The sequence below is a fragment of the Allobosea sp. P4_C6 genome, from assembly GCF_056402015.1.
Genome location: NZ_JBFUIF010000008.1, coordinates 1 through 53840, shown reverse-complemented (window position 1 = coordinate 53840; position 53840 = coordinate 1). Strand labels below are relative to the sequence as shown.

The 53840-nt window shown below is 66.7% G+C and carries 63 protein-coding genes and 1 pseudogene (1 of these 64 running past the window's edge); 39 read left to right on the top strand and 25 right to left on the bottom strand.

All coding sequences use genetic code 11. The annotated features are described in order from the left end of the window. Positions 1-500: the 3' portion of a winged helix DNA-binding protein gene (locus AC1DVA_RS07960; RefSeq protein ID WP_265054322.1), read on the top strand. It extends 25 nt beyond the left edge of the window; only the last 500 of its 525 coding nucleotides appear in the window; its start codon lies beyond the left edge, outside the window; the stop codon is at positions 498-500. A gap of 3 nt (positions 501-503) precedes the next feature. Here the strand turns inward: AC1DVA_RS07960 and AC1DVA_RS07955 are convergent, their stop codons facing one another. Together AC1DVA_RS07955 and AC1DVA_RS07950 are read right to left on the bottom strand one after the other, a co-directional pair. Further along, positions 504-1061, bottom strand: coding sequence for an SRPBCC family protein (locus tag AC1DVA_RS07955; protein ID WP_265054323.1), 558 nt, complete (start codon positions 1059-1061; stop codon positions 504-506). Further along, positions 1058-1381, bottom strand: a complete 324-nt coding sequence (locus AC1DVA_RS07950) for an ArsR/SmtB family transcription factor (protein WP_265054324.1) — start codon at positions 1379-1381, stop codon at positions 1058-1060. The genes AC1DVA_RS07955 and AC1DVA_RS07950 overlap by 4 nt, the downstream gene beginning before the upstream one ends. 136 nt (positions 1382-1517) lie before the next feature. On the opposite strand from AC1DVA_RS07950, the gene AC1DVA_RS07945 reads away from it, so the two are divergent. The 4 genes from AC1DVA_RS07945 to AC1DVA_RS07930 all read left to right on the top strand — a co-directional run bounded on the left by AC1DVA_RS07945 (position 1518) and on the right by AC1DVA_RS07930 (position 4237). After that, positions 1518-2426 (top strand): DMT family transporter, encoded by a 909-nt coding sequence (locus AC1DVA_RS07945; protein WP_476805567.1) that lies wholly within the window; start codon positions 1518-1520, stop codon positions 2424-2426. A gap of 49 nt (positions 2427-2475) precedes the next feature. After that, complete coding sequence (locus AC1DVA_RS07940; RefSeq protein ID WP_265054326.1) at positions 2476-2784, top strand: hypothetical protein; 309 nt, start codon at positions 2476-2478, stop codon at positions 2782-2784. Then, the gene (locus tag AC1DVA_RS07935) at positions 2781-2972 is read left to right on the top strand and encodes a hypothetical protein (protein ID WP_265054327.1); all 192 of its coding nucleotides are present in this window, start codon (positions 2781-2783) and stop codon (positions 2970-2972) included. The genes AC1DVA_RS07940 and AC1DVA_RS07935 overlap by 4 nt, the downstream gene beginning before the upstream one ends. 134 nt (positions 2973-3106) lie before the next feature. Beyond that, entirely contained in the window at positions 3107-4237 is a 1131-nt protein-coding gene (locus tag AC1DVA_RS07930) for an iron-containing alcohol dehydrogenase (RefSeq protein ID WP_476805566.1), read from the top strand. 13 nt (positions 4238-4250) lie between these two features. Here the strand turns inward: AC1DVA_RS07930 and AC1DVA_RS07925 are convergent, their stop codons facing one another. Then, positions 4251-4886, bottom strand: coding sequence for a pyridoxamine 5'-phosphate oxidase family protein (locus AC1DVA_RS07925; protein ID WP_476805565.1), 636 nt, complete (start codon positions 4884-4886; stop codon positions 4251-4253). Positions 4887-5107: 221 nt separating this feature from the next. Here AC1DVA_RS07925 and AC1DVA_RS07920 point away from each other — a divergent pair, with 221 nt between their 5' ends. From AC1DVA_RS07920 to AC1DVA_RS07905, 4 genes are all read left to right on the top strand, one after another. Then, complete coding sequence (locus tag AC1DVA_RS07920) at positions 5108-5566, top strand: hypothetical protein (protein ID WP_265054330.1); 459 nt, start codon at positions 5108-5110, stop codon at positions 5564-5566. A 20-nt stretch (positions 5567-5586) separates the two neighbouring features. Continuing rightward, positions 5587-6249, top strand: coding sequence for a ribonuclease T2 family protein (locus tag AC1DVA_RS07915; protein ID WP_265054877.1), 663 nt, complete (start codon positions 5587-5589; stop codon positions 6247-6249). A gap of 63 nt (positions 6250-6312) precedes the next feature. Then, positions 6313-7164 carry a 23S rRNA (adenine(2030)-N(6))-methyltransferase RlmJ gene (locus tag AC1DVA_RS07910; RefSeq protein WP_265054331.1) on the top strand — a complete coding sequence of 284 codons (852 nt, stop codon included), beginning with the start codon at positions 6313-6315 and terminating at the stop codon, positions 7162-7164. 35 nt (positions 7165-7199) lie between these two features. Beyond that, positions 7200-7802 carry a glutathione S-transferase gene (locus AC1DVA_RS07905; RefSeq protein WP_265054332.1) on the top strand — a complete coding sequence of 201 codons (603 nt, stop codon included), beginning with the start codon at positions 7200-7202 and terminating at the stop codon, positions 7800-7802. A gap of 175 nt (positions 7803-7977) precedes the next feature. Here AC1DVA_RS07905 and AC1DVA_RS07900 read toward each other — a convergent pair whose 3' ends face one another. After that, the gene (locus AC1DVA_RS07900) at positions 7978-8631 is read right to left on the bottom strand and encodes an outer membrane protein (protein ID WP_265054333.1); all 654 of its coding nucleotides are present in this window, start codon (positions 8629-8631) and stop codon (positions 7978-7980) included. Between the two features lie 384 nt (positions 8632-9015). Between AC1DVA_RS07900 and AC1DVA_RS07895 the strand changes: the two genes are divergently transcribed. Together AC1DVA_RS07895 and AC1DVA_RS07890 are read left to right on the top strand one after the other, a co-directional pair. Further along, positions 9016-9831: a glycosyltransferase family 2 protein gene (locus tag AC1DVA_RS07895; protein WP_265054334.1), complete on the top strand. Its 816-nt coding sequence runs from the start codon at positions 9016-9018 to the stop codon at positions 9829-9831. After that, positions 9824-10570 (top strand): SDR family oxidoreductase, encoded by a 747-nt coding sequence (locus AC1DVA_RS07890; RefSeq protein ID WP_265054335.1) that lies wholly within the window; start codon positions 9824-9826, stop codon positions 10568-10570. The genes AC1DVA_RS07895 and AC1DVA_RS07890 overlap by 8 nt, the downstream gene beginning before the upstream one ends. Positions 10571-10573: 3 nt before the next feature. Here AC1DVA_RS07890 and AC1DVA_RS07885 read toward each other — a convergent pair whose 3' ends face one another. From AC1DVA_RS07885 to AC1DVA_RS07860, 6 genes are all read right to left on the bottom strand, one after another. After that, a complete protein-coding gene (locus AC1DVA_RS07885) occupies positions 10574-11203 on the bottom strand; it encodes a 2-hydroxychromene-2-carboxylate isomerase (protein ID WP_265054336.1) in 630 nt (209 codons plus the stop codon). Positions 11204-11330: 127 nt separating this feature from the next. Then, positions 11331-11615 carry a hypothetical protein gene (locus tag AC1DVA_RS07880; RefSeq protein WP_265054337.1) on the bottom strand — a complete coding sequence of 95 codons (285 nt, stop codon included), beginning with the start codon at positions 11613-11615 and terminating at the stop codon, positions 11331-11333. Between the two features lie 142 nt (positions 11616-11757). Further along, on the bottom strand, positions 11758-12522 hold the full coding sequence (pgeF, locus tag AC1DVA_RS07875; protein WP_265054338.1) for a peptidoglycan editing factor PgeF: 765 nt from the start codon (positions 12520-12522) through the stop codon (positions 11758-11760). Between the two features lie 44 nt (positions 12523-12566). Beyond that, positions 12567-13658, bottom strand: a complete 1092-nt coding sequence (locus AC1DVA_RS07870; protein ID WP_476805564.1) for a class I SAM-dependent methyltransferase — start codon at positions 13656-13658, stop codon at positions 12567-12569. Next, positions 13655-14509: a prolipoprotein diacylglyceryl transferase gene (lgt, locus tag AC1DVA_RS07865; protein WP_442865003.1), complete on the bottom strand. Its 855-nt coding sequence runs from the start codon at positions 14507-14509 to the stop codon at positions 13655-13657. The genes AC1DVA_RS07870 and lgt overlap by 4 nt, the downstream gene beginning before the upstream one ends. Before the next feature lie 85 nt (positions 14510-14594). Then, positions 14595-15614, bottom strand: coding sequence for an NADP-dependent oxidoreductase (locus AC1DVA_RS07860; RefSeq protein WP_476805563.1), 1020 nt, complete (start codon positions 15612-15614; stop codon positions 14595-14597). A 194-nt stretch (positions 15615-15808) separates the two neighbouring features. On the opposite strand from AC1DVA_RS07860, the gene uvrC reads away from it, so the two are divergent. From uvrC to AC1DVA_RS07835, 5 genes are all read left to right on the top strand, one after another. Then, positions 15809-17926 (top strand): excinuclease ABC subunit UvrC, encoded by a 2118-nt coding sequence (uvrC, locus tag AC1DVA_RS07855; RefSeq protein ID WP_265054341.1) that lies wholly within the window; start codon positions 15809-15811, stop codon positions 17924-17926. Between the two features lie 66 nt (positions 17927-17992). After that, positions 17993-18604, top strand: coding sequence for a CDP-diacylglycerol--glycerol-3-phosphate 3-phosphatidyltransferase (pgsA, locus tag AC1DVA_RS07850; protein WP_265054342.1), 612 nt, complete (start codon positions 17993-17995; stop codon positions 18602-18604). Continuing rightward, complete coding sequence (moaD, locus tag AC1DVA_RS07845; protein ID WP_265054343.1) at positions 18601-18894, top strand: molybdopterin converting factor subunit 1; 294 nt, start codon at positions 18601-18603, stop codon at positions 18892-18894. The genes pgsA and moaD overlap by 4 nt, the downstream gene beginning before the upstream one ends. Positions 18895-18902: 8 nt before the next feature. Then, positions 18903-19367 (top strand): molybdenum cofactor biosynthesis protein MoaE, encoded by a 465-nt coding sequence (locus AC1DVA_RS07840; protein ID WP_476805562.1) that lies wholly within the window; start codon positions 18903-18905, stop codon positions 19365-19367. Positions 19368-19371: 4 nt separating this feature from the next. Then, entirely contained in the window at positions 19372-20418 is a 1047-nt protein-coding gene (locus AC1DVA_RS07835) for a DUF1176 domain-containing protein (RefSeq protein WP_476805561.1), read from the top strand. Positions 20419-20691: 273 nt separating this feature from the next. On the opposite strand, the gene AC1DVA_RS07830 is transcribed toward AC1DVA_RS07835, so the two are convergent. Beyond that, positions 20692-21579 carry a branched-chain amino acid aminotransferase gene (locus tag AC1DVA_RS07830; protein WP_265054345.1) on the bottom strand — a complete coding sequence of 296 codons (888 nt, stop codon included), beginning with the start codon at positions 21577-21579 and terminating at the stop codon, positions 20692-20694. A gap of 191 nt (positions 21580-21770) precedes the next feature. Here AC1DVA_RS07830 and AC1DVA_RS07825 point away from each other — a divergent pair, with 191 nt between their 5' ends. The 3 genes from AC1DVA_RS07825 (at position 21771) to AC1DVA_RS07815 (ending at position 24529) form a co-directional block, all read left to right on the top strand. After that, positions 21771-22268: a MarR family winged helix-turn-helix transcriptional regulator gene (locus tag AC1DVA_RS07825; RefSeq protein ID WP_265054880.1), complete on the top strand. Its 498-nt coding sequence runs from the start codon at positions 21771-21773 to the stop codon at positions 22266-22268. A 63-nt stretch (positions 22269-22331) separates the two neighbouring features. After that, complete coding sequence (locus AC1DVA_RS07820) at positions 22332-23075, top strand: response regulator (RefSeq protein WP_265054881.1); 744 nt, start codon at positions 22332-22334, stop codon at positions 23073-23075. Positions 23076-23119: 44 nt separating this feature from the next. After that, positions 23120-24529 carry an ATP-binding protein gene (locus AC1DVA_RS07815; protein WP_476805606.1) on the top strand — a complete coding sequence of 470 codons (1410 nt, stop codon included), beginning with the start codon at positions 23120-23122 and terminating at the stop codon, positions 24527-24529. Positions 24530-24550: 21 nt separating this feature from the next. On the opposite strand, the gene AC1DVA_RS07810 is transcribed toward AC1DVA_RS07815, so the two are convergent. Then, positions 24551-25450: a LysR family transcriptional regulator gene (locus tag AC1DVA_RS07810; RefSeq protein ID WP_476805560.1), complete on the bottom strand. Its 900-nt coding sequence runs from the start codon at positions 25448-25450 to the stop codon at positions 24551-24553. 69 nt (positions 25451-25519) lie between these two features. Between AC1DVA_RS07810 and AC1DVA_RS07805 the strand changes: the two genes are divergently transcribed. Next, positions 25520-26188 carry a glutathione S-transferase gene (locus AC1DVA_RS07805; protein WP_476805559.1) on the top strand — a complete coding sequence of 223 codons (669 nt, stop codon included), beginning with the start codon at positions 25520-25522 and terminating at the stop codon, positions 26186-26188. Next, positions 26178-27122, top strand: a complete 945-nt coding sequence (locus AC1DVA_RS07800) for a pyridoxamine 5'-phosphate oxidase family protein (RefSeq protein ID WP_265054348.1) — start codon at positions 26178-26180, stop codon at positions 27120-27122. The genes AC1DVA_RS07805 and AC1DVA_RS07800 overlap by 11 nt, the downstream gene beginning before the upstream one ends. On the opposite strand, the gene AC1DVA_RS07795 is transcribed toward AC1DVA_RS07800, so the two are convergent. The 6 genes from AC1DVA_RS07795 to AC1DVA_RS07770 all read right to left on the bottom strand — a co-directional run bounded on the left by AC1DVA_RS07795 (position 27119) and on the right by AC1DVA_RS07770 (position 32401). After that, positions 27119-27478, bottom strand: coding sequence for a tRNA-binding protein (locus tag AC1DVA_RS07795; RefSeq protein ID WP_265054349.1), 360 nt, complete (start codon positions 27476-27478; stop codon positions 27119-27121). The two genes, AC1DVA_RS07800 and AC1DVA_RS07795, sit on opposite strands and share 4 nt — an antisense overlap. After that, positions 27475-29466 (bottom strand): methyl-accepting chemotaxis protein, encoded by a 1992-nt coding sequence (locus AC1DVA_RS07790; protein ID WP_476805558.1) that lies wholly within the window; start codon positions 29464-29466, stop codon positions 27475-27477. Before AC1DVA_RS07790 ends, AC1DVA_RS07795 begins: the two co-directional genes overlap by 4 nt. Positions 29467-29573: 107 nt before the next feature. Next, positions 29574-30326: a TetR/AcrR family transcriptional regulator gene (locus tag AC1DVA_RS07785; RefSeq protein ID WP_265054351.1), complete on the bottom strand. Its 753-nt coding sequence runs from the start codon at positions 30324-30326 to the stop codon at positions 29574-29576. 66 nt (positions 30327-30392) lie between these two features. Then, on the bottom strand, positions 30393-31214 hold the full coding sequence (proC, locus tag AC1DVA_RS07780; protein WP_265054352.1) for a pyrroline-5-carboxylate reductase: 822 nt from the start codon (positions 31212-31214) through the stop codon (positions 30393-30395). Positions 31215-31324: 110 nt separating this feature from the next. Beyond that, positions 31325-31831 (bottom strand): type III secretion system chaperone family protein, encoded by a 507-nt coding sequence (locus AC1DVA_RS07775; protein WP_265054353.1) that lies wholly within the window; start codon positions 31829-31831, stop codon positions 31325-31327. 315 nt (positions 31832-32146) lie between these two features. Further along, entirely contained in the window at positions 32147-32401 is a 255-nt protein-coding gene (locus AC1DVA_RS07770; RefSeq protein WP_265054354.1) for an accessory factor UbiK family protein, read from the bottom strand. A gap of 142 nt (positions 32402-32543) precedes the next feature. Between AC1DVA_RS07770 and AC1DVA_RS07765 the strand changes: the two genes are divergently transcribed. The 8 genes from AC1DVA_RS07765 to pth all read left to right on the top strand — a co-directional run bounded on the left by AC1DVA_RS07765 (position 32544) and on the right by pth (position 40162). Beyond that, positions 32544-33695: a M24 family metallopeptidase gene (locus AC1DVA_RS07765; RefSeq protein WP_265054355.1), complete on the top strand. Its 1152-nt coding sequence runs from the start codon at positions 32544-32546 to the stop codon at positions 33693-33695. A gap of 61 nt (positions 33696-33756) precedes the next feature. Continuing rightward, complete coding sequence (locus AC1DVA_RS07760) at positions 33757-34314, top strand: hypothetical protein (protein WP_265054356.1); 558 nt, start codon at positions 33757-33759, stop codon at positions 34312-34314. A 189-nt stretch (positions 34315-34503) separates the two neighbouring features. Further along, complete coding sequence (locus tag AC1DVA_RS07755) at positions 34504-35448, top strand: ribose-phosphate pyrophosphokinase (protein ID WP_265054357.1); 945 nt, start codon at positions 34504-34506, stop codon at positions 35446-35448. 10 nt (positions 35449-35458) lie between these two features. After that, a complete protein-coding gene (gene queC, locus AC1DVA_RS07750; protein WP_265054358.1) occupies positions 35459-36184 on the top strand; it encodes a 7-cyano-7-deazaguanine synthase QueC in 726 nt (241 codons plus the stop codon). Continuing rightward, positions 36174-36737 (top strand): VUT family protein, encoded by a 564-nt coding sequence (locus AC1DVA_RS07745; RefSeq protein WP_265054359.1) that lies wholly within the window; start codon positions 36174-36176, stop codon positions 36735-36737. Before queC ends, AC1DVA_RS07745 begins: the two co-directional genes overlap by 11 nt. A gap of 93 nt (positions 36738-36830) precedes the next feature. Next, complete coding sequence (locus AC1DVA_RS07740) at positions 36831-38684, top strand: putative bifunctional diguanylate cyclase/phosphodiesterase (protein WP_476805557.1); 1854 nt, start codon at positions 36831-36833, stop codon at positions 38682-38684. Between the two features lie 137 nt (positions 38685-38821). After that, complete coding sequence (locus AC1DVA_RS07735; RefSeq protein WP_265054361.1) at positions 38822-39448, top strand: 50S ribosomal protein L25/general stress protein Ctc; 627 nt, start codon at positions 38822-38824, stop codon at positions 39446-39448. 99 nt (positions 39449-39547) lie between these two features. Next, complete coding sequence (gene pth / locus AC1DVA_RS07730) at positions 39548-40162, top strand: aminoacyl-tRNA hydrolase (RefSeq protein WP_265054362.1); 615 nt, start codon at positions 39548-39550, stop codon at positions 40160-40162. 4 nt (positions 40163-40166) lie between these two features. Here pth and AC1DVA_RS07725 read toward each other — a convergent pair whose 3' ends face one another. Further along, a complete protein-coding gene (locus tag AC1DVA_RS07725) occupies positions 40167-40772 on the bottom strand; it encodes a hypothetical protein (protein WP_265054363.1) in 606 nt (201 codons plus the stop codon). A gap of 201 nt (positions 40773-40973) precedes the next feature. On the opposite strand from AC1DVA_RS07725, the gene ychF reads away from it, so the two are divergent. Both ychF and AC1DVA_RS07715 read left to right on the top strand, forming a co-directional pair. Beyond that, complete coding sequence (ychF, locus tag AC1DVA_RS07720; RefSeq protein WP_265054364.1) at positions 40974-42071, top strand: redox-regulated ATPase YchF; 1098 nt, start codon at positions 40974-40976, stop codon at positions 42069-42071. Positions 42072-42094: 23 nt separating this feature from the next. After that, the gene (locus AC1DVA_RS07715; protein WP_265054365.1) at positions 42095-43111 is read left to right on the top strand and encodes a MaoC family dehydratase; all 1017 of its coding nucleotides are present in this window, start codon (positions 42095-42097) and stop codon (positions 43109-43111) included. A 2-nt stretch (positions 43112-43113) separates the two neighbouring features. On the opposite strand, the gene AC1DVA_RS07710 is transcribed toward AC1DVA_RS07715, so the two are convergent. The 5 genes from AC1DVA_RS07710 to AC1DVA_RS07690 all read right to left on the bottom strand — a co-directional run bounded on the left by AC1DVA_RS07710 (position 43114) and on the right by AC1DVA_RS07690 (position 47707). After that, complete coding sequence (locus AC1DVA_RS07710) at positions 43114-44418, bottom strand: sensor domain-containing diguanylate cyclase (protein ID WP_476805556.1); 1305 nt, start codon at positions 44416-44418, stop codon at positions 43114-43116. Between the two features lie 53 nt (positions 44419-44471). Next, entirely contained in the window at positions 44472-45116 is a 645-nt protein-coding gene (locus AC1DVA_RS07705; protein WP_265054367.1) for a class II aldolase/adducin family protein, read from the bottom strand. Further along, a complete protein-coding gene (mtnA, locus tag AC1DVA_RS07700) occupies positions 45113-46222 on the bottom strand; it encodes an S-methyl-5-thioribose-1-phosphate isomerase (protein WP_476805555.1) in 1110 nt (369 codons plus the stop codon). The genes AC1DVA_RS07705 and mtnA overlap by 4 nt, the downstream gene beginning before the upstream one ends. Positions 46223-46228: 6 nt before the next feature. Then, on the bottom strand, positions 46229-46756 hold the full coding sequence (locus tag AC1DVA_RS07695; protein WP_476805605.1) for an adenine phosphoribosyltransferase: 528 nt from the start codon (positions 46754-46756) through the stop codon (positions 46229-46231). A gap of 75 nt (positions 46757-46831) precedes the next feature. Continuing rightward, entirely contained in the window at positions 46832-47707 is an 876-nt protein-coding gene (locus tag AC1DVA_RS07690) for an S-methyl-5'-thioadenosine phosphorylase (RefSeq protein WP_476805554.1), read from the bottom strand. A 200-nt stretch (positions 47708-47907) separates the two neighbouring features. Here AC1DVA_RS07690 and AC1DVA_RS07685 point away from each other — a divergent pair. The 8 genes and pseudogenes from AC1DVA_RS07685 to AC1DVA_RS07650 form a co-directional block, all read left to right on the top strand. After that, positions 47908-48063 (top strand): annotated as a pseudogene (locus tag AC1DVA_RS07685) (integrase); the annotation flags it as partial. Positions 48064-48390: 327 nt separating this feature from the next. Next, entirely contained in the window at positions 48391-49422 is a 1032-nt protein-coding gene (locus tag AC1DVA_RS07680) for an alpha/beta hydrolase (protein ID WP_265054370.1), read from the top strand. 75 nt (positions 49423-49497) lie between these two features. Beyond that, on the top strand, positions 49498-50553 hold the full coding sequence (locus AC1DVA_RS07675; protein ID WP_476805604.1) for an alpha/beta hydrolase: 1056 nt from the start codon (positions 49498-49500) through the stop codon (positions 50551-50553). Between the two features lie 29 nt (positions 50554-50582). After that, positions 50583-50999 (top strand): carboxymuconolactone decarboxylase family protein, encoded by a 417-nt coding sequence (locus tag AC1DVA_RS07670; RefSeq protein WP_476805553.1) that lies wholly within the window; start codon positions 50583-50585, stop codon positions 50997-50999. A gap of 8 nt (positions 51000-51007) precedes the next feature. Further along, the gene (locus tag AC1DVA_RS07665; protein WP_265054372.1) at positions 51008-51478 is read left to right on the top strand and encodes a (R)-mandelonitrile lyase; all 471 of its coding nucleotides are present in this window, start codon (positions 51008-51010) and stop codon (positions 51476-51478) included. Between the two features lie 9 nt (positions 51479-51487). Continuing rightward, positions 51488-51967 carry a cytochrome P460 family protein gene (locus tag AC1DVA_RS07660; protein WP_265054373.1) on the top strand — a complete coding sequence of 160 codons (480 nt, stop codon included), beginning with the start codon at positions 51488-51490 and terminating at the stop codon, positions 51965-51967. 8 nt (positions 51968-51975) lie between these two features. After that, a complete protein-coding gene (locus AC1DVA_RS07655) occupies positions 51976-52689 on the top strand; it encodes a DUF4405 domain-containing protein (RefSeq protein WP_265054374.1) in 714 nt (237 codons plus the stop codon). Then, on the top strand, positions 52686-53663 hold the full coding sequence (locus AC1DVA_RS07650; RefSeq protein WP_265054375.1) for an alpha/beta hydrolase: 978 nt from the start codon (positions 52686-52688) through the stop codon (positions 53661-53663). Before AC1DVA_RS07655 ends, AC1DVA_RS07650 begins: the two co-directional genes overlap by 4 nt. On the opposite strand, the gene AC1DVA_RS07645 is transcribed toward AC1DVA_RS07650, so the two are convergent. Continuing rightward, a partial coding sequence (locus AC1DVA_RS07645) for a LysR substrate-binding domain-containing protein (RefSeq protein WP_476805552.1) occupies positions 53651-53840 on the bottom strand: 190 nt, incomplete at its 5' end. The two genes, AC1DVA_RS07650 and AC1DVA_RS07645, sit on opposite strands and share 13 nt — an antisense overlap.

Here is a 53840-nt window from a genome sequence, read left to right as displayed (position 1 = left end):
TCGGTCCGATCGTCTCCTCCGGCCACCTTGCCGCGGGCGCCTTGCCGGCGCTGTCGGAGTTCGAGTTCGCGCTGAGCATGACGGTGCACGCTTTCCAGCGCTGGATGATCCGCTGCATGGCGGCCGCCGGGGTGCCGGACCTGTCGCCGCTCGACGTCCTTGTCCTGCACAACGTCAATCATCGCAGCAAGCCGAAGCGGCTCGCCGATATCTGCCTTGTCCTCAACATCGAGGACACGCATCTGGTGAACTATTCGCTGAAGAAGCTGGAGCGGCTGAAGCTGCTCAAGGGCGGGCGCAAGGGCAAGGAGAAGACCGTGGAGGTCACTCCGGCCGGCGAGGAGGCCTGCCGGCGCTATGCCCAGATCCGCGAGCAGCTTCTGGTCAAATCCGTCCGGGCCAGCGGCGCAGATTCCGAGCGGCTGTCGGAGATCGCCGCCGCGATGCGCTCCCTTTCCGGCCAGTACGACCAGGCGGCACGGGCGGCGGCGAGCCTGTAGGTCTCAGGCCGAACCGCCCTGTTCCGGCAGATCGGCATAGCGCGCCGCATAGTCCGCCTCCAACTTCTGGTGGCGCGACCAGAATCCGCGCCTCGGGCTGCCCGTGAGCAGGTCCTCCAGCAGGCCGAGATGCATGTGCCAGCCGCCGGAAACGCTGGTCATCTCCGCCTTGCTGCCGAGCTTGCGATGGGTCAGCACCAGCAGGACCTTGTCGCCCTGCGGCGAGAGAGCGAATTCCACCTCGGATTCCGGCTCGTCCCCGCCGCCCCAGGTGAAGGCGATGAGACGCGGCGGTTCGTAGCGGGTGATCGTCCCGGTCGAGGGCCAGCCGTTCTCGTGCATCTCGCGATAGGCCTCGGGCGGCGCCTCGTCCGTGATCTGCGAATGCTTGAACAGCATCTGGGTGCGCCCGCCGACACGCAGATCGAAGGGCCCGGAAGCGAGCCAGCGCCCGCGCTTCTCCGACTCGGTGATATAGGCCCAGACACGTTCGACCGGCCCGGGCAGCAGGCGCTCGAAACGCACCGCCCCGCTTTCCAGCACAACGCCATATTCGCTCATCGCGTTTCTCCCTCGCCCGTCCCGGGCTTCGCGAGTTCCTGTTCCAGCAGATCGAGGTGATGCCCCCAGAAGCGCCGGACCCGACGCAGCCAGGCATCGAAGGCATCGAGCCCAGCCGGATCGAGCCGGTAGATCCGCTGCTGGCCCCTGACTTCGACCGTCACCAGCCCCGTCTCCCGCAACACCTTGAGATGCTGCGAGATCGCCGGCGCGCTCGCACTGAAGCGCGCGCCGATCTCCCCGGCGGAAAGCGCGCCTTCGCCCAGCATCTCGACGATGCTGCGGCGCGTGGGGTCGGCAAGGGCGGCGAAGGGATCCATGCGCTATAATTTTCAAACTCACTTAATTAAGTAAATACTTAAATCAAAAACGCGGCCCTGCCATGCTGCCAGGCGGGCTTGCTTCGCAACCATGAGTTGGCCAGTGGTGGCGCGCCATGAAAACCGACAGCTCGCCATGACCGCCCGCAACGCCTCGCTCGCCGGCATCGCCATGATGCTCATCGGCATGCTGCTGTTTTCGCTCAACGACGTCATGGGCAAATGGCTGGTCGCCACCTACACGGTCGGGCAGGTGCTCGTATTGCGTAGCATTGCGGCGCTCCTCGTCATCATGCCCTTCGTGTTCAAGCAGGGTGTGCAGCGGACACTGCGCCCGGAGCGCCCCCGATTGCAGGCGCTGCGCGTTCTCTTCGGCTCGGCCGAGGTCGCGCTGTTCTATCTCGCCGTGACCTACCTGCCGCTTGCCGACGCCATGACGATCTGGCTCGCCGCCCCGGTCTGGGTCGTCATCCTAGCGGCGCTCCTGCTTGGCGAACGCGTCGACGGGCGGCGCTGGCTTGCCGTTGCCCTCGGCTTTACCGGTGTTGCCGTTGCCCTCGCCCCAAGCGGCGCGAGCCTGTCGATGCCAGCGTTGATCGCCGTGCTCGGCAGCTTCTTCTTCGCCTCGATGATGATCGCCGGCCGACAGCTGCGCGGCACGCCGGACGTGACGCTGGTGGCGTGGCAGACTCTCGGCGCGCTACTCATGGGGTTGGCGCTGCTGCCCTTCGGCTGGGTGACGCCGAGCCTGAAGGACGCCGCCCTGCTCGGCCTGCTCGGCATCATCGCGATGACCGCGCATATCTGTGTCACGCGCTCGCTCAAGCTCGCCGAAGCCTCGGTCGTCGTGCCCTATCAATACACGCTGATCGTCTGGGCGCTGGTCTTCGGCTGGTTCATCTTCGGCGACTGGCCGACACCTGCGATGCTGTGCGGGGCCGCCCTGATCGTCGCGGCAGGTCTCGCACTGCTTGTCCTGGAAAGGCGCACGTCCGGCGCCGCCTACAAGGCCCGACAGGAAGCTGCTACCATCGAGCAGGGTTGACGCGAAACGGAGCAGGGCCACGGAACGGAAGCCATCCGACCTCTGGCTCATGACGCTGGGCGTGGTGGCCACTGCCGTCGGCCTCTATATTGCGGCCACGGCCTGGGCGCGGTTTCCGTTGCCGCGCGAGCAGCTCTCGGTCGCGGGCCATGTCGGTCCGATCTCGATCGATACGCCGCTCGTCCAGGAAGGCACAGGCCGCAACCAGGGCAGCTACCGCACCCAGCGCATCGCGCTCGTCGCCACCGGCCACCCGCTCAAGACCTATTCGCCGGCGCGCACCCTGTGGTCGAGAATACCGATCGCATCCGCTGGGGCCAGCCATTGCACTTCCTCGTCGATCCCGACAGGGGCTTGATCTACGAGGCCACGACCGAAGGCAGGACGATGCTGTCCTATGACGACACCGTCGGCAATCTGTCGGCCTCGGCCCGCAATCGCTTGCTGGTCGGCCTCGCCTTGTTCGCCTTTGCTATCTGGCAGTTCGGGACGGTGTTCCAGCGGCATAGGTCCGGCCGGTCGCCGAACCCTGCAGCCGAGCGCTGAGCGATACCGCGCTCGAGATCGTCACTCTTTTCGAGCCGGGGTGATCTGCGCCGGGCTCACGCCTGCGGGCTGGCATCCTCCGCCCGGCCGGGCGACAAAGCTGCCCTGCGGAAAAGGCCGGCGGGAGGCACGACATGGCGCTGATCACCTATCTCACGACGATCAAGTTCGGCTTCGGCGAGGTCGCTGGCATCGAGGCCGATCTCTCCGGGCTCGGCATCGCCAGGCCGATGATTGTTGCGGACAAGGGTATCCTTGCGGCCGGGCTTGTCGAGGCCGTGCAGAGACATGCCACCGCCTTGCGATCCGCCCCGGTCTTCGTCGATACGCCCACGAATCCCACCGAGGAGGCTGTCGAGGCGGCGCTCGTGCTCTACCGCCAGCATGGCTGCGATGGTGTCGTCGCGATCGGCGGCGGCTCTCCGATCGATCTCGCCAAGGGCGTGGCGCTGCTCGCCACCCATGACGGCCCGCTCGAAACCTACGCCGCGATCCTCGGCGGCATCCCGAGGGTCACCGCCAAGGTCGCCCCCGTCATCGCGATCCCGACGACCTCAGGCACCGGCAGCGAGGTCGGCCGCGCCGCGCTGATCACCCTGAAGGACGGGCGCAAGCTCGGCTTCATCGCACCGTACCTGATCCCGCGCCTGGCCATCTGCGACCCCGAGCTGACGATGGGGCTGCCCGCTTGGCTCACCGCGGCCACCGGCATGGACGCCGTCACCCATTGCATCGAGACCTATCTCAGCCCGCGCGAGAACCCGCCGGCCGAAGCCATCGCCCTCGACGGGCTGAAGCGCGCCGTCGACCATATCGAGCGCGCCGTTAAGGACGGCTCGGACCGCGAGGCCCGCAAGGAGATGATGATGGCCGCTCTACAGGGCGGCATGACCTTCCAGAAAGGGCTCGGCGCTGTCCATGCCCTCTCCCATCCGCTCGGCGGGCTGAAGGAGGTCTCGCTGCATCACGGCACGCTGAACGCCGTGCTGCTGCCCGCCGTGCTGCGCTTCAACGCGCCGGCGGCCGAGGCGAAATATGCCGAAATCCGGCGCGTCCTCGGCCTTGCCCCCGATGCCGACCTCGCAGAATGGATTGCCAGTCTGGTCGCCCGGCTCGGCATGCCCGGCAGCCTCTCGGCCATGGGTTTGCCACGCCGTGTCGTGCCGGCCATCGCCGAGGCGGCGACGCTCGACCATTCGAGCGCGACCAACCCGCGCGCGGCCACGGCGGCCGATTATGCCGCCATGCTCGAAGCGTCGTTCTGACGGCACGCGCCTCTCAGTAGAGGCGCGTGCGATAACCTTCCTCGAGATTGCGATCGGCCTCGTCGCCATCGACCGCCTTGGTCTGGTCGGCGATGATCCGGCCGAGCGTCGGGAAGCTGTTGCGAGGCACCTGCGAGGCCTGATCCCACAGCTTCGAGCGGATCAACGCCTTGCCGCAATGGAAGAAGGTTTCCTCGACCTCGACGATGAGCCCGGTGACGGGCGGGCGTTCCAGCATCGCGGACGGCGCCAGCAAATCGGAATCGCGCGTCGCCCGGCCCTTGCCGTTGACGCGCAGAGTCTCGGGAATGCCCGGCACCATGAACACCAGCCCGACGCCCGGCGCCGACACGATGTTGCCGAGCGAGTCGACGCGGTTGTTGCCGCGCCGGTCCGGAATCAGCAGGGTCCACTCGTCGAGCACGCGCACGAAGCCGGGGCCGTCGCCACGCGGGCTCGCATCCGCATTCCCATCCGCATCGCAGCTCGCCAGCACGAGGAACGGCGAAAGCGCGATGAAGTCTCGGCAGAACTGATCGAGCTTTTTCAGGACCTTGCCGGTCGCCAGCGGATGGACCGGGCCGATATGGCCGCGCAGCAAGCCTGCATCATCGATGCGCGCCGCCGGATCGTCGAAGCAGTTCGTCATGGCGTCTCCCCATATCTGCAGACAATCTGTCGGAAGCCGGATGAACGCGCCAGCATGGCTTCCGACGAGATGCTCTGACCGGCTCGCATGACAACGCGACTGTGGCCGCAAAGCCCGCCGAGTGCTCCGCAACAGCGACGAGAAGCATCTTTTCTTGACCCCTGACCGCGGCATCGCCATCGTGCCATCTATATTCGCCCTCCTGTACGAGGCCTGATTCCATGCGCCGCGCTCTGCTGCGAACCGCCCTTGTCTCCCTCGCTTGCCTGACCGCCTTCGCGGCCGGCGCGAGCAGCCGCCGCTACGTCCATCCCGCCGACCGGGCCGAAGCGCGCATCATCCCGATGTACGGCAACCTGCCGGCCTGCGAGGACCCGGCCGTCCTCGGCGAGCTGACGAGCTGGTTCAATTCCCGCGAAGCCAAGTTCTGGGGACCGCTCCAGGCCGTCTCCTATGATCGCATCGGGGAAATCGGCTTCCGCTCCTGGGGCGACGACTTCATCCCGCGGCGCTTCTGCAGCGGCCGCATCCTGCTCAATGATGGCACCTTCCATCGCGTCGATTATTCCGTGCGCGAGAATCTCGGCCTCTTCGGGCTGACCTGGAACGTCAACTGGTGCGTCAGCGGCCTGGACCGCAACCGGGCCTATGCGCCCGACTGCAAGATGGCGCGGCCGTAAGATCTGCCCATCGCGCGATGATGAAGCGCCTTGCGCTTGCAGCTCTGTCGCTGTTCTGCCTCGGCGGAGCGGCTTGCGCGCAAGGCTTCGGCCAGCGCGGCGGCACGCCGGGCGATTTCGACTTCTATGTTCTGGCGCTGTCCTGGTCGCCCGGGTTCTGCGAACTCGACGGCGACCGCTCGCGCAACCGCGAGCAATGCGGCGAAGGCAGCAATCTGCGCTTCGTCGTGCATGGGCTCTGGCCGCAGAACGAGCGCGGCTATCCCAGTGAATGCGGGCCCGCCGGCCGCTCGCCCTCGCGAATCGCGCTGGAACAGGCGGAGGGCCTGTTCCCTACGGAAAGCCTTGCCCGCTACGAGTGGCGCAAGCACGGCACCTGCAGCGGCTCCAGCCCGAGCGATTACTTTCGCGATGTCCGACGCGCCCGCGACAAGGTGACGATCCCCCCGGTGCTCGCCAGGGCCGAACGCGATCAGAGCTGGACCGCGATCGATCTCGAGCGGGCCTTCGTCGCGGCCAATCCCGGCCTGCGCACCGACATGATGTCCGTCGCCTGCAAGCGCGGCGTCCTGCAGGAGGTCCGGATCTGCTTCAGCAAGGACCTGCGCGATTTCCGCAGCTGCCAGGAGGTCGATCGCTCCGGCTGCCGCGCCCGCGAGTTCACCGTCGTCGCGCCGCGCTGAAAGCTGCGGCCTTCAGGGGCTTTRCCGCTTTCGGGCGCGAGCGCCTTGCTCTACGAACGCTCCATGAATTACCGCCACGGCTTCCATGCCGGAAACTTCGCCGATGTGCTGAAGCATGTCGTGCTGACCCGCATCCTGCTGCATCTTGCCGCCAAACCGACGCCTTATCGCATCATCGACACCCATGCCGGCAGTGGGCGCTATGATCTGAGTTCCGAGGAGGCGCTTAGGACGCATGAATGGAAGGATGGAGTGGCGCGAATCGAGCAATCGCCGCTCGCGCCCGCTGCAGAGGAATTGCTCGCCCCCTACCGTGCCGCGCTGGCCGGCATTCGCGCGCTCCACGGCCCCGGCGCCTATCCCGGCTCGCCCTGGTTCTGTCGCCACGTCATGCGGCCCGACGACCGGCTGATCGCGGCCGAGCTCCACCCGCCGACCTATCAGAAGCTCGTCGAGGCGGTCGGAATGGACAAGCGCTGCAAGGCCCTGGCCATCGACGGCTGGACGGCGCTCAGGGCCAATGTCCCGCCGAAGGAACGCCGCGGCCTCGTCCTGATCGACCCGCCCTTCGAGCAGAAGGACGAGTTCGCGACGCTCGCCGCCCAATTCATCGCCGCCCATCGCAAATGGCCGACCGGCATCTATGCGCTCTGGTATCCGATCAAGGACCGCGGGGGCGTCGAAACCCTCATGAACGATGTCCGCGATGCCGGCATCGCCCGGTTGCTGCGGCTGGAGATCGAGGTCGATCGCCCGGAGGCGGCCGGCGGTCTCGGCGCAACCGGTCTGCTGATCGCCAATCCGCCATGGCGGCTTGCCGAAGAGGCGAAGATCCTTCTCCCGGCCCTGACCGAACGTCTCGCGCAAGGGCCGCGGCCGCGCTATCTCTGCGAACCGATCCGCTCCGACGGCTGATCGTCTTCCGTCTCGTCCCAGCAAGGGTTTTGTCGATGCTCGTCCTGCGCTCCTCCCCCGCTTCGCCCTTCGGCCGCAAGGTCAAGATGGCGGCTATCGAACTCGAGCTCACGGACCGCATCGAGATCGTCGCGGCCGATACGAACGATCCTTCCGAGCCGCTGCGCCAGCAGAATCCGCTCGGCAAGATCCCGACGCTGATCCTGGAAGACGGCACGACGCTGTTCGATTCCCGCGTCATCGTCGACTATCTCGACCATATCGCCGGCGGAAAGATCATCCCGGCCGGCGACGCGCGCTTTGAGCAGCTACGCCTGCAGGCCTTGGCCGACGGCATCTGCGATGCCGCCCTGCTTCAGGTCTACGAAGGGCGCTACCGCGCAGAGGAAGGCCGCAATGCCAACTGGCTGGCGCATCAGGACGGCAAGGTTGGCCGCGGACTCGCCGCACTGGAAGCCGCGCCGCCTGCTTTCCCGAATCGCCCTCGAATCGGCGAAATCGCGCTGGCCTGCGCGCTCGGCTATCTCGATCTGCGATTCGAGGGGAAATGGCGCGCTGCTCATCCGAAGCTGGTCGCCTGGCTCGATGATTTCGCCGCCCGCGTCCCCGCCTTCGAGACGACGCGCTTCAAAGGCTGAACAGCGCGAGCGCAGCACGGCGTCGGGCATACCGACGTCGTCACGAATCTGGTCCGCCGGCAGTCAAAAGCTGCCGGCTTTTTCTATCGCCGAGGCTCAGCGGCCCCCGTCATCAAGACAACAAAAAACCCGGTGGCCGAGGCCACCGGGTTCGTTCCGTCTCCGGGAGGAGAGATCAGAACTTGTAGCTGAGGCGAGCGCGGACGACCGAGAAGTCGGCGCCGACCTTGCTGGTGCCAATGTTGTTGATGATGTTCTTCTCGCCGAGGTCGACGTAGAGGTACTCGACGCCGGCAACCAGGTTGTTGGTGAAGGCGTACTCGAGGCCCGCGCCGATGGCATAGCCGCCGGTGTGGGTGCGGTCGGACGAGAAGCCGATGCTCGGGATCGAGGTCTTCACGTTGCCGTAGGCCCAACCACCGGTGACGTAGGGCATCCAACGATCGATGGCCCAGCCGAGACGGGCGCGGACGGTACCGAAGTACTCGGTCTTGACGCTCGTGCCGAAAATGTTGCCGCCGGAGCTCAGGTCAGCGCCCTGGAAGTCGGCTTCGGCGCCGAGCACGAACTGGCCGATCTGGTAGTTGTAGCCGACCTGGCCGCCACCGATGAAGCCGTCGAGATCGCCGACCTGACCGAGGTTGTTAGTGCTCGTGTTGCCCCAGCCGTAGCCGGCGTTGGCACCGACGTAGAAGCCGGTCCAGGTGAAGACGGGGACGTAGATCGGGGCAGCGATCGGGCCCTTGCGCGACGGCAGGTCAGCGGCAGAGGCGGCGCCAGCGGCGAGGATGCCGAGCGCTGCAACGCTCGCAAGCAGGTACTTCTTCATGATAAACTCCTTAGTCGTCGCAGCGCCGAACGGGCCGGCAGGTGATTTCGATGGACGCTGTATAAGACGGGGCAGCGGTTTTGTCTGTTGCACTGGAAGCACATCTGCATTGCAGACCGCGGCAGAAATGCGGCACGAATGCGATGACTGCATGCAAATAGGTAAAGCCAGGTTAACCACGCTCCTCCCGACATCAATGGTAAATCGAATACTAATAAAGCGCTAAACCCGGCTCGTTGACCGCGGCTGATCGGGGCTAAAAACGCGGGAGATCACGCAAGGTTCCGGCAATTTTTAGCGCGTGCAGGCCCGCTCTCCGTTCCAACCTTGCCGCACCGCACTGGGCATGCTTAAGCCTTGAAATCACAAGGATTGATCGAAACCGTGCCGCCCCTCTCGATTTTCATCATCGCGCAGAACGAAGCGGACCGGATCGGGCGCACCATCGAGGCTGCCCGCGCGCTCAGCGACGATATCGTGGTGGTCGATTCCGGTTCGACCGATGGAACGCAAGCCCTCGCAGAATCGCTCGGCGCCCGGGTGATCTTCAATTCATGGCCGGGCTACGGCCGGCAGAAGCGCTTCGCCGAAGAACAATGTCGCCATGATTGGCTCCTGAACCTCGATGCCGACGAGGTGCTGCCTCCCGATCTCGTCGCCGAGATCGCCGCGCTCTTCACCCGCGGGCCAGCAGCCGATGCCTACAAGATCAGAATCGCGGAGATATTCCCCGGCGAGAAAGCGCCACACCGCTTCGCCTATGCGCTCGCCCCCGTGCGGCTCTATCGGAAGAGCTGGGGCCGATACTCGCTCTCCCCGGTGCATGACCGTGTCGACCTGCAGCCCGGCACGAAGGTCGGGCGCCTGAAGGGAACGGTCCACCACTTCTCGGTCCGCTCCCTCGGCGAGCAGATGGAGAAGCTCAATGCCTATAGCGATGCGCAGGCCGACGATCTCGATGCCCGCGGCGAGACGCTCTCGGCATTTCGGCTGGTCGCCGAATTCCCAGCGAACTTCTTCAAAGCCTATATCGGGCGCCGCCACGCGCTACGCGGCGTCTACGGCTTCATGACCGCGATGAACTACGCCTTCTATCGCTATCTGCGCGTCGCCAAGCACTGGGAACGCCGGCTTCAGCGGCGCTCCGCCATTGAAGCCCCGGTAACGCCTGCCGACCCGGCCCGCTCCTCCAATGACTGAGGTCGCTATGGTCACCGGCGGCGCCCGGCGAATCGGCCGCGCGATCGCCACGGGACTGGCGAAAGCCGGCTATGCCGTCGCGATCCATCACGGCGACAGCCGCGGCGAGGCCGAAGCTCTCGCTGCAGAACTTCGGCTCACCGGAGCCTCCTGCTGCACGCTTTCGGCGGACCTCGCCGATTCGCAGGCCGCGGCAGCCCTGATTCCGGCAGCCGCGAGGGAGCTGGGGCCGGTGACGCTGCTCGTCAACAGCGCCGCCAGCTTCATCGATGACGACGTCCGCTCGCTCGATGTGGCGGCATGGGACCGCCAGTTCGCGATCAACCTTCGTGCGCCCTCGCTGCTGATCGGCGCCCTGGCCGAGCATCTGCCGGAGGGCATGAACGGCGCGGTCGTCAATATCGTCGACCAGCGCGTCTGGAAGCTGACGCCGCAATATTATTCCTACACCTTGACCAAGGCCGCGCTGCTCACCGCAACCCGGACGCTGGCGCAGGCGCTCGCTCCACGGATTCGCGTCAACGCGGTCGGCCCCGGCCCGACCTTTCCCAATGCCTATGACGGTCCCGCGCTGATGGAGCAGGAGGCAGCCGCCACCCTGCTCGGCCATCGGGTCTCCCCCGACGAGATCGCCGACGCGGTGCTTTATCTGGCGCAGGCGCGCTCGGTCACCGGCCAGATGATCGCCGTCGACGCCGGCCAACACCTGGGCTGGCGCACGCCTGACATCGTCGGCTGAGTCTCAGACCGCACCGTCCGGGCGATAGGCTTCGCGCCCGCTCGCCAGCGCTGAATCGAGCAATTCGAGGCGGTCCTGCCCCCAGAACACCTCGCCATCGAGCACATAGCTGGGCGCACCGAAGACGCCGGCCTCGATGGCTTGCCCCAATGTCGCCTCGTAGCGTTGCCTGATCGGCGGGCTGTCGGCCGCGGCGAGTAGCGCCAGCCCGTCAAGCCCGGCTCGCGCGGCGCAGGCGAGAAGCGCCTCGGGCTGCGTCATATCCTCGTCCCGGGCCCAGAGGCCGGCCATCACGTCGCTGATGAACGCGAAGGGATCGCCGCCGGCAGCCAGGATCGCGATCGTCATGCGGTCGGCCTGGGACGGATCGAAGGGAAAATGCCGGGGCTGCAGGACGAGCGGCACGCCGCGTCGCTCGCGCCAGCGCTGCAGATCGAGCAGCCTGTAGCGTTGCCGAACCGGATGCCGCTTCGGCAAGGGCAGCCCGCCCGTCTCGTCAAAAACGGAGCGAAGCGGCATCGGCCGGTAGTCGATGGTGCAGCCATGCCGGCGAGCGATATCGTGGAAGACAGCATTGCCGAGATAGGTCCAGGGCGAATGCAGCGAGAAATAATAAGCGATCGAACGGGACAAGGCGGCCTCTCAAGCGTCTTCGGCCACGCAGCATCGCCGCTGCGGGAACCGCCGCGCAAGGTCCAGGCCGTGCGTAGCGCGCAGCCCGGCCCCGCAAAGAGCCGGGCTGCCGTATCGCGTTGCTTGCTCAGGCGGTCTTGTTCTTGAGCGCGCCGATGATCGCGGTCAGGATCGCGCCGCCCGCACCACCGGCGATCAGGTTGGTCAGGACACTGCCGACGCTGAGATTGCCGCCCTGCGCCGCCGCGCTGATCGCCGGCAGCAGGAGCGGTATCAGCTGGCCGAGCACGCCGCCGCCGACGAGTCCGGAAATCGTATTGCCCAATGTCCCGAGATCGAAGCTTGGACTGGCCTTGCCGGCCGCATTGCCGCCGATCGCACCGGCGATCAGGTTCATCAGGATCTGTTCCATCTCGGCCCCCGCATCTGGAATGCATCGCCCGAAGAACGTCTCTAAGCCGCGGAAGCGATGCATTCCGACCAGCCGGGAGCGACGATGACTCCACTGTCGGGCCGCGACAAGCGCAGCAGCCGAACCGTCAACCGCTTTCCGGTCAATCGAGGGCGATCGCCGAGATCAGCCGCCCGTAATCCGGCTCGCCGCGATGCGTGGTGCGCCGATAGCTGAAGAATCGCTGCTCATCGCCATAGGTGCACAGCGCCATGTCGACGAATCGACCGATCCCGGCCTCCTGCGCCTTGAGCGCGATGAAGGCCGGAAGATCGAACATCGCATGGGCCGCCCGCTCGGACGCCGTGAAGAAGCGGGAATAGGTCCGGTTCTCCGCCTTGAAGCGCTCGATGAACTCGGGCCCGACCTCGTAGGCCTTGGCGCTGATCGTGGGCCCGAGCACGGCAACGATGCGCTCCCGCCGCGCGCCGAGCTTCTCCATCGCGGTGACCGTCGCACCGACGATGCCGGTAAACGCGCCCTTCCAGCCGGAATGCGCCGCGCCGATGACCCGCGCCTCGCTGTCGGCGAACAGGATCGGTCCGCAATCGGCCGTGGACACGCCGAGCGCGACATGCGGCGCAGTCGTCACCATCGCATCCGCCTTCGGGCGCTCACCCGGCCAGGGGCCGGTGACGACAGCCACATCGGCGGAATGCACCTGATAGAGGCTGACCAGATTCGCCGGCTCGACTTCGAGATGCCGCGCCATCCGCGCGCGGTTCTCGGTGATCGCCGCAGGATCGTCGTTCGAGCCCAGCCCGCCATTCAGCGAAGTGTAGATGCCGGTCGAGGCGCCGCCCTCACGCGTGAAGAAGGCGTGGCGGATGCCGGCTTCGCCGGCGAGTTCACGGGCGGTGATGAACATGGCGTGGTCCGGTTGGCGCGAATCCGCAGATGGTTCCGCTGAAATCAGCCCTGCTCTGGCAGCCGATGAAGGTCAAATCCGGGCAAGGGCGGCAGGCCGGGGTGGGATAGCGCGAAAACCTTGAACAAATCGCCCATCCCGGTCTCCCCTTCTTCGGTCAGCCGATCGAAAGCGGCAGAGATTGCAGCCTGCTGGTCAGGAGCTGCCTTGAGCGAAAGCGCCTGCGCCCGCTGCGCGAGACCCAACGCCAGCAGGAAATCGCGCTGGCTAGCCGGGCCATGCAGCGCCGCGCCAGCCTTGAGCGCTGCCTGCCCCATACGCTCGAAATCGACATGCACGGTGAGATCCGCCTCCCCCGGCTCGGCCAGCGGATCGACGAAGCCATGCCGCTTCATCGCCTGCAGCGTGTCGCCGAAGCCGGATCGCGCCGAGCCGTAATCGATGAACAGCGCCGCCCCGCCTTCCGCCGCGACATGGCTCGCGATCTGCCTGACGATGTCGAGCGCCAGGCTAGGCTGCTCGAAGGTGGCCCCGGCCGGCCCCGCGATATGCAACGTCTCCTCGCGCGCGGCAGCCAAACCGAAGGCAAGGCCGCCATCCGCATCGAGCCCCACCAGCCGCGCGCGCCAGCCTTCCGGCGTCATCACGAACTGGTCGAGCGGCAGGGCATCGAGGAATTCATTGGCGACGACGATCACGGGGCCGGACAGGGCGTCGCCGACATTGTCGTGCCAGACCGGATCGATGCCTTTCAACGCGGCCGCCTGCCGCTCGCGCAGAACCGGGCTCGTCTCAACGAGATGCACCGAGACCGCCTCGCGAAAGCCCGGAACGATGCGGGTCGCCCGCAGCATGTCGGCCATCAGCGTGCCCCGCCCCGGCCCGAGCTCGATCAGGCGCAGTCGCGAGGGTGTCCCCATCGCCTGCCAGAGATGGGCTGCCCAAAGCCCGATCAGCTCGCCGAACATCTGGCTGATCTCGGGCGCCGTGGTGAAGTCGCCTTCCTGCCCGAAGGGATCGCGCGTCATGTAGTAGCCATGGCGTGGATGCCCGAGCGCCAGCGCCATGTAGCGGCCGATTCCGATCGGCCCCTCCTGCCGGATCAGCTCGACGATCTCGGCCTTGAGGGCATTCACGCACGCACCTCGCCCTGCGGCCCGCGCCGGCTCCGCAGCACGAGCCAAAGACCTGCGAAGAAGACCGGCAGCGAGAGCAGCATGCCCATGGTGATGCCGCCGGAAAGCGCATCGACCGAAGCGCCGAACAGGAAGCCGAGCTGCGGGTCGGGCTCGCGGAAGAACTCGCAGACGATCCGGGCCAGCGCATAGCCCATGCCGAACACGCCGGCGACGAGGCCCGGCCGCTTGAAGCCGCCGAAGCGGACAACGAGGTTCACCAGGACGAAGAGCAGGATGCCTTCGCCGAGCGCCTCGTAGAGTTGGCTCGGATGGCGCGGCACTGGTCCGCCATGGGGAAAGACCATCGCATAGGCGAAATCCGGCGCCGGCCGGCCCCAGAGCTCGCCATTGATGAAATTGGCAATGCGCCCGAGAAAGAGTCCAATCGGCACGACCGCCGCCGCCAGATCGAACACCGACAGGGCCGGGTATCCGCGCCGCTTGGCGAAGAGCCACAGGCCCAAGGTCGCGCCGAGCAGCCCGCCATGGAAGGACATGCCGCCCTGCCAGATCGCGAAGATGTCCTGCGGGCGCTCGAGATAACGCGCCAGATCGTAGAACAGCACGAAGCCGATCCGCCCGCCCAGCACGACGCCGAAGGCGACGAACAGCAGCATGTCGTCGAGCTCTTCCGGCTTCGGCCGCGCCCGCCCCGCCCAGAGACTATCGGCTGCGACCAGCCGGCGCGCATACCACCAGCCGCCGAGCAGGCCGACGACATAGGCGAGCCCGTACCATTTGATCGCGAGCGGCCCGAGCTGGACCGCGACGGGATCGATCATCGGGAAGGGAATGGCGAAGACGGGCATGGGCAGGGTCCGGTAGCGGGCGAACGGTGATGGCCGCCCGCCCGCTGACTGGTCAAGGAAAAAGGCTTGCGCGTGGCACGCTGCCTCAGAGCTTGACGATCAGCTTCCCGAAATTCCGGCCTTCCAGCAGCCCGATGAAGGCTTCCGGCGCATTCTCCAGGCCCTGGACGATGTCTTCTTTATATTTGACGGCGCCATCCGCGATCCAGCGGGCCATCTCCTGCCGGAAGGTCGGCGCCTGGGCTGCGGCGAATTCACGCTGGATGAAGCCGCGGATCGTCAGGCTCTTCGAAAGCACCTGTCGCATCAGCACCGGCAGCCGGTCCGGGCYCGGAAAATCGCCGCTCGCATTGTATTGCGCGACGAGACCGCAGACCGGAATGCGCGCGAAGGTGTTGAGCAGCGGGAAGACGGCATCCCAGACATGCCCGCCGACATTCTCGAAATAGACGTCGATGCCGTCCGGACAGGCGGCCGCGAGCTTGCCCGCCATGTCGGGATCGCGATGGTCGATGACCGCGTCGAAGCCGAAGGTATCGCGCACGAAGGCGCATTTCTCCGCCCCGCCGGCGATGCCGACAGCCCGCGCCCCCTTGATCCGGGCGATCTGCCCGACGGCCGAGCCGACTGGCCCGCTCGCCGCCGCCACGACCACGGTCTCGCCCGGCTTGGGCTGGCCGATCGTCAGCAGCCCGGCATAGGCGGTGAAGCCCGGCATGCCCAACACGCCGAGCGCCGTCGTCACCGGTGCGCTCGCCGGATCGAGCTTGCGCAGCTGCGAGCCGCTGGCCACCGCATGCGACTGCCAGCCGGAATGGGAGAGCACGATGTCGCCCGGCTTGAAATCGGGATCGCGACTTTCGAGCACCTCGGCCACGGTGCCGCCTTCCATCACCTGCCCGATCTCGACGGGAGCGGAATAGGATTTCGCTGCGCTCATCCGCCCGCGCATGTAGGGATCGAGCGACAGGTAGAGGACCTTGAGGAGCACCTGCCCATCGGAGATCGTTGGGATAGGGGCATGCTCCAGCCTGAAATTCGCCGGGCTGGGACGCCCTTCCGGACGGGAGGCAAGGACGATTTGAACGCTGTCAGGCTGGGGCATGAGCTTCGATCCTCGGTGATATCTGCCGCGTAAGGCTGTCTTCTCATATTGGCCCGACAGCGAACGACCGGCACCACCTACGATCTGCATTTCCGGACGAGGCAGGACGCATTCCGAGCATGACACGGCTAACGACGGTTGATCGCTCCCTCTCCTGACATGACGAAGGCGCTCCGGCATCCTACATGGAGGCCATGAATCGCGAACGTCAGGACGATCTGCCGCAGGACGAGTTCGAGGACGAGGAGGACGGTCTCCTCGCGCCCGAGCCTGCGCTCGATCTGGCGGAGGCCGCCCCCGGCGCGCTCAAGGCCGGCATCGAGGTCATTCAGCAATTCGCGAAGCATCTGCCGAACAAGCCCGGCGTTTACCGGATGTTCGATCGCGCCGGCGACGTGCTCTATGTCGGCAAGGCCAAGAGCCTGAAGAACCGCGTCACGGCCTATGCCCGCGGCATGGCCCACACCAATGCCGTGGCGCGCATGATCGCCGAGACGGCGAACATGGAATTCGTCACCACCGGCACCGAGACCGAGGCGCTGCTGCTCGAGTCCAACCTGATCAAGCAGCTCCGTCCGCGCTACAACGTGCTGCTGCGCGACGACAAATCGTTTCCCTATATCCTGCTGACGGGGGACCACGAGGCGCCGGCCCTCTTCAAGCATCGCGGCTCGCGCCATCGCAAGGGTGATTATTTCGGCCCCTTCGCCTCGGTCTGGGCGGTGAAACGCACCATCGATGCGTTGCAGAAGGCCTTCCTGATCCGCACCTGCTCGGATTCATTCTACGAGAACCGCACGCGGCCCTGCCTGCTCTTCCAGATCAAGCGCTGCGCCGGCCCGTGCACCGGTGAAATCTCGATCCCCGACTATCAGGCCCTCGCCGGTCAGGCGCGCGACTTCCTCTCGGGGCGCTCCTCGGCGGTGAAGCAGTTGCTCTCGACCCGGATGCAGGCGGCGGCGGAAGAGCTCGAATTCGAAAAGGCCGCACGCTATCGCGACCGCCTCGCCGCACTCTCGGCCGTGCAGGCCGGGCAGGACATCAACACGCAGGGCGTCGAGGAGGCCGATGTCTTCGCCATCGACGAGCAGGCCGGGCAGTTCTGCGTCGAGATCTTCTTCTTCCGCAATCACCAGAACTGGGGCAACCGCGCGCTTTTTCCGCGCGCCGACCGCTCGCTGACGCCAGCCGAGGTGCTCGCCTCGGTCGTCACCCAGTTCTACGACGACAAGCCGCCGCCACGCGTCGTCCTGCTCTCGCATCCGGTCGAGGAGATCGAGCTGATCGGCCAGGCCTTGTCGGCCCGCGCCGGCCGCAAGGTCGAGGTCGCCCATCCCAAGCGCGGCGAGCGCGCCGACCTAATGGCGCATGCCGTCAAGAACGCGCGCGAGGCGCTGTCGCGCAAGCTCGCCGATAATGCCGGCCAGAGCGCCCTGCTCTCCGCGCTCGGCGCGGCCTTCGGCATCGAGAAGGCGCCGCGCCGCGTCGAGGTCTACGACAACTCCCACATTATGGGCACGAACGCGGTCGGCGGCATGATCGTCGCCGGGCCGGACGGCTTCATGAAGAGCCATTACCGCACCTTCAACATCTCGACCGACACCATCGCCGGGGACGATTTCGGCATGATGCGCGAGGTGCTGACGCGTAGATTTGCGAAGTTGGCGAAGGAGGGCGGCATCTCTCTCGGCCCTCATCCTGAGGAGGCCGCGCCGGCTGTCGTCTCGAAGGATGCTTCAGAGGGCGACGGAGCCGCGATCATCATCCTGCCAGACGCGCCAGACGCTGCCACTCAGGATGGACCCTTGCCCGGCAAGAGCCGCAAGACACCGAAGGCACGTAAGGACGAGGACGGCTTCCCCTCCCGTCCCGATCTCGTCATCGTCGACGGCGGCAAGGGGCAGTTCGAGGCCGCCCGCAAGATCATGGCAGAGCTCGGCGCGACCGACATCCCGCTCGTCGCCATCGCCAAGGGCGCCGACCGCAACGCCATGCGCGAGACCTTCCACATGGTCGGCCGCGAGCCCTTCAAGCTGCAGCCGCGCGACCCGGCGCTTTATTTCATCCAGCGCCTGCGCGACGAGGCGCACCGCTTCGCCATCGGCACGCACCGGGCCAAGCGCAAGCGCGAGACGATGAAGAACCCGCTCGACGAGATTCCCGGCATCGGCCCCTCGCGCAAACGCGCGCTGCTGCTGCATTTCGGCACGGTGAAGGCGATCCAGCGCGCCAAGCTCGACGACCTCATGCGCACGCCCGGCGTCAACGCCGCGACGGCCAAGGCCGTCCATGATTTCTTTCATGATGCTTGAGCTTTCTGCCGCCCTCGCGGTTTTGCGTGTTGACGCTGCGGTGGCGCGCTTGCTTTGGTGCTTCCCGTGACGATTCTTCCAGACGCCATTAGGCGGCGCGGCCCCTGGTCGCTGCCAAACCTCCTCACCTACGGCCGGATCCTCGCGATCCCGGCGCTGGTGGCGATACTGTTCTGGCCGCGTGACGACTGGATGCGCTGGCTCGCCTTGGCGATCTACACGCTGGCCGCCGTCACCGACTATCTCGACGGCTACATCGCTCGCGCCTGGAGCCAGCAATCGGCGATCGGCCGCATGCTCGACCCCATCGCCGACAAGCTGCTCGTCGCTGCCTTGCTGCTCATGCTGGTGGCTGACGGCACGATCCATGGCTGGCCGCTCTGGGCCGCCATCGTCATCCTCTGCCGCGAGATCCTGGTCTCGGGCCTGCGCGAGTTCCTCGCCGAGCTCAAGGTCAGCGTCCCCGTCAGCAAGGTCGCGAAATGGAAGACGACGGCGCAGCTCTTCGCGCTCGGCTTCCTCATCGCCGGCCCGGCGGGCGACAAGGTCCTGCCCGGCAACACCACGATCGGCATCGTCCTGCTCTGGGCCGCTGCCGGCCTGACGATCTATACGGGCTGGGACTATTTCAACGCCGGCATCCGCCATCTCGTCCAAGAAGACGAGCGCATGCCATGAGCGCCGCCGTCGCAACGGCTGCGACAGGCACGCGCCCGGTCAGGGTCGTCTATTTCGCCTGGGTGCGCGAGCGCGTCGGCCTGCCGGAAGAGACGCTCGACATCCCCGCCGATCTCGCCACCGTCGCCGAGCTCGTGCGCTGGCTGAAGGCGCGCGGCGAAGGCTATGAAGCCGCCTTTGCCGACGAGGCCGTCGTGCGGGCAGCGCTCGACCATGTCCACGCCAAGCCGCAGGCCGCGCTCGGCAACGCCCGCGAGATCGCCTTCTTCCCGCCGATGACCGGCGGCTGAGGCCGCTCGTGACGCCCCTCATCCGCATCCAGCGCGAGGATTTCGAGCTCTCGGACGAGATCGCGGCGCTCAGCCATGGCCGTGCCGATATCGGCGCCGTCGTCTCCTTCACCGGCTTGTGCCGCGACGAGAACGGAATGCTGAGCGCGCTGGAGATTGAGCATTATCCCGGCATGGCCGAGGCGGAGATCGCCCGCGTCGCGGCGGAAGCGGCCGCGCGCTGGCCGTTGATCGGCCTCGTCGCGATCCACCGCTTCGGGCTGATCCGGCCGGGCGAGCAGATCGTGCTGGTGCTCGCGGCCTCGACCCATCGCCGCGACGCCTTCGAGGCCGCCGATTTCATGATGGACTACCTCAAGACCCGCGCTCCGTTCTGGAAGCGCGAGCATCGCGCCGACGGCACGCTCGGCGGCTGGGTCGAGGCCAAGGCGGGTGACGACGATGCGGCGAAGCGCTGGGAACAGGCTCCCTGACACGATGAAGCCGCTTTGGCTCGGCGCCGGACTGGCCCTGCTGCCGGCGCTCGCCCTAGCGGCCGCTCCCGAACCGAAGAGCTTCCGCGACTGGATGGCCGGCTGCGACAACGTCAAGGGCTGCACCGCCCTGTCGCTGCCACCCGAAATCGCCGATACGGTCGCCTATCTGCGCCTAGAGCGCCCGGCCGGTCCGGATGCGGCGGTCAAGCTCGTCCTGCGGCTGCGTGGCGACTGGAAGAAGCCGCCGGCGACGGTCCAGCTCAAGCTCGACGGCGCCCCCTTCCCCACCGGCGGCAAGCCGCTTCCGGTCACCGCCGACGGCGACACCGTCTCGCTGGCCTTTCAGCCGGCCGATATCGCCGCTCTCATCGAAGCCGCGCGCAAGGCGACCAAACTCGCCGTCGCAGCGCCGGGCGTGACGGCCAGCGTCTCGCTTTCCGGTTCGGTTGCGGCACTGCTCTGGATCGACGAGCAGCAAGGGCGGCTCAACACGACATCCGCCCTCATTCGCAAGGGCAGCGCGACGAATGTGCCTGCCGCCCCTGCCTTGCCGGTCATCGAGGCGAAGCCCGCTGCCGGCACCGTATCGGAGAAGGACGGAAAGGCGCTCGCCGCTGCGCTGCGCAAGCAGATCAAGCAGCGCGACGCCGATCTGTGCGAAGACGACGAGATGCTGRTGGCCGCCGACGAAGCCTGGCCGCTCGCAGGAGAGCGCCGCCTTGTCGGCCTCGCCTGCTCGCGCGGCGCCTACAATGTCACGACGGCGTTCTGGACGGCCGAGCGCGGCGATGTCGCAGCCGCGAAGCCGATGGCCTTCCCGCAGGGCGAGGGCGATGCCGGGAACATGCTGACCAACGCCGATTTCGATCCGAAGACCGGGCGCATGAGCTTCTTCGCCAAGGGACGGGGGCTGGGCGATTGCGGCGTCATTGGCAGCTATGCCTGGACCGGCGCCGCCTTCGTCCAGACCGAGCTCAGCATGATGGGCGAATGCCGCGGCATCGGCCCCGACGACTGGATCACGCTGTATCGCAGCACGGCAAGGTAAAACGCGTCAGTCTCGGACGGAGCGAGGCTCCAATGCCAGATGGATCCTCGCCGTCATTCCGGGGCAGGCCGCAGGCCTGAGCCCGGAACCCAGAACCGATACCGTCATGAATTCAAGCGCTGGCCCGACTGCGCTTCTCGTGAAACCCGCATCGGTTCTGGGTTCCGGGCTCTTCGCTGACGCGGAGCCCCGGAATGCCCCCGTGGTCCACAAAAACACAGGATAGCCGTTTGTCGTCATGCCCGGGTCAAGCCCGGGCATGACGGGGCTGGCTCACGCCGCCTTCGACTTCGGGCGGACGGCGTCGGAGTAGTCCTCCATGATCACCTTGCCCATATTGCCGGTGACGAAGGAATACGGTCCGATCTCGGAGACCAGCGTCACCTCGGCGGCTGATCCGGTGATGAAGCACTCGTTGAAGCCTTCCAGCTCCTCCGGGCGGATACGCCGCTCCACCACCTCGAAGCCGCGCTGGCGGCACAGGTCGATCACGGACTGGCGGGTGATGCCGTTCAGGAAGCGGTCGGCCAGCGGCGTATGGACCACGCCGTCCTTGATGAAGAAGATGTTGGCGCCGGTGCACTCGGCGACATTACCTTCCCAGTCCAGCATCATCGCATCGGCATAGCCGCCGCGCTCCGCCTTATGCTTCGACAGCGAGCAGATCATGTAGAGACCCGCCGCCTTGGCATGGACCGGCGCGCAGGCCGGGTCGGGCCGGCGGTAATCGGCTACGTCGAGGCGCACGCCCTTCAGCTTCTGCGCCATGTCGAACATGCTCGGCCATTCCCAAACCGCGATCGCGGTATGGATCTTGTTGTTCATGCCGGACACCGCCATCATCTCCGAACCGCGCCAGGCGACCGGGCGAAGATAGGCGTCCTTCAGCCCGTTCTCCTTCAGGCAGAGATACTTGGCCTCGTCGAGCTCGGCGACCGAATAGGGGATCGTGAAGTCCATGATCTCGGCAGACTTGTGGAAGCGCTGCGAGTGCTCGGTGCTCTTGTAGATGACGCCGTCATAGGCGCGCTCGCCCTCGAACACGCAGGAGCCGTAGTGCAGTCCGTGGGTCAGTACGTGAATCTTGGCGTCCTTCCACGGCACGAGCTTGCCGTCGAACCAGATGACGCCATCGCGCTGGTCGAAAGGAATGACTGACATGGGACCTTCTCCTGGGTGCTTCCTCGCTCCGAACTCCGGCACAGCCGTTTTGGGAACGCAAGCATAGGTCTAAAGCTGCGCTGCGACGACGGGCTTTGAAATAATCGTTCGCCGAGCGCCCTTGACCGGTAATCTTCCGTCTGAGATATGTCAATAAGGCTGACCCAAATTTTTGGAAGCGCATTTTGTCCCTGTCCGAACCACGCCCCGACGACACGCCGCTCAGATCATCGGCCGATGCCGTGCCGCACGATCTGATCGAGCTGCTGTTCTTCGCCTATCGTGACTTCGTCGGCGACCCCGATCGCATCCTCGCCGATTACGGCTTCGGCCGGGCGCATCACCGCGTGCTTCACTTCGTCCAGCGCTGTCCGGGCCTGACCATCGCCGAGTTGCTCGACATTCTCCAGATCACCAAGCAGAGCCTGAACCGCGTGCTGAAGGAGCTGGTCGAGAAAGGCTATATCGAGCAGCGCACCGGGCGGCAGGACAAGCGCCAGCGCCATCTCCACACCACGGCCGCCGGGCAGGATCTCGCGCTTCGCCTCGTCCGCCTCCAGGCCAAGCGGATCAACCGGGCGCTCGACGGCGTCGGCCCCGAAGCTGCCGCGATCGCCGCGCGATATCTGTCCGCCCTGATCGAGCCCACCGAACGGCCGAAGGTCGACCGCCTGCTCGCCAAGCCCTGACGGCGACCCGCTTCGCGCAGTGTGCTATGGGGACCTGGCACCATGCAGGAGGAAGCTACACGCATGATCGCCAGCGAGACCGTACCCAAACCGGCCCGCAAACCTCTGCCCGACGAGGCACCGCATGTGCTCGTCGTCGACGACGACCGGCGCCTGCGCGAACTGCTCGCCCGCTTCCTCGGCGACAACGGCTATCGCGTCACCACGGCCGCCAATGCGGCGGAAGCCGATACGCGACTGGGCAACCTCGTCTTCGATGCGATCGTGCTCGACGTGATGATGCCGGGCGAGAACGGCTTCGACTTCGCCCGGCGTTTCCGCGGTGGCTCCGCCGTGCCGATCCTGATGCTGACCGCCCGCGCCGACGGCAAGGACCGCATCAACGGCCTCGAGATCGGTGTCGACGACTATCTCGCCAAGCCCTTCGAGCCGCGCGAATTGCTGCTGCGCCTCGGCAACATCCTGAAACGCACATTGATCGTCGAGGCCGGCCAATCCGGCACGCGCCCGGATTTCGTCCGCTTCGGCCCCTTCATCTACGGCCTGGCCCGCGGCGAGCTGCACAAAGGTGACGAGACCGTCCGCCTGACAGAGCGCGAGCGCGAAATCCTGACGTCGCTGGCCGAGCGTTCCGGCGAAGTCGTGCCGCGCGAGGAGCTGGCTGCGCAAGGTTCGGCCGCCAACGACCGCACGGTCGACGTGCAGATGAACCGGCTGCGCCGCAAGATCGAGCGTGACCCGGCCGACCCGCTCTACCTCCAGACCGTGCGCGGCGTCGGCTACAGGCTGGTGACGGACAGGACGTGACCCCGCTTCAACCCGGCAGGAAGAAGCAGTCGATGCTGCACCCGGTGGCGGCCGCGCTGACGCGTGGCCTCGCCGCGCTCGACAAGCTCGGCAATCGCGTTGGCAGATCGCTGCGCCCGGTGGTGAAACGTGTCGGCCGTCCACTCCAGATCATCGCGCGCTACATGCCCAAGGGGCTTTATCCGCGCGCGCTCGTCATCGTCATCGCGCCGGTCGTGCTGCTGCAGTCGGTCATCGCCTATGTCTTCATGGAGCGGCACTGGCAGACGGTGACGCAGCGGCTCTCCTCGGCGGTTTCTGCCGACATCGCCATGCTGATCGACGTCTATGAGAGCTATCCGCAGGATGCCGACACCACGACGCTCTCGCGCATCGCCGCCGAGCGCCTCGGCATGGATCTCGACATCATCCCGGATTCCGACCTGCCCGCGCCGGGGCCGCGCCCCTTCTTCTCGCTGCTCGACAACGCCCTTTCGACGGAGCTCAGCCAGCAGGTCGCACGGCCCTTCTGGCTCGACACGGTCGGCCGCTCCAGCCTGATCGAGATCCGCATCAAGCTCGGCAAGGATGTGATGCGCATCCTGACGCGGCGCAACGCCGCCTATGCCTCCAACAGCCACATCTTCCTGCTCTGGATGATCGGGACGTCGCTGATCCTGCTGACCATCGCGGTGCTGTTCCTGCGCAACCAGATCCGGCCAATCCTGAAGCTTGCCGATGCGGCGGAGGCCTTCGGCAAGGGCCGCGACGCCGATTTTCGCCCGCGCGGCGCCCGCGAGGTTCGCCGCGCCGGCAACGCCTTCATCGAGATGAAGCGGCGCGTCGAGCGCTCGATCGGCGAGCGCACGACGATGCTGAACGGCGTCAGCCACGACCTGCGTACCATCCTCACCCGCTTCCGCCTCTCGCTCGCCCTGATGGAGCGCTCCTCCGAAATCGAGGCGCTCGAGAAGGACGTCGACGAGATGAGCCGCATGCTGGAGGATTATCTCGCCTTCGCCCGCGGCGATGCCGGCGAGGTCGCGGTCGAGACCGATATCCGCGCGCTGCTGGAAGAGCTCAAATCGGATGCCGAGCGCCAGGGCCATCAGACCGGGTTGAAAGTGGTCGGCGATCCGCTCGTGGTCATTCGGCCCGATGCCTTCCGGCGCCTGCTGACCAATCTCGTCTCCAATGCCGCCCGCTACGGCGACCGCATCGCGATCACCGCCACGCATGACGCGCGCTACCTCATCGTCATGGTCGACGACGACGGGCCGGGCATCCCGTCGGACCAGCGCGAGGAGGTCTTCCGCCCCTTCTTCCGCCTCGACGAAGCCCGCAACGTCGATGGCGGCGGCACCGGCCTCGGCCTCGCCATCGCCCGCGACATCGCCCGCGCCCATGGCGGCGACATCATCCTCGGCGACTCGCCGCTCGGAGGCCTGCGCGCGACGGTGCGCCTGCCGGTTTAGAGCCGTGCGGGCGAGCGCGCGTCAGCCGGTACCGATCGGCGCAAGCTGCGGCAGCCGCTCAACCGCGTGATCGATGAAGGCGCGCACGCGCGGCGCGGGCTGGCGGCCGCCGGGCATGACCAACTGGACCGGCAGCGGCGGCGGCTCGAATTCCGGCAGGAGCCGCACCAGCGTTCCGGCCGCCAGATCGTCGGCGGCCTGATAGGACAGCACCCGCGCCAGCCCCCGGCCCGCCCGCGCCGCGATCAGCGCCGATTCCACCTCGTTGACGATCAGCCGCGGCGTCAGCACGATCCCGCTGCCACGTCTCGGCCCGCCAAAGCGCCAGTGCAGCGTCTGGTTGGCAGCGACGCTGGCGATCGTCTCATGCGCCGCGATATCGGCCGGGCGGCGTAGCGGCGGGCAGCGCGCGAGATAGGACGGCGCCGCGACGAGGATGCGCCGGACTTCTCCGACTTTGCGCATCAGGAAACCGGAGTTCGGCAGCGGCCCGATGCGGATCGCGAGCTGCAGATCCTCCTCGATCAGGTCGAGATTGCGGTCGGCCAGCACGATCTCGACCTGGACATGCGGGTAGCGATCGAGGAACTCCGAGACCAGGGGCGTGACGTGCCGCCGGCCGAAGGAGAGCGGCGCCGTTATACGCAACAGCCCGCTGACGGGCTCATTCGCCGCGACGCCGAGCGCAGCGTCATAATCGGACAGCAGCCGCCGCGCCGTCGCCGCTAGCTCCCGGCCCGCATCGTTGGGCGTCAATCGCCGCGTGGTGCGCGCGATCAATTGCGCACCGACACGCTCCTCCAGCGCCGCGAGCGCGCGCGTCACCGCCGGACGTGAGCGGCGCAGCCGCCGGGCGGCCCCGGCGAGGCTGCCCGCATCGACAATCGCGACGAAGATCGCGAGCTCCTCGATCCGGTCCACGGCATCGTTCCGAAAATTGAAATTCTGACTTCCTTCGATAGCAGATTTCGACATTTATCCGAAACGATCATGATCCTCTCGACAAAGAGGATCATCGCCATGCCATCGACCGAGATCGTCCTTCACGGCACCGCCCTTTCCGGCCATGCCCACCGTGTCGAGCTGCTGCTGCGAGCGCTCGGCCTGCCATATCGCTTCGAACAGGCGCCGGCCGAAATCCGGCAGGGCGCTGCGTTCCGCAAGCTCAACCCGCTCGGCCAGATTCCGGTACTGCAGGATGGCGAGATCACGCTCGCCGACAGCAACGCGATCATGGTTTATCTGGTAAGACGCTATGCTCCGGAGAGTGACTGGCTGCCCGGCGATGCCGTCGGTGCCGCCCATGTCCAGCGCTGGCTCTCGATCGCGGCCGGGGAGGTCATGCACGGCCCCTCCATCGCCCGGCTGATCACGCAGTTCGGCATCAAGGACGACAAGGCGCGAGCCAAGCGGATCGCGGCGCGGTTGCTCGCTTTCATGGAAGAGCATCTGGCGGAGCGCGAATACCTCGCTGCCGCTCATCCGACGCTCGCCGACCTTGCCTGCTATTCCTACATCGCCCATGCACCGGAGGGCGGCATCTCGCTCGCGCCCTATCCGGCCGTGCGCCGGTGGCTCGCCCGCGTCGAGGCCCTGCCCTTCTTCAAGCCCATCCCGCCTTCACCCCTTCCCGTGGAGCGCGACGACGATGCTGCCTGATAGCCCCTTCCACGCCGGCGAACTCGCCGCGCAGGCACGGGCGGGCGTCGCCGCACGCGGCGCCGGCATCCGCAGCTTCATGCCGGACCAGCACCGCATCTTCTTCGGCCAGCTGCCCTGGCTCTTCGCGGGCGTTCTCGATCAGAGTGGCTGGCCCCTGGCAACGGCGCTGAGCGGGCCGATAGGCTTCGCCGCGAGCCCCGACCCGACCAGCCTCGCCATCGCGGCTTTGCCGCAATCCGACGATCCGGCATTCGACGCCATCCGGCCGGGCAGCGCGATTGGCCTGCTCGGCCTCGAATTCGAAACCCGCCGCCGCAACCGCGCCAATGGCCAGATCGAAACCGTCGACGACAAGGGTGTCACGGTCTCCGTCGCGCAGAGCTTCGGCAATTGCGCCAAATACATCCAGGCGCGTACCAGGTTACCGGACGGAGGAGAACAGCCCCAGGCGGTGCAGACGCTCGCCCGCCTCGACGGAGCTGCCCAAGCCCTGATCGCCGCTTCCGACACGCTGTTTATCGCGAGCGCCGCAGTTGCCGGTACGCCGGGCGGCGGCGTCGACGTCTCGCATCGCGGCGGACGGCCCGGCTTCATCCGCATCGACGGCGACACGCTGACGGTGCCCGACTTCATCGGCAACAACTACTTCAATACGCTCGGGAACCTGCTGGAGGAGCACCGCGCGGCCATCCTCCTCGTCGACTTCGAAACCGGAACGATGCTCCAGCTCCAAGGGCTGGTGGAGATCATCTGGGACGGGCCGGAGCTTGCCGGGCTGGAAGGCTCCCAGCGCCTCTGGCGCTTCCATGTCACTCGCGGCTGGCGAAGCTCTCATGCGCTGCCGCTGCGCTGGACGGCACCCGATTATGCGCCGACCACGCTGCAGACCGGCATCTGGACAGGCTCGCGCGCGTCGGTAGCGGCGGCCTAGAACAGCCGGCCGCCGTCCGGAACGGCGAGGCCGGGGCTGATCAGCACGACCTCACCCTCAGTGTCGGGGATGCCGAGCGTCAGCACCTCGGACATGAACTTGCCGATCTGACGCGGCGGGAAATTGACCACGGCGAGGACCTGCCGGCCCGGCAGGTCCTCGGGCCGATAGTGCTTGGTGATCTGCGCCGAGGATTTCTTGCGGCCGATCGTGCCGCCGAAATCGATGACGAGCTTGAGCGCCGGCTTGCGTGCCTCGGGATAAGGCTCAGCCTCGACGATCGTGCCGACACGGATGTCGACCTTGAGGAAATCGTCGAAGCCGATCGGTGCGGCCGGCTCGGTGGAAGCGCTCAAAACTCCTCCCAGCCCTTGTCGCGGGCGTCGGCATCGAGCTTGCGCGCGACCATCGCACTCCCGTTATGGGCCTTGGTGGCACGCGGCGCGACAGGCCGGGGTGCAGCCTTAGCAGCGGGCGCGGCCACCGCCTGCATCGTTCGCGCCATGGCCTTGAGGCCGGCGACGTCCCCGCCGAGCTGGAAGCGCGCGACCATCGCGGACAGGCGGTCGGCCTCCTGCGACAGCGAATGAGCCGCTGCGGTCGACTGCTCGGCCATCGCGGCGTTCTGCTGCGTCGCCTGGTCCATCTCGCTGACCGCGGAATTGACCTCCTGGAGACCGGAGGCCTGCTCCTGCGCCGCACCGGCGATCTCCGCAACCAGCACGGTGACGCGGTTGATCTCGGAGGCCATGCGCTGCAGCGCCCCGCCCGTCTGGCCGACGAGGGTGACGCCCTTCTCGACCTCGATGGTCGAGGCGTCGATCAGCGTCTTGATTTCCTTGGCGGCAGAGGCCGAACGCTGCGCCAGCGCCCGCACCTCGGATGCGACGACCGCGAAGCCCTTGCCGGCATCGCCGGCGCGGGCGGCCTCGACCGAGGCGTTGAGCGCCAGGAGGTTGGTCTGGAAGGCGATCTCGTCGATCACGCCGACGATCTGCGAGATCTCCTGCGCCGACTTCTCGATGCCGCCCATCGCCGTCACGGCATCGCGCACGATGCTGGTCGACTGCTCGGCCTCGGTCTTGACCTGATCGGTCGCCTGATTGGCAAGGCGTGCGCTCTCGGCGGTCTGGCGGACCGTGGCGGTGAGCTGGTCGAGCGCCGTCGCCGTCTCCTCGACCGAGGAGGCCTGCTGCTCGGTGCGGCTGGCGAGGTCGTCGGCCGCCTGGCTGATCTCGGTGGAGCCGGCCTTCATGCTCTCGGTGTTGGTCGCGATCTGGCGCATCGCGTCTTGCAGCTTGGCGATCGCGCCGTTGAAGTCGTCCCTGAGCTTGACGTATTCCGTGGTGAAGGCGTCCTGGATCCGATAGGTCAGGTCGCCATCCGAAAGCCGCTCCAGCCCGGTGGCCAGAGCCTGGACCACGCCGGCCTGCACGCGGGCATGCTCTGCGCGGTCGGCTTCGTTGCGGCGACGCTCGCCATCGGCGGAGCTGCGATGACCGGCGGCCTCCTCCTCGGCGCGCAGCTTGTCGGTCTCCATCGCCTCCTTGGCGAGAGCCGCATCACGGAAGACGACGAGGGAACGTGCCATCGAGCCGATTTCGTCGGGCCGCTCCTGATGGGCGATCTCGGCATCGAGATCGCCGGACACGAGGCTGTCCATCGAACCCTTCAGCGAATGCAGCATCCCGGAGGCGCGGCGGCTCAGGAAGAGGACGAGGCCGAGCATGACGAGCCCGAGCGGCACCAGCACCTTGGCGACGCCGCCGACCATGCTCATGAAGGCCGCATCGACGTCATGCACATGCACGCCCGAACCCACCACCCACTGCCACTTCGGAATGCCGATGACGTAGGAAATCTTGAGGGAGGGCTCCTTGTCGCCGGCCTTGAGCCAGCCATAGTCGACGAAGCCTTCGCCCTTTGTCTTCCCCAGCGAGATCATCTCCTGGACGAAGAACTTGCCGTCCGCGTCCTTGAACGGCTTCATGTCCGTCGACTGGATCTTCTTGTTGGCATGCAGCATGCTGATGCCGTCGAAATCGCAGAGGAAGTAGTAGTTGCCGTTGTCGAAGCGCGCGCTGCCGAGGGCCTCGATGGCCATCTTCTTCGCATCCGCTTCCTTGAGCTCGCCGGCTTCGACGCGTGCCAGATAGCCCTTGATGGTCGTTGCCGCGGCCTCGACCTGATTCCTCATCTCACCGCGTTTGAGCGCAAGCATCTCGTTGCGGGCGGCATTCAACGTGTAGCCGACGCTGCCGACGACGATCAGCACGGCCAAGGCTGCGATCAGCGAGAATGAGCGGCTGATCGACAGGGTCGTAAGCTTCTTGGTAAACGACATGCCCGTGTCCTGCGCGAGATGAAGATTCCCTCCATTCGCGCAAATTGACTAAGGCACGCTTAACGTTGACGCATTTCGGCCATATTCTGCGGAATTTGGTCCGGACGTCAGATGGCGGGCGCGTAATCCTCGTTATCCTCGCCGCGATCGGAAGCGCGCTCGCGTCGGCGGGCCCTCAGCGGCCGGCCCGAGCAGATCGCCCGCGCCAAGCCTCGGAACGGCGCCGTCAGCCGGTGGACATCCTCGACCCGCGCCATGATGCGCCCCGCCGTCTTCAGCTCGCGATCGAGCCGCGCCATGGTCTTGGACAGTTCCGGCTCGTCGTCATCGAGCCAGGTTTCGGAGACCCGCGCCATCAGCAGCACCGCGCCCTGCACCCGCAGATGGCCGAGTGCATCCTCGGTCGGGATGCCGGCCGAGGCAAGCATGTAGCGCCAGGAATTGACCGCCCCGCGGTTGAGCGCCGCCAGCGTCAGCGGATCGCGCCGGATGATGGGCGCGATCTTGCGCAAGGCCGCCTTGTAGGGCGCCATTGCGTCGAGCCGGCGCATCACGAGATCGAACAGGCGCTCCTTGACGGGTTCTCCCGCCAGATCGTCGGACGCACCAGCCAGCACCGCGTCGTCGACGATGCGCGTCACGCCGCCGAGCATGGCGAGCTTCGAGGGGAAGAGCCCGCGCAGCTGCGTCAGCGTCAGCCCGGCCTCGGCAGCGATGTCGGGCAGCTCGATCTGATCCCAGGGCCGGTCCACGGCGAGCTTCATCAGCGCATCGACGGCGCACCTGCGCGGATCGCCCGGCTTGGCGGCAGATTCAGGCTGCACGGCCTCGGGCAGGGTGGAAACGGGCTTGCGGGCCATAGGACTGCTCCTCTCGCTTCGCGATGGACAGAAGTTAGGCCGCTATCGTGGCAGGTGGAAGGCCGATCAGCCCGAAAGCTCGCCGGCGCGACGTTTGGCAGCAGCCACGGCCTTGCGCAGCAACGGCTTCATGCCGTCATCGGCCATCAGGACCTCGAGCGCCGCAGCCGTCGTGCCGCCGGGCGAGGTCACATTCTGGCGCAGCGTGCCGGGCGGCAGTGGCGACTGGAACAGCAGCTCGCCCGCACCCTCGACTGTCGCCCGCGCCAGCCGCTCCGCCACATCCGCGGGCAGGCCGGCTTCGGTTCCGGCAGCGGCCAGGCACTCGACCAGATGAAAGACATAGGCCGGGCCGGAGCCGGACACGGCCGTGACGGCGTCGATCAGCCCCTCGTCATCCAGCCATTCGACCTTGCCGATGCTGCCGAGCAGCGCATCGGCGGTTGCGCGCTGTGCCGCGCTCACGCCCTTGCCGGGCGCCGCGGCGGTGGCGCCGCGCTGCACGGCGGCCGGCAGGTTCGGCATGGCGCGGATGATCGCGCCCGCATTCGGCAGGCGCGCGGCGAGGTCGCCGAGCGTCTTGCCGGCGAGGATCGAGATCAGCAGCGTCCGGGGATGGATGAAGGCCTGCACCGCTGGCGCCGCCGTGTCGAGCATCTGCGGCTTGGTCGCGAGCACGACGACATCGGCAGCAGGAATCTCCTTGGCCGACGGATTGAGCCGCATCCCCTTTTCCTGGGCGAGCTCGACCATCTCGTCCGAAGGCTTGGGGTCGATCAGGCTGATCCCCTTCGGATCGATGCCGATGCGCAGCCAGCCCTCCAGCATCGCTCCGCCCATCTTGCCCGCACCGATCAGGACGAGCGATTGCGGAAGGGAATTCGACATGGCGGCCTCGCGACGGCTGGCGATCCCGGACCCGCGCCGGGATTCTCTAGCTCTCAGCCTTCCCGTCATGTCGCCGCCGGGTCAAGCCCGGCAGCAACCTCTGCGCAAGGTCAGGCTTCGCCGACCGTCTCGAGGATGGCGCCTTCCATCCCTTCCTTCGCCGTCTTGCCGGCCCAGACCACGAACTGGAAGGCCTGATAGTAGCGTTCGCAGGCCTCGACGGCCGTCTTGACCAGCGCCGCCGCCTGCTCGTCCGTCGGCTCCGCTCCGCCCGACAGCAATAGCGCATGGCGGTACATCACGACGCTTTCGGTGCTCCAGAGATCGAAATGGCCGAGCCAGAGCTGCTCGTTGACCAGGCTCACGAGCTGCAGCACCTCGCTGCGCCGCCGCTCCGGCACCTTGAGATCGAAGGCGCAGGCGATGTGCAGCGCCTCGACCTCGGCCAGCCAGGTGATGGCGACGTGATATTCCGACCAGCCGCCCGTCACCGCGACCGAAAGCTCATCCTCGCTGTCGCGGTCGAAGTTCCAGCCATTGAGGGCAGCGAGGCGTTCGAACAAGTCGAGAGGGTTGGAGGGCCGATCCAGCTCGGCATCCATATCGAGGTCTATCATGCCCTGGGGTCCACCTTCCGGAGCTGGCGCCCCGGCGCGTTCGAGAAGAGGAACACGGCGACTGGAAATCCGAAGGAACGCAACACACCTCCGGGGCACTCCGCGGGGAGCATCCCAACTCGTCGACCCGGAGCGAATCCGCCCGACGAATCAATTCTTTCCACCGACGATAGCGCAGGCGCTGTGACGCTCCCAACACAGCGTGAAGCTCTGCGGATTCGGCCGGCCGGCTCAATCCCCCCGAAGGGCTGTCCACAGCACATGGCTGTGGACATGACATGAGGACATGGGCGCCATCGCGCCAGGGCTGCCTCGTCAGGATTTGCCGAGCCGCTCCTCGATCGCGGCGAGGCGCGCCGCGAGCTTGTCGTTCTCCTCGCGGGCGATCAGCGCCATTTCGCGCACCGCCTCGAACTCCTCGCGGGTGACGACATCGAGATCGCGCAGCAGGCGTTCGATCTGCGTCTTCACGACGGTCTCGACCTCGCGGCGCACGCCCTGCGCGGCGCCGGCCGCGTCGGTGGCGAGGCGCGCGATGTCGTCGAGGATGCGGTTGCCGGGGTTCACCATAGCTCTCTCCCGTTTGGGCGAAACTCTCTGACGACAGCCTATAGGCAGCGCAGGCGGGCGCCGCAATCGCACTGCCACGTCGAGGACTTGCCCGGCGGACGGCGGCGCGATCAAATGTCGGTCCGCTTCAAGGAGTTGCGCCATGGCCCTGCATTTCACACCCGCCGAATTTACCCGCCGCCGCGAAGCGCTCCTTGCCGCCATGCAGGCCGGCCGCCTCGACGCGCTCTTCCTGTACCAGCAGGAATCGATGTTCTGGCTGACCGGCTACGACACCTTCGGCTTCTGCTTCTTCCAGTGCCTCGTCGTCAGGGCGGACGGCACGATGGCGCTGCTGACCCGCTCCGCCGATCTGAGGCAGGCGCAGCAGACCTCGAACCTCGGCGACATCCGCATCTGGAAGGACGGACGTGAGGCCAATCCGGCCAGGGACCTGCTCGCTCTGTCTGACGATCTCGGCCTCTCCGGCAAGCGCATCGGCGTCGAGTTCGAATCCTACGGCCTCGTCGCCGCCAATTACCGCAAGCTCGAAGCCGCCTTCGCCGGCCGGGCCGAGCTCGTCGACGCCTCGACCATCGTGACGCGGCTGCGCGCCGTGAAATCGGCGGAGGAGATCGCCTATGTCAGGCGCGCCGCCGCGCTCACCGACGCCGCAGACCAGGCAGCGCTCGACGTGATCCGGGCCGGCGCCGACGAGGGCGAGATCCTCGCCGCCCAGCACAATGCGATCTTCGCTGGCGGCGGCGACTATCCGGCCAACGAGTTCATCATCGGCTCGGGCCGCGACGCCCTGCTCTGCCGCTACAAATCCGGCCGGCGCCGGCTCGACGCCAACGATCAGATCACCCTCGAATTCGCTGGAGTCGACCGGCACTACCATGTCGCGGCGATGCGCACCGTCGTGGTTGGCGAGCCGCGCCCGCTGCACCGCCCCTACCACGCCGCCGCGAAAGACGCGCTGCTCGCCTGCGAAGCCGCGCTGAAGCCCGGCCGCACGGCCGGGGACGTCTTCGCGGCGCATGCCCGCGTCCTCGACGAGCACGGCCTTGCGCAGCACCGGCTCAACGCCTGCGGCTACTCGCTCGGCGCCAAGTTCACGCCGTCCTGGATGGATTGGCCGATGTTCTACGAGGCCAATGACTGGGAGATCGTGCCTGGCATGGTAATGTTCGCCCATATGATCCTGATGGATTCCGACAGCGAGACCGCCATGTGCCTGGGCAGGACCTATCTCGTCGGAACCGGCGGCGCCGAAGCGCTCAATCTGCCTGATCTGGACCTCGCCCTCCGTTGAGCCTAGAACAGGGGCACAGGGAATCTCGAAGCGGTCCACAGCCCAAAGGGCGGGAGGCGTCATGATCAACCGTTTGAGCGGCCTCGCTTTGGGGCCGGTTTTTGCGCTGGCGCTCGCCGGATGCCAGGAAACCACCCAGACCGCGGCGCGTCCGCGCGTCGATGCGCCGGGCGTGCCGGTCTCGGTCCAGAGCATCTCGGGCGCCCCCGAGGATGTCACCACGAGTTTCGCCGGCCTGCTCGGCGAGGCCGCGGCCGAGCGCAAGATGGAAATCGTGCCCGGCAACAAGCCGGCACGCTTCAGGGTCAAGGGCTACCTCACCGCCCAGCCGACCGAGGACGGCCAGACCTCGCTCGCCTTCGTCTGGGACGTCTATGATTCGACCAAGCAGCGCGCCCAGCGCGTCCAGGGCGAAAGCATCGGCAAGCGCAGCGGCGGTTCCGACCCCTGGGCCGGCATCGACCAGACGATCGTCGCCAAGGCCGCCTCCGACTCGATGGACGCGATCGCGAGCTTCCTGGTCACGACGCCGGCCGTCGCAACGCTCGATGCCGGCAAGGACAAGAAGAGCGCCAAGCCCAGCACCAGGGTCGCCGCCGCCCCCGACAAGAAGAGCTGATCGCCGGCGCTCCGCTGGCCGGCGACGTAAGGTCAGTGGATTCCGGGTCACGCCAGGCGCTCGACGCCTTTTTGCGCAGCTATATTGCAGCGCAACGGTCGACTCCCTGTCATCGCGCTGTTAAGAGCCGTTCGAATTGAGCCGGCATCGCCGGCTCGTGCCCCGCCTTGTCCAACGGTGCGCCACGGCATGCCCTCTCATTTCAAAGTCGTCGCCGGCAATTCCAACCGGCCGCTCGCTGAAGCGATATGCAGCCATCTCAGCATTCCGCTCGCCAAGGCCACGGTCCGGCGGTTCGCCGACATGGAAGTCTTCGTCGAGATTCAGGAGAACGTACGCGGGCAGGATGTCTTCATCATCCAGTCCACCTCCTTCCCGACCAACGACCACCTGATGGAACTTCTGATCATCACCGATGCGCTGCGCCGCTCCTCGGCCAAGCGCATCACGGCGGTGATTCCCTATTTCGGCTATGCCCGGCAGGACCGGCGCGCCTCGGGCCGCACCCCGATCTCGGCCAAGCTCGTCTCGAACCTGATCACCCATGCCGGCGTCGACCGCGTGCTGACGCTCGACCTGCATGCCGGCCAGATTCAGGGCTTCTTCGACATCCCGACCGACAACCTGTTCGGCGCCCCGCTGATGGCGCGCGACATCAAGGACCGGCTGGAGTGGAAGAACGCCATGGTCGTCTCGCCTGACGTCGGCGGCGTGGTCCGCGCTCGCGCGCTTGCCAAGCGCATCGACGCCCCGCTCGCCATCGTCGACAAGCGGCGCGACCGGCCGGGCGAGTCCGAGGTTATGAACATCATCGGCTCGGTCGAGGGCCGCTCCTGCATCCTGATCGACGACATCGTCGACTCCGGCGGCACGCTTGTGAATGCGGCGGAGGCCCTGCTCGATCAGGGCGCCAAGGAGGTCTTCGCCTATATCACCCATGGCGTGCTCTCGGGCGGCGCGGTGGCGCGCATCGCCTCGTCGAAGCTCAAGGAGCTCGTCATCACCGACTCGATCATGCCGACCGAGGCCGTGAAGGTCGCCCGCAACATCCGCGTCATCTCCATCGCCGGCCTGATGGGCGAGGCCATCGAGCGCACGGCGAGCGAAACCAGCGTGTCCAGCTTGTTCGACTGAGGGCGCTAGTGTGAGCGCCCGCGCCCTCGTCCTGTTCTCCGGCGGCCAGGATTCCACCACCGCGCTGGCCTGGGCTCTCGAGCGCTTCGATGCGGTCGAGACGATCGGCTTCGACTACGGCCAGCGCCATCATGTCGAGATGGAATGCCGTCTCGCGATCCGGGAAAAACTGCCTGCGCGGTCCTCGCGCTATGCCGAGCGGCTCGGCCCCGACCATCTCGTCGATCTGAAGGCGCTCGGCGCGATTTCCGACACCGCGCTGACGCGCGAGACCGAGATCGCCTTCGCGGAAACCGGCCTGCCGACCACCTTCGTGCCCGGGCGCAACCTGATCTTCCTCACATTCGCCGCCGCCGTCGCCTATCGCCGCGACCTGAAGCACATCGTCCTCGGCGTCTGCGAGACCGATTATTCGGGCTATCCCGATTGCCGCGACGACACGATCAAGGCGATGCAGGTCGCGCTGGGCCTGGGGCTCGATCGCCGGCTCGTACTCCATACGCCGCTGATGTGGCGCGACAAGGCGCAGACCTTCGCGCTGGCGCGCACGCTCGGCGGGCAGGCGCTGCTCGACCTCGTTCTCGAAGAGACGCATAGTTGCTATCTCGGCGACAGGACGACCCGGCATGACTGGGGTTTCGGCTGCGGCCATTGCCCGGCATGCGATTTGCGGTCAAAAGGCTTCGCGGCCTATCTCGTAACACCCGACGACAGCGGACCATCCTATGACTCGTGATCGCCAGCGACAGCTCGAAGGCCTCGTCGCACTCGTCCTGTTCGGCCTCACCATTCCCGCGGCCAACTGGCTGATCGGCAATGCCGGCTCGGTCTGCATCCCCAACGGGCCCTGCCTCGTGCCGGTCTGGCCCGGCGTGATGGCGCCGAGCGGCGTCCTCATGGTCGGCCTCGCGCTGGTGCTGCGCGACCTCGTCCAGCGCCGCCTCGGCACGCTGGCAGGCCTCGGCGCGATCGCCGTCGGCACGCTCATCTCGGCCATGCTCGCCCCGCCGGCCATCGTGATCGCCTCGGTCGTGGCCTTCCTGCTGTCGGAGCTCGCCGACTTCGCCGTCTATACGCCCCTGCAGCGCCGGCGCTTCCTCACCGCCGTCCTGGCATCCGGCGTCGTCGGACTCGTCGTCGACAGCATCGTCTTCCTGCATCTCGCCTTCGGCAGCCTGGATTTCCTCGCCGGCCAGATCATCGGCAAGGCCTGGATGGTGCTGTTCGCGGTGCCGCTGATGTATGTCCTGCGCCGTCGCGACGAGCGGCTCGGCCTCGCCGCCGCCTGAGGCGGGTAAAGTTTGAATCGGCGTCGCAATCGGCCCTTAAGGCGTTTGCGGTAAGCCCGCGTTCTTCGACAAGCTCTCAGCGTCGGGAACTGCGTGATCAGACCCTCGGGCCACCTGCAAGCTCTGCAGAACGATATTCTGGAAGACATCGCGCGGGGCGAGGCCCTCGCGACATGCATGGAGCGTCTCTGCCACCGGGCCGAGGCGATCTCGCCTGGCGTCGTCTGTTCCGTCGTCAACGTCGATGATCGCGGCTGCCTGCAGCCTCTCGCCTCGCCCAGCCTGCCCGCGCATTACATCGCCGGGATCGCCGGGATGCAGATCGGTCCCCAAGCCGGATCGTGCGGCACTGCGATCCATCGCGCCGCTCCGGTCGAAGTCACCGACATCGCGACCGATCCGCTCTGGCAATCCTATGCGCAGCTTGTCCTGCCGCTCGGCCTGCGCGCCTGCTGGTCGACCCCGATCAAGGCGCGCGACGGCCGCGTCGTCGGCGCCTTCGCCTTTTATTTCCCCAAGCCGCGCCAGCCGCGGGACCTCGAACGCCGCATCGTCGCGACCTGCGTGCATCTCTGCGCCATCGCGATCGAGCATGACGAGGTGCGCACGCGCAACCACCGCCTCGCCTATTTCGATACGCTGACCCGGTTGCCGAACCGCGCCCAGTTCAACGATGCGATCGCCACGATCAGCGCGGCCTCGCAGCGCTATGGGCTGCTGCTGATCGACATCGACCATCTGAAGATCGTGAACGATACGCTGGGCCACGCCGCCGGCGACAGCCTGATCGCCGGCGTGGGCGATCGGCTGAGCGCGGCCTTGGGCGGCTGCCTGACCTGCCGGATCGGCGGCGACGAATTTGCCGCGCTGATTCCCGGTTGCGACAGCGCCGCAAGGATGCGCAGCCTCGCCTCGGCCGCTCTCGCAGCCGTCGCCACGCCGCTCGACCATGACGGCCACAGCATCCAGCCCAGCGTCACCATCGGCGGCGCCATTGCCGGCGAGGACGGGGAAGACAGCGTGACGCTCCGGCAGAATGCCGATCTCGCGCTTTATCATGCCAAGGAAACCCGCCGCGGCCGCTATGTGCGCTTCCGCCGGAAGCTGCGCAGCGCGATGATGCATCGCACCCGGATCCGTAAGGATGTCGCAGGCGCGCTCGGCAGCGAGCGCATCATTCCCTACTACCAGCCGATCATCCGGCTCGACACGGCCGAGATCGTGGGCGTCGAGGCACTCGCCCGCATGCGGCTCGATGACGGCCGCATCGTCGCGGCAGGCGAGTTCCAGGAGGCGTTGCAGGACCCCAAGATCGCCCACCGCATCACCACGCAGATGCTCGCTTCCGTCGCCGCCGACATGGCCGACTGGCAGGATGCCGGCCTGCATGTCCGGCATGTCGGCCTGAACGTGACCTCGGCCGATTTCCAGAAGGGTGACCTCGCCCAGCGTGCCGCAAGAGCGCTCGACAAGGTGGGCGTGCCGATGCAGCACCTCGTCATCGAGATCACCGAGCAGGTCTTCATGGGCGGGCGCAGGGACGGCGTCGCCAGGACGATGGAAGCGTTGCGCGCTCTCGGGATGCTGGTGGCGCTCGACGATTTCGGCACCGGCTTCGCCTCGCTGACCCATCTGCTCGATTTTCCGATCGACATCATCAAGATCGACCGCTCCTTCGTCGGCCCCATCGACAGCGGCGCCCGCAGTGCGGTGATCGTCGAATCCCTGCTGACGATGACCCGCCGCCTCGGCATGAAGATCATCGCCGAAGGGATCGAGACCCAGTCGCAGGCCCAGCGCCTCGAGGAGATGGGTTGCCGCTTCGGACAGGGCTACCTCTATTCCCCGCCGGTCCCGGCATTCATCATCCGCGAACTGGTGCAGCGCTTCGGCCAGGCCGCTCCCGCCTTCCTGCCCGAGCGCGATATCGTCGCCAACGCGGCGTGACGCAGCGGACTTGAGATTGCGCCGGTTTTACCCTATGAGCAGCGTCGCGCCCGGCTGACACCCTTGGAGGCTCTGGACGCACGAACCGATGGCCGCCACGAGGCGGCCTTGTCATTTACAAGTCAAGGACATCCAACATGACCGCCGTGAAGCAAATCGAGGCTTCGGCGCGCGCACAGGTCGGCAAGGGGGCCGCCCGTGCAGTTCGCCGCCAGGGCCAGACGCCTGCCGTGATCTATGGTGGGGGCGCTGCTCCCGAAGCCATCGCGCTCGACTCCAACAAGACCCGCCAGCTGATTTTCGGCGGCCACTTCCTGACCACGATCTTCGAGATCACCGTCGCCGGCAAGAAGCACCGCGTCATTCCGCGGGACTACCAGCTCGACCCGGTCAAGGACTTCCCGCTGCACGTCGACTTCCTGCGCGTCGCCAAGGGCCAGACCGTGACCGTTCAGGTTCCGATCCACGTCATCGGCCAGGACGCCAGCCCCGGCATCAAGAACGGCGGTCTCGTCCAGCTCGTCGAGCACACCCTCGAAATCACCGTCGAGCCCGAGAACATTCCGGAAGCCTTCGAGGTCTCCGTCGCCGGCCTGAACATCGGTGACCAGATCGAAGCCAAGGCCATCAAGCTCCCGACCGGTGCCAAGCTGACCGTCGGTTCCGACGCGACGATCGTCACGCTCGCTCCGCCGACCGTCGATGTCGAGCCTGCGGCCGAGGCCGAGACGGCTGCCGAGGCTCCGACCGAAGCCAAGGCCTGAGGACGCGGCGCCAACCCGGCGCCCTCCCTGCCCAATCCAGTCGAACGAGACGGCCGGGACCTCCCGGCCGTCTTGCTATGAGCCTGCCGGAGTTCCGCCATGCTGATCTTTGCCGGCCTCGGCAATCCGGGCGGGCGCTATGCCCGCAACCGGCACAATATCGGCTTCATGGCCGTCGAGGAGATCGCGCGCCTCCATCGCGCCTCGCCCTGGCGCGCGCGCTTCCAGGCGGAGGCCTGCGAGGCCACCATCGGGGCCGAGAAGATCATCCTGCTCAAGCCGCAGACCTACATGAACGAGTCCGGCCGCTCGATCGGCGAGGCCGCCCGCTTCTTCAAGATCGCCCCCGCCGACGTCATCGTCTTCCACGACGAGCTCGACCTCCCGCCCGCGAAGCTCAGGGTCAAGCTCGGCGGCGGCAATGCCGGCCATAACGGGCTGCGCTCGACCACCGCGGCGATCGGCAACGAATACCGCCGCGTGCGGATGGGCATCGGCCATCCCGGCGACAAGGCGCTCGTCCATTCCTACGTGCTCAACGATTTCGGCAAGGTCGAGCAGCCCTGGGTCGAGGATCTCTGCACCGCCTGCGCCGATCACGCGGCCCTGCTGTCGGCCCATGACGATGCCGGTTTCCAGAACAAGGTGCATCTTTTCATGGATGCGCGTGGTCATGCCGCGGTGAAGCAACTCGGCGAGAAGGCTGCCGACTGAGCCGTCACAGGGGCAGCTTCGCCCCGGATTTGGCGACCGTGACGCGGCTCGTGCTGTAGCTGCCATCCGCTTGCCGGCTTGCCGTCATCGCGACCTGCGCGCCGGGCCTGAGTTCGCTCGCCTCGGCCGGCGCGGCCATTAGGATGGCGGCTTCCGGCGTGATCACGACCTTCTGCTCGCCGCCGGGATAGCTCAGCACCAGGCTGGCGCCATCGACCCGCGAGACCGTCTCGGCCACCGTCGCATTGGTCATGGTCGAATCCGGCAGCACGCCCCAGGGCCGGTGCCCCTCGCCCGTGCCGCGCATCGCCTCGGGGAAGATGAATACCTGCACGGCTAGCAGGGTCCCGTCCGGCTGCGGCTTGGCGCCGACGCCGATGAAGCTGCCCTTGGCGATGTCGGAGGCCTTGGCGGGCACCACCCCGCCGGTGGAGAAGCCCGGCGCGAGCGCGATCTTGGCCTCGCGTCCCTCGGGAGTCTTGAGGGTCAGGACCGAGCCGTTCATGGCTTCGACCTCGCCCCGTAGCCGCGTGCCCCCCTGTTGGGCCTGCGCCGCGCCGACGGCAAGGAGGGAAGCGAGAACGACGGAGAAGAGCGGGAGCTTGCGCATGGGATAACCGATCGCGAGGAGGCCTGCCGGCGATCCAGCACCGCCGCCCGCCCAGCCGCCATGCACGTTCGCGTGAGCGGCACCTCGCCCATCCGGCCGGCGGCTCTTGTCTTTATCGCGCAAGCCCCCCAATAAGGCCGCAACTTTCAAAGCTTCACGCCCGGCAGCGGCCAATCGCGCCGGGCAACGGAACAGGCGATCATGGGCTTCAAATGTGGCATCGTCGGCCTGCCGAACGTCGGCAAGTCGACCCTCTTCAACGCGCTGACGCAGACGGCCGCGGCACAGGCCGCGAACTATCCGTTCTGCACCATCGAGCCCAATGTCGGCGACGTCGCCGTCCCCGACGAGCGGCTGGAGAAGCTCGCCGCCATCGCCGGCTCCAAGGAGATCATCCCGACGCGGCTGACCTTCGTCGACATCGCCGGCCTGGTCCGCGGCGCCTCGAAGGGTGAAGGGCTCGGCAATCAGTTCCTCGCCAATATCCGCGAATGCGACGCCATCGCCCATGTCGTGCGCTGCTTCGAGGATGGCGACATCACCCATGTCGAAGGCAAGGTCGCGCCGATCGACGACATCGAGATCATCGAGACCGAGTTGATGCTCTCCGATCTCGAAAGCCTCGAAAAGCGCGTCCTGCCCCTGGAGAAGAAGGCGAAGGCCGGCGACAAGGAGGCCAAGGAAGCGGCCGATCTGATGAATCGCTGCCTCGTGCTGCTGCGTGACGGCAAGCCCGCCCGCCTCGTCCAGCTCGCCGCCGAGGAACGCCGGCCCTTCGAATTGCTCGGCCTGCTCTCCTCGAAGCCCGTCCTCTATGTCTGCAATGTCGAGGAAGCCAGCGCCGACAAGGGCAATGCCTTCTCCGAGCAGGTGAAGAAGCGCGCCGCCGAGGAAGGCGCCGTCGCCGTGGTCGTCTCGGCCAAGATCGAGAGCGAGATCGCGGTGCTGCCGCCCGAGGAGCAGGCGGATTATCTCGAGGCGGTCGGCCTCGAGGAGCCCGGGCTGAACCGCGTCATCCGCGCCGGCTACAGCCTGCTCAACCTCGTGACCTACTTCACCGTCGGTCCCAAGGAGGCCCGCGCCTGGACGATCGAGAAGGGCACCAAGGGCCCGCAGGCGGCAGGCGTGATCCATACCGATTTCGAGAAGGGCTATATCCGCGCCGAGACCATCGCCTATGACGACTATGTCGCCAACAAGGGCGAGGCCGGGGCGCGCGAAGCCGGCAAGTTCCGCCTCGAAGGCAAGGAATACGTCGTCGCCGACGGCGACGTGCTGCATTTCCGCTTCGCGAACTGAGGCGCGCCAGAGGATCCCGGCCGATGCTGCAGTTCGAGGATTTCGTCGCCGGCGCGGTCACGCGCTCGCGCGGCATCGCCGTTTCTCAGGACGAGCTGATCGCCTTTGCCTCGCGCTACGACGCGCAGGATTTCCATGTCGATCCGGAAGCCGCCAAGGCGAGCTTCGTCGGCGGGCTGATCGGCTCCGGCTGGCATAGCTGTTCGCTGCTGATGCGCTTGATGGCGGAGGAGTTCCTGCTGGACTCCACCGGCATGGGTGCGCCCGGCATCGAGGAGGTGAAGTGGCTGCGGCCCGTCTTCCCCGGGGACACGCTGAGCGCGCGACGAACCGTGCTTGAGACCAAGGCCTCGCGCTCGCGCCCGGAAATGGGCCTGGTGCGCTTCCGGCTCGAATTGCTCAACCAGCGCGACGAGCCGGTGCTGGAGCAGACCAACTGGATCATGTTCGGCCGCAAGGGCTCCGGCATCGCTCCGCAGCCGACCGGGAACTGGCTCGCGCATTCCGCGCGGTATGAGCGCCCGGCCATCGAGAGCCCGCTCGAAAAGCCCGCCACAGCTGCGGAACCGACCCGCTTCTTCGAGGAACTGGAGATCGGCAGCCGCCATGAGCTCGGCAGCTTCGTCTTCACCGCCGGGGAGATCGTCGCCTTCGCCCGCAGCTTCGATCCGCAGCCCTTCCATATGGACGAGGCGGCGGCCGAGGCCTCATCCTTCGGCAAGCTTGCGGCCTCGGGCTGGCACACAGCCGCCGTCTGGATGGCGACGATGGTCTCGCATCGCGAGCGCCAGCTCGCGGCGACGACCGGGCGCCCTGCGCGCCTCGGCCCCTCGCCCGGCTTCAAGAATCTGCGCTGGTCGAAACCGGTCTTCGCCGGCGACCGCATCACCTATTTTTCGGAAGTGATCGACAAGCGCGAGAGCGCCTCGCGGCCGCAATGGGGCCTGTTCTTCCACCGCAACACCGGCGTCAACCAGCACGGCGAAGAGGTCTTCAGCTTCGACGGCTGTGTCTTCGTCGAGCGCAAGCCCGCGGCCTGAATTCAGCCCGCTCTAGCGTTGGCCGAAACGGGTAGAAGCAAGGTCTCGATCCGGTCGCGGCCATTGCGTTTCGCCGCATAGAGCGCCTCGTCGGCACTGGCATAGAGGGCATCGCCGTTGAGCGGCCCCTGGCCGCAGCACAGCCCGATCGACACCGTCGCGCCCTGCAATTGTGCGTCGACCGCGCGCCAGGGCGCCTGGGCCAGCGCATGCCGGATCGCTTCCGCGACGCCCTTCGCCTGATCCGCCGTCACATCGGCGATCAAGACGCCGAATTCCTCGCCGCCAAGCCGTGCGACGAGCAGCGCCTGGCTGGTCGGGGGGCCGGCGATGATCTGCGCCACCATGCGCAGGCAGGTATCGCCGGCGACATGGCCGAACTGGTCGTTGATCGCCTTGAAGTGATCGACATCGACGATCAACAGCGCCAGCGTCTGCACACGAGCCGCCTCGCTGGCGAGGCATTCGATGAAGCGGCGGCGGTTGGCGAGCCCCGTCAGCCCGTCAGTCTGCGCCAATTGGACAAGTTCGGCATTGGCCTGCCGCAAGGCGTCCCGCGCGCTCATGAGCGCTGCCTGCTGGCGTTTCGCCATCGTGATGTCGGCATGGATGAAGCAGCTCAGCCCCTCGACCGTATGGCGAGCGACGACGCGCCGCCAGCGCTGCCCCGGCAGTTCGATCTCGAAGGGCGCGCCATCATAGCGCAGACCGTTGAGGATGCTGGCCCGCAGGCCCGCGACGGCCGAAACGCCGCGCCAGCATTCGGCGACGATCTGGTCGAACGTCAATCCGACGATCAGCATGTCAGCGGGAATGTCGTAGAGCTGGCGGAACGCATCGTTGGCCGCGATGATCCGGTCTTCGCCGTCGAGCAACATCGCACCGTCGGGAATGAAACGAAGCGCCTCGAAAGCGGGCAGCATGGCGTCCGCCGCATCGACTTGGTGCGCGGTCTGGATCATCTGCCACATCCGCACCCGGCTGCCGCAGGGCGCCCTGAGCGAAGTCGCGCGCAGCCGCCGGCCATTGTGCAGGAATTCGAAGGCCTGGGTCTGGTTTTCGTGGCGGGCCATGCCCTCTGCGATGTAGCGCTCGATATCCGGCATCTCCTCCGGCGCAAGCCGCAGCGTGTAGAACCGCCGCAGGTTGTCGACATAGGGCTCGCCCGGATAGATCAGGCCGTCGTCCTCAGGGAAGAAGTGCAGGAACGTGCGGTTCCAGCTGACGGCGCGATGCTCGGCATCGTATTCACACACGCCGACCGAGAGCACATCGAATGATTCGTGCAGATAGCGCGAAACGATCATGATCCATGTCTACGCGGCATTGTTTAACGCTGCGTAAGACGAGCCTCGCCAGATTAACCGACCTTGCCGTAGCCCGCGAATTTGGCGCCGACGCGCTCCATTTCGGCGCCATCGAGGATGATCGGCTCAAGCCCCGCCGCCAGGATGTCGAGATACTGGCCTGCGAGGTTCTCGACCTCGGCAACGATGGTGTGGGCGCCCGCCAATGTCTGTCCGAGCGCGATGACGCCGTGGTTGGCGAGCAGCACCGCCTTGCGTCCATCGAGCCCCCTCACGGCATTGGCTGCCAACTCGGGCGAGCCGAAGGTCGCGTAATCCGCGCAGCGCACATCGGCGCCGCCGCAAAGCGCGATCATGTAGTGGAAGGCCGGGATGCCGCGCCGGGTGCTGGAAAGCGCCGTGGCACGCGGCGAATGGGTATGCACGATCGCCTGCGCATCCGGCCGCGCCTTGTAGATCTCGACGTGGAAGGGCCATTCCGAGGAGGGCTTGCGCGTGCCGTCCAGAACCGTGCCGTCGAGCGACAGATGGATCAGATCCTCGGGTTTCGTCTTCGCATAGGGCAGTCCCGAGGGCGTGATCAGCAACCCCTCGCCGAAGCGTGCGGAGACATTGCCCGATTTCGACGGGCAGAAGCCCGCAAGGTCGATCGCCTGTGCGACCGCCACGATCTCCTGCCGCAGCTCCAGTTCGTTCATCCTGTCGCCCTGCTTGCCAGATCGGGAAAGAGTTGCTCGAGGCCCTCAGTGCTCGCCGCGCAGACACCGCGCTCGGTGATGAGCCCGGTGACCAGCCGCGCCGGCGTGACGTCGAAGGCCGGATTGACCGCATTGCTGCCCGGCGCGACGACGCGGACGGAGCGCACCTCGCCATCCTCGGCCAGCCCGGACAGATGCGTCACCTCGCGCGCCGCCCGCTCCTCGATCGGAATGTCGGCGAGGCCGTCGCGGATGCTCCAGTCGATCGTCGGCGACGGCAGTGCGACATAGAACGGCACGCCGTTATCGTGGGCCGCGAGCGCCTTGAGATAGGTGCCGATCTTGTTGGCGACATCGCCATCGGCCGTGGTGCGGTCGGTGCCGACGATAACCATGTCGACCGCGCCGCGCTGCATCAGATGCCCGCCGGCATTGTCGGTGATCACCGTGTGCGGCACGCCATGGGCGCCGAGCTCATAGGCCGTCAGCGCCGCGCCTTGGTTGCGCGGGCGCGTCTCGTCGACCCAGACATGGACAGGGATGCCGGCATCGTGAGCCAGATAGATCGGCGCCAGCGCCGTGCCCCAGTCCACCGTGGCGATCCAGCCGGCATTGCAATGGGTGAGGATGTTGACCGGCTGCCCCGCCGGCTTGCGCGCCGCGATCTCGCGGATCAACGGCAACCCGTGCTCGCCGATGGCGCGGCAGAGCGCGACATCCTCGTCGCAGATCGCCGCCGCCTCGGCATAGGCGGTTTCCGCCCGGCGTTCGGAAGGCTTGGCCGCCAGCACTCGCTGCATGCGTTCCAGGGCCCAGTGCAGGTTGACCGCGGTCGGGCGCGTTGCGCCCAGCAGCGCCAGCGCCGCTTCCAGTGCAGCGTCGGAGGCATCCGCCCGCATCGCCAGCGCGACGCCATAGGCGGCTGTTGCGCCGATCAGCGGCGCGCCCCGCACCACCATGGAGCGGACCGCGTCGGCGGCCTGCTCGGCCGAGCCCAGCGCCACCGTCTCGAAGCGGAAGGGCAGCCGCGTCTGGTCGATCACCACGACGCGCCAGCCATCCTGCCCGAGCCAGATCGTTCGATAATGCTGGCCGTTGATCTTCATGCGCGCTCAGTGATCGGCGAAGGAGACGAGCGTCCGCACGGGCACGCCGAGCCTGCGGATCTTGTCGGCCCCGCCGAGCTCGGGGAGGTCGACGATGAAGCACGCTGCCACCACCTCCGCCCCCAGGCCGGCGAGCAGATTGACGGCCGCTTCGGCCGTGCCGCCGGTCGCGACGAGATCATCGACCAGCAGCACCCGCTCGCCCGGCTGCACCGCGTCGCGATGGATCTCGATCTCGTCCGTGCCGTATTCGAGCGCATAGGTCGCGCGCAACGTTTCCCGCGGCAGCTTGCCCTTCTTGCGCACGGGGATGAAGCCGGCCGAGAGCTGGTGCGCCACAGCGCCGCCGAGAATGAAGCCCCGCGCCTCGATGCCGGCAATCTTGGCGATCTTCAGCCCGGCGAAGGGCTGCACCAGCTCGTCCACGRCACGGCGGAAGGCCCGCGCATCGCCGAGCAGCGTGGTGATGTCGCGAAAGACGATGCCGGGCCGGGGATAGTCCGGGATCGCGCGGATGCTGTCGGCGAGGTTCATGGGCGTCGTCTCGGGCGTGGTGACGGACGCCTTGGTCGGACGCCGAGCCGGCTTCGTCAAGGGCACAGCCATGACTCAGGCCTTGAGCACGCGCCCGGCTACCGCATCGAGCTTCGCCAGCAGAGCCGGATCGCGGAAGGCAGGCGCGGTGATGATCGCATTGTCGAGGGCATTATGCGAGCCGGCCGGGCAGGCTTCGCGCTCGGTCGGGAAATCGGCCGCCAGTCGCGCGACGAGGCGGCGTGCCTTGTCGGCATTTTCGTGCAGCACTGCCACGACGGAGGCGACATCGACCGCGCCATGGAGCTCGTGCCAGCAGTCATAGTCCGTCACCATCGCGACGGTGGCGTAGGTGATCTCGGCCTCGCGCGCGAGCTTGGCTTCCGGCATCGCCGTCATGCCGATCAGGTCGTAGCCGAGGCCGCGATAGGTCATCGATTCCGCATAGGTCGAGAACTGCGGCCCCTCCATCGTGACAAGCGTTCCGCCGCGCACGAAGGGCAGCTCCTCCGCTTCGGCGGCCGCTGCGATCCGCGACTGCAGGGCCGGGCCGACCGGGTGGGCGACGGAGACATGGGCGACGCAGCCCTTGCCGAAGAACGAGCTCTCGCRCCGGCTGGTGCGATCGACGAACTGGTCGACCAGCACGAAAAGCCCCGGATAGAGCTCCGCCCTGTAGGAGCCGCAGGCCGAGAGCGAGACGAGGTCGGTCACGCCCGCCCGCTTCAGCACGTCGATATTGGCGCGGTAGTTGATCTCGGAGGGCGGGATCGCGTGGCCGCGGCCGTGCCGTGGCAGGAAGACGATCTTGGTTTTGCCGATGCGGCCGATCCGCAATGCGTCGGAGGGTTCGCCCCAGGGGCTGTCGATCCGCTCCTCGCGGAGGTCGCTGATACCCGGCAGATCGTAGATGCCCGATCCGCCGATGATTCCGAGAACGGCTTCGCTCATGGTCGATTCCCTGTTGCGGGCGCGGAAAGGACCACCTTTCGATGACGGTCGCAATACGGTGCGGCCGCAGGAGGCCGTCATGCTGGGGCTTGACCCGAGCATCTCCCGACGAGCAACGCATCGGAGTTTCTTCCTGCCAGGGATTCTCGGGCCTGCGTTCCGCTTCGCCCGAAATGACGGCTTTGGACCTAGCGCTCTACGGAACGGATAGTCTCCGCCGAACAAAGGTCGCGCTGATCTACAAGCGCACCGGCAATCTGCGTGCATGCCAGCTTGTTCTAGGCCATACGAAATTGGAAAGCACCGTGCGCTACCTAGACGATGCGCTTCTCCTTTCGGAGCAAACGGACCTATGACCTTGGGCACGGCGGGCACCCGCCGTGCCAGTTTCGCCATTCGACCACGGCCAGCTTGGGTGGGAAGCAGAAGTTCTGCAGCACGCTCAGTATCTGCCGATCCGCGCCCGTAGCGGGACTTGGGCATCTTCAGGAAGCAGACATGGAGCCCGCCGGATCGCCACTGCATTAATTAGCCGGACTTATCAAGCCTATTGAATCCAGATGGCTAATCGAAGAGTGCATAGGAGACTAGGTTCCTCGTGAGCTGATGCGGCGAACGAGGGGCGAATGCCTTCCATCGATACCAAACTCCTTATTGCGCCCTTCCTTCTCGCGGGGGGCTTGATGGGTTCAACACCGGCGTTCTCGCAACAGGCTGCCAAACCCGGCTTTCTGACGATCCAAGAGCAAGGCAGCTTCGCCGTCGGCGGCACGGTGGTGAGCACCCCCGGAAACTTCGCTAACGACAAGCCCACGGCCGAAGGGCAAAGCCTTCATGGCGACCATCTCTACGCCTTCTATCAGGTTCCCCAGAATCCCAAGCCGCTGCCGATCGTCATGCTGCACGGCGCCTTCCAGTCGGCGCGAAGCTGGGAGACGACCTCGGACGGGCGCGAGGGTTTCCAGACCCTGTTCCTGCGCGGCGGATTCCCGGTTTATCTCGTCGACCAGCCGCGGCGCGGACGTGCCGGCAACAGTACGGTCGGGACGACGATCGAACCCACCCCCTATGACCAACTCTTCTTCGATCAGTTCCGGCTCGGCAAATGGCCGAACTTCTTCGATAACGTCCAGTTCGACCGCAAGCCGGAGACGCTGGACCAGTTCTTCCGCTCGGTCACGCCGAATACCGGGCCCTACGATGCCGGCGTCATTTCCAACGCGATGGCGGCGCTGTTCGCCAAGACCGGTCCGGCGATCCTGTTCACGCATTCCCAAGGCGGCGGTCCGGGTTGGCTGACGGCGATCAAGAACGCCAACGTCAAGGCGATCGTCGCTTTCGAGCCGGGCAGCGGCTTCATTTTCCCGGAGGGCGAACTGCCCCCGGCCATGCCGAGCGCTGCCGGGACTTTGTCGCCCGAGGCGGTGCCTTCGGCTGATTTCCAGAAGCTCACCCGCATCCCGATCGTCATCTATTACGGCGACAATTTTTCGGTCGAGCCAACCACGGAGCGTGGGCAAGACAACTGGCGCGTCCGGTTGGCGATGGCGAAGCTCTGGGTCGCGGCCGTCAACCGGCACGGCGGGGATGCGCGCCTCGTACACCTCCCCGAGATCGGCATCCGCGGCAACACGCACTTCCCGTTCTCCGACCTTAACAATGTCGAGATCGCCGACCTGGTCTCGAAGTTCCTCGCCGAGAAGAAGCTCGACTGACGCTGGCGGCGCCTCGCGCCCGGCCTCCAAAGCACTGCATTCGAAAGGAAGACCATGATGACCCGTCGAACCGTCATGAAGACGGCCGCCGCTGCCGCAGCCACTGGCGTTGCCGCCGGGGACGCCCGCGCCGCCGATAACAGGAAGAATCCCTTCGGCCTGGTCTATGAGGGCGCGATCACCGGCAACGAGCCCGGCAAGGTCGATATCCACCCCGTGACCTACAAGCTGGGCGGGCTGGACATCGTCGCCAACGTCTACACCCCGGCCGGGTACAGCGCTGCCAAGAGCTATCCAGCTATCGTCGTCGCCCATCCGAACGGCGGCGTGAAGGAGCAGGTCGCGGGGCTCTATGCCCAACGGCTGGTGGGCGAGGGTTACATCGCGATCACAGCGGACGCCGCCTATCAGGGCGGGAGCGGCGGCCAGCCCCGCAGCGTGGACAAGCCCCAGAACCGGATCGAGGACATCCATGGCATGGCGGACTACGTCACCCGCTATCCGGGCGTCGATGTCGCCCGGATCGGTCTGCTCGGCCTCTGCGGCGGCGGCGGCTACGCGCTTGCCGCAGCGAAGGTCGACAAGCGGTTCAGGTCGATCGCGACGCTGAGCATGTTCAACTCCGGTCGCGTGCGCCGCAACGGCTTCGCGGATTCGCAGCTGAACACCATCCAGGACCGCTTGCGGCAGGTCTCGCAGGCGCGCGCCCAGGAAGTGGCAGGTGGCGAGATCCTTTACTCCGGAGACGCCAACCTGACCGACGAGCAGATCGCGAAGCTGCCCTTCGAGATGTATCGGCAGGGCTATGCGTACTACTGGAAGACCCACGCCCATCCGAACTCGACGTTCAGGTACACGACCAGCAGCTTGCTGGACCTGATGCGCTGGGATGCCACCGATCAGATCGAGCTGATCGACCAGCCCCTGCTGATGATCGCCGGCAGCAAGGCCGACAGCCTCTACATGACCAAAGAGGCCTTCCCCAAGGCGACCGGCACCACGGACAAGGAGCTGTTCGAGATCGAGGGCGCGACGCATATCGAGACCTACTGGGTGCCGAAATACGTCGATGCCGCCATGGGCAAGCTGGCCCCGTTCTTCGCCCGGACGCTTCCGTACCGCCGAAGTTGAGCCATCTCCAAACGCGAATGAGGTCTGCCATGCGAACCATCCGCAACGCGTCGGTTGCCGCCCTGCTCCTGGGTGCGGCGCCATTCGAGGGCTCCGCCCAAGCGCAAACCCCGGCACAGCCGGCGACGGCGAAGCCGCCGTCCAGGGCGCAGCAACTCATGGGGGACATCGCCCCGAAGATGGCCGAGCTCACCGACAACGTGCTGTTTGGCGACATCTGGGAGCGGCCGGGACTGGCCAAGCGCGACCGCAGCCTGATCACGGTTGCCGCCCTGATCGCGCTGAACCGGCCCGAGCAACTTCGTTCGCATATCGCGCTGGCGCGCACGAACGGCGTGAAGGAAGAGGAGATCGTCGAGGCGATCACGCAGCTCGCCTTCTACGCCGGCTGGCCGAATGCCATCACCGCCATCGGTGTCGCCCGCGACGTTTTCAAGCAGAAGTGAGCCCCATCATGCTCACTCCCGCCCTGATCTTCGCCGCGATGGCGCTACCTTTCGGGGCAGCGCTCGCTCAGAGCAACCAGGAGGTGGCGGTCCAGCGCGCCTCCGCGCAGAAGCCGACCGACGGCCCGGCCCAGAACTTCACCGGCAAGGTCTCGGTGACAGGGAGGTTCCAGGGAACGGCTCCGGCGCGCGTTGGTGGGGGCGCGGTCAGTTTCGAAGCCGGTGCGCGCACCGCCTGGCACACCCATCCGCTTGGCCAGACCCTGATCGTCACCCACGGCGTCGGTCGGGTGCAGCACTGGGGCGGCGAGATTCAGGAGATTGGGCCAGGGGATACCGTCTGGATTCCTCCTGGCGTGAAGCACTGGCATGGCGGATCGCCGGCTTCCGGGATGACGCATATCGCCATCTCCGAATCTCTGGACGGCAAGACCGTCGACTGGATGGAGCACGTCTCCGACCAGCAATACGGCCGCTGAGGATCCAGGATGAAACGCGCTACCCAGGCGGCCGTGACGGCCGCCGCGATGACCATCGTTCTCGGCGTCGGCTGGCAGGTGCATGCGGAGTCCACCCGGGCGACGCTTCCGGATCTCGATAAGCTGGTCCACTACACTACCGTACGGCGCGGCAACGTCACCGAGCACATCATGACGACGCCGCAGGCGCTGGAGGCGGTCAAGAACCGCCAGCCCATCCCGCCGGGCACGCATTTCGTGCTGGTCGACTTCCGGGACGGCAAGCTGTTCCGCTACTTCGTCATGGAGAAGGGCGAGGGCTGGGGCGCCGACTACGACGAGCGCCGCCGGACCGGCGACTGGCAGTATCAGTGGTTTTGGCCGGACGGAAAGATCAACACCGCCGAGAACACAGCGCGCTGCGCGAGCTGCCACAGCAGTCAGGCCGGCAGCGATTATCTCTACACGGCCTATCGGATCCCGCGCTTCAACGGCAAACCGGTCGAATAGGCTTTACGATGAGCCGGTTCTTCGCCCTTCGTCTCTGGCTGGACGGTCTCGCAGCCGTCCTGCTCGTGCTCGGCCTGTCCTACTGGTGGCTCGGCAATGTCGCACACGAGATCGCGGGCACGCTCATGTTCGTGCTGCTGATCGCGCACAACGTGTTCAATCGTCGCTGGTACGGCAGTCTCCCGAGGACACGGCGCGAGCCCCGCAGCCTCTTCAACGCCCTCCTCACCGGCGGACTCCTTCTTGCGATGCTGGCGCTGCTGACGACCAGCATCCTGATCTCGAATGCGCTCGCATCCTTCCTGCCTCCCTGGGGCGGGTTCACCGTGCGCCAGATCCATACCGTCGCCGCCTACTGGGTTCTGGTCATCGTGGCGGTGCATCTCGGCCTGCGCTGGCCGATGCTCATGGGGCTGGCGAGGGTGGCCTTCGGTATTCGCGACACCGGTCCGACCAGGACCTGGTTCCTGCGCGCGTTCACGGGCGCAGTGGCTGCTTACGGCATCTGGAGCTGCCTCGTTCTGGGCATCGGGATGAAGCTGACCATGCAGATGAGCCTCGACTGGTGGAACTTTGAAGAGTCGGTCGCGGGCTTCTTCATTCATGTCGGCGCCATCGCCGGGCTGGTCATGTCGGGCACGTATTATGGCATGAGGCTGATCGATTTCGGCCGCCGCCGAAGCCGCGACGCCCGGCCCGTTCCGACGACCGTATCACCATGACGACGCGTCTATCACGGCGTGAGTGGCTCGCCACGGCAGCACTGTGTTCGGCTTCGACCCAGGCATCGGCCGAGACGGCTCCGCGGCATCAGCCTCTGACCGGTGACGCCACCCTTGGGCAGTTGGTCTCTCATCCGGCATTTACCGGGTTCGGTCGTCGGATACTGCCCTGGGACGATCGCGCGCTCGACGAGAGCGCCAGGCTTTCCTCGATCGCCAGCCTGCTGCCCTACCATACCCAGGTCGACATCCCCTCGACCGTTGCCGCGCTCAACCGACTGATCGAGGACGCAGGTCGCGGCCGGCAGATCTTCTACGAGCTCTATGACGACGAGGAGCGACGCGTCGACCCGAGCAAGTTACATGCGGGACTGTTCTTCCTGCGCGGCACGCCCGGCGCACCGTTCGCGATCATCGCTCCAGGAGGCGGTTTTGCCTATGTCGGATCGGTCCATGAAGGATTCCCCTACGCGGCCGAGATCAGCCGCGCCGGGTTGAACGCCTTCGTCCTGAAATACCGGGCCGGAATGGGCGGAGAAACAGCCACCCGGGATCTGGCGGCCGCAATCGGCTTCGTGTTTCGGAACGCCCCCGTGCTGCAGGTTGATACCCGCGCATATTCGCTCTGGGGCAGTTCCGCCGGCGCGCGCATGGCGGCATTCATCGGCAGCCACGGTGCGGCCCGCTTCGGTGGACCCGAATTGCCCCGGCCCGCTGCCGCCATCATGGCCTACACCGCTCATGCCGATGTCGGGGCCGTGGAGCCGCCCACCTTCGCCGTCGTCGGTGCGCACGATGGTATTGCACCGCCGGCGTCGATGGAGCGGCGCATCGCCATTCTCCGCAGCATGGGCGCCGAGACCGAGTACAGGGTTTACCCGGATGTCGCGCACGGCTTCGGTCCTGGCATCGGCACCAGCGCAGAGGGCTGGATAGGAGAGGGTATCCGCTTCTGGCAGCGTCAACCCCGGTAGCGCAGGACATCGACCAGCAGGGAGAGAGCCGAGGAGAAATGCCGTCTGCTCGGATAGTAGAGGTGGTAGCCGGGAAACGGCGGGCACCAATCGTCGAGCACGCGTATGAGCTTTCCCGTGCGGATATGCGGGATCGCCTGGTCCTCCGGCAGGTAGGCAAGGCCGAGCCGCCGAGCC

What these genes read in the sequence shown, in the direction of transcription:
- AC1DVA_RS07955 (WP_265054323.1), bottom strand. Translation starts at nt 1,061, where the DNA reads ATGAGCGAATATGGCGTTGTGCTGGAAAGCGGGGCGGTGCGTTTCGAG.
- AC1DVA_RS07950 (WP_265054324.1), bottom strand. Translation starts at nt 1,381, where the DNA reads ATGGATCCCTTCGCCGCCCTTGCCGACCCCACGCGCCGCAGCATCGTC.
- AC1DVA_RS07945 (WP_476805567.1), top strand. Translation starts at nt 1,518, where the DNA reads ATGACCGCCCGCAACGCCTCGCTCGCCGGCATCGCCATGATGCTCATC.
- AC1DVA_RS07940 (WP_265054326.1), top strand. Translation starts at nt 2,476, where the DNA reads ATGACGCTGGGCGTGGTGGCCACTGCCGTCGGCCTCTATATTGCGGCC.
- AC1DVA_RS07930 (WP_476805566.1), top strand. Translation starts at nt 3,107, where the DNA reads ATGGCGCTGATCACCTATCTCACGACGATCAAGTTCGGCTTCGGCGAG.
- AC1DVA_RS07925 (WP_476805565.1), bottom strand. Translation starts at nt 4,886, where the DNA reads ATGACGAACTGCTTCGACGATCCGGCGGCGCGCATCGATGATGCAGGC.
- AC1DVA_RS07920 (WP_265054330.1), top strand. Translation starts at nt 5,108, where the DNA reads ATGCGCCGCGCTCTGCTGCGAACCGCCCTTGTCTCCCTCGCTTGCCTG.
- AC1DVA_RS07915 (WP_265054877.1), top strand. Translation starts at nt 5,587, where the DNA reads ATGAAGCGCCTTGCGCTTGCAGCTCTGTCGCTGTTCTGCCTCGGCGGA.
- AC1DVA_RS07910 (WP_265054331.1), top strand. Translation starts at nt 6,313, where the DNA reads ATGAATTACCGCCACGGCTTCCATGCCGGAAACTTCGCCGATGTGCTG.
- AC1DVA_RS07905 (WP_265054332.1), top strand. Translation starts at nt 7,200, where the DNA reads ATGCTCGTCCTGCGCTCCTCCCCCGCTTCGCCCTTCGGCCGCAAGGTC.
- AC1DVA_RS07900 (WP_265054333.1), bottom strand. Translation starts at nt 8,631, where the DNA reads ATGAAGAAGTACCTGCTTGCGAGCGTTGCAGCGCTCGGCATCCTCGCC.
- AC1DVA_RS07890 (WP_265054335.1), top strand. Translation starts at nt 9,824, where the DNA reads ATGACTGAGGTCGCTATGGTCACCGGCGGCGCCCGGCGAATCGGCCGC.
- AC1DVA_RS07880 (WP_265054337.1), bottom strand. Translation starts at nt 11,615, where the DNA reads ATGGAACAGATCCTGATGAACCTGATCGCCGGTGCGATCGGCGGCAAT.
- pgeF (WP_265054338.1), bottom strand. Translation starts at nt 12,522, where the DNA reads ATGTTCATCACCGCCCGTGAACTCGCCGGCGAAGCCGGCATCCGCCAC.
- lgt (WP_442865003.1), bottom strand. Translation starts at nt 14,509, where the DNA reads ATGCCCGTCTTCGCCATTCCCTTCCCGATGATCGATCCCGTCGCGGTC.
- uvrC (WP_265054341.1), top strand. Translation starts at nt 15,809, where the DNA reads ATGAATCGCGAACGTCAGGACGATCTGCCGCAGGACGAGTTCGAGGAC.
- moaD (WP_265054343.1), top strand. Translation starts at nt 18,601, where the DNA reads ATGAGCGCCGCCGTCGCAACGGCTGCGACAGGCACGCGCCCGGTCAGG.
- AC1DVA_RS07830 (WP_265054345.1), bottom strand. Translation starts at nt 21,579, where the DNA reads ATGTCAGTCATTCCTTTCGACCAGCGCGATGGCGTCATCTGGTTCGAC.
- AC1DVA_RS07820 (WP_265054881.1), top strand. Translation starts at nt 22,332, where the DNA reads ATGATCGCCAGCGAGACCGTACCCAAACCGGCCCGCAAACCTCTGCCC.
- AC1DVA_RS07805 (WP_476805559.1), top strand. Translation starts at nt 25,520, where the DNA reads ATGATCCTCTCGACAAAGAGGATCATCGCCATGCCATCGACCGAGATC.
- AC1DVA_RS07800 (WP_265054348.1), top strand. Translation starts at nt 26,178, where the DNA reads ATGCTGCCTGATAGCCCCTTCCACGCCGGCGAACTCGCCGCGCAGGCA.
- AC1DVA_RS07790 (WP_476805558.1), bottom strand. Translation starts at nt 29,466, where the DNA reads ATGTCGTTTACCAAGAAGCTTACGACCCTGTCGATCAGCCGCTCATTC.
- AC1DVA_RS07785 (WP_265054351.1), bottom strand. Translation starts at nt 30,326, where the DNA reads ATGGCCCGCAAGCCCGTTTCCACCCTGCCCGAGGCCGTGCAGCCTGAA.
- proC (WP_265054352.1), bottom strand. Translation starts at nt 31,214, where the DNA reads ATGTCGAATTCCCTTCCGCAATCGCTCGTCCTGATCGGTGCGGGCAAG.
- AC1DVA_RS07775 (WP_265054353.1), bottom strand. Translation starts at nt 31,831, where the DNA reads ATGATAGACCTCGATATGGATGCCGAGCTGGATCGGCCCTCCAACCCT.
- AC1DVA_RS07770 (WP_265054354.1), bottom strand. Translation starts at nt 32,401, where the DNA reads ATGGTGAACCCCGGCAACCGCATCCTCGACGACATCGCGCGCCTCGCC.
- AC1DVA_RS07765 (WP_265054355.1), top strand. Translation starts at nt 32,544, where the DNA reads ATGGCCCTGCATTTCACACCCGCCGAATTTACCCGCCGCCGCGAAGCG.
- AC1DVA_RS07760 (WP_265054356.1), top strand. Translation starts at nt 33,757, where the DNA reads ATGATCAACCGTTTGAGCGGCCTCGCTTTGGGGCCGGTTTTTGCGCTG.
- AC1DVA_RS07755 (WP_265054357.1), top strand. Translation starts at nt 34,504, where the DNA reads ATGCCCTCTCATTTCAAAGTCGTCGCCGGCAATTCCAACCGGCCGCTC.
- AC1DVA_RS07745 (WP_265054359.1), top strand. Translation starts at nt 36,174, where the DNA reads ATGACTCGTGATCGCCAGCGACAGCTCGAAGGCCTCGTCGCACTCGTC.
- AC1DVA_RS07735 (WP_265054361.1), top strand. Translation starts at nt 38,822, where the DNA reads ATGACCGCCGTGAAGCAAATCGAGGCTTCGGCGCGCGCACAGGTCGGC.
- pth (WP_265054362.1), top strand. Translation starts at nt 39,548, where the DNA reads ATGCTGATCTTTGCCGGCCTCGGCAATCCGGGCGGGCGCTATGCCCGC.
- AC1DVA_RS07725 (WP_265054363.1), bottom strand. Translation starts at nt 40,772, where the DNA reads ATGCGCAAGCTCCCGCTCTTCTCCGTCGTTCTCGCTTCCCTCCTTGCC.
- ychF (WP_265054364.1), top strand. Translation starts at nt 40,974, where the DNA reads ATGGGCTTCAAATGTGGCATCGTCGGCCTGCCGAACGTCGGCAAGTCG.
- AC1DVA_RS07715 (WP_265054365.1), top strand. Translation starts at nt 42,095, where the DNA reads ATGCTGCAGTTCGAGGATTTCGTCGCCGGCGCGGTCACGCGCTCGCGC.
- AC1DVA_RS07710 (WP_476805556.1), bottom strand. Translation starts at nt 44,418, where the DNA reads ATGATCGTTTCGCGCTATCTGCACGAATCATTCGATGTGCTCTCGGTC.
- AC1DVA_RS07705 (WP_265054367.1), bottom strand. Translation starts at nt 45,116, where the DNA reads ATGAACGAACTGGAGCTGCGGCAGGAGATCGTGGCGGTCGCACAGGCG.
- mtnA (WP_476805555.1), bottom strand. Translation starts at nt 46,222, where the DNA reads ATGAAGATCAACGGCCAGCATTATCGAACGATCTGGCTCGGGCAGGAT.
- AC1DVA_RS07680 (WP_265054370.1), top strand. Translation starts at nt 48,391, where the DNA reads ATGGGTTCAACACCGGCGTTCTCGCAACAGGCTGCCAAACCCGGCTTT.
- AC1DVA_RS07675 (WP_476805604.1), top strand. Translation starts at nt 49,498, where the DNA reads ATGAAGACGGCCGCCGCTGCCGCAGCCACTGGCGTTGCCGCCGGGGAC.
- AC1DVA_RS07670 (WP_476805553.1), top strand. Translation starts at nt 50,583, where the DNA reads ATGCGAACCATCCGCAACGCGTCGGTTGCCGCCCTGCTCCTGGGTGCG.
- AC1DVA_RS07665 (WP_265054372.1), top strand. Translation starts at nt 51,008, where the DNA reads ATGCTCACTCCCGCCCTGATCTTCGCCGCGATGGCGCTACCTTTCGGG.
- AC1DVA_RS07660 (WP_265054373.1), top strand. Translation starts at nt 51,488, where the DNA reads ATGAAACGCGCTACCCAGGCGGCCGTGACGGCCGCCGCGATGACCATC.
- AC1DVA_RS07655 (WP_265054374.1), top strand. Translation starts at nt 51,976, where the DNA reads ATGAGCCGGTTCTTCGCCCTTCGTCTCTGGCTGGACGGTCTCGCAGCC.
- AC1DVA_RS07650 (WP_265054375.1), top strand. Translation starts at nt 52,686, where the DNA reads ATGACGACGCGTCTATCACGGCGTGAGTGGCTCGCCACGGCAGCACTG.